Genomic DNA, 57,190 nt, shown 5'->3' on the forward strand with positions numbered 1-57,190 from the left:
AAAGGATTGCGGATCTTGGTAATAGTGTCCCCTTCTTCATTGAGATAAACAATGCTCTCTCCGGAAGGGAGTCGCTTGCGGTCACCAAACTTACTCCATTCTAATTTGGGTATGAATAAGCCATAGTCTTTGGCTATGGAAATCAGGCGTTCCCCTTCAATCTCTTGCGCTGCAGCTCTCGTGCCTTGCTCGTAATCTCCATATCGTTGAGAGGATACCCCAGTCTCAAACACTCGAATATCGCTTCTGTCGCGATCGGCCTGTATTTTGGACTCAAGGACAACACGTATAGGTTGGCTTTCTGTCCGTTTCTTAAAGAGATGTCTGATAAGTTTTTCTCCATATCTCCACATTATATAATCTACTTTGTTTGCAAAATTAGGTTTTTTCTACGAGACTTCCAACTTTATTTGTAGCTTTTTTGCTCTCTTTTTATTTTGTCATTCCCCTCGTCTACTGTATAGATCTCAGATAAGTTGCGCTGCACTCGGGAATGCAAAATAAAAATCCATTTCATTCCTTTTTATTTTGTCATAGGTTTGCTACTTTGGAATTTTATTTTTATTTTTGCATCAGAAAGGAATAGTTATGGCTACATTGCAAGTTTCAAATACTCAGATTTCAACATTAGATGCTCTTTGGGCACTTTTCAAGAGTCAGCCCAAGGCCGTTCGCAAGGCTTTCGTGAAAAGACTAAAATCGGAAGAGACCTCAGAAGAATTAAAGGAGGATGTCGTCAAGCATATCAAGGCAGTGAGGAGCGGAAAGGAAAAGATTTATTCCTTCGACTCCTTGGAGAACGCAAAAAAATGGCTTGACGAATGAAATACAAAATCTATTTCTCCTCGTCTTTCAAGAAATCGTATAAGCTCTGCAAGAAACGTGGTTATGACATGTCGTTATTTGATGATGTATATAACCTGCTCGAAAAAAACGGTTGTCTGCCTGAGAAGTATTTGCCACATCAATTACATGGCAAATTGAAAGGTATTTGGGAATGCCATATCACGCCAGACTGGATTCTATTGTGGGATCAGAATGACAAAGAGTTGACGCTTTATCTTATGGATACAGGTACACATGCTGACCTTTATAAGAAATAGCAAGAGTCATTTAAGAAAGAGAAAAGATGAAAATCATAGTTTCAAAAGAGATAGAGAACGTTTGTCCTAATTTCGTAGGGGCTTGCGTAGAAGCGCAGGTAAAGAACTCGCCCTATTGCGCTGAGCTGTGGCAAGAGATCAATGCTTTGGGTGAGCACTATCGCGAGGTTCTGAGCACCGAGACGCTGAAGGCTATTTCCGGTATCGAAGCCACGCGACGCGTCTACCGTGCTTGTGGCAAGGATCCCTCGCGCTACCGTCCTGCCGCTGAGGCCCTGATACGCCGGCAGCTCAAGGGCAAGGATCTCTATCAGATCGATACCTTGGTGGATCTCGTCAACTTGGCGAGCATCCGCTATGGCTACAGTATTGGAGGCTTCGACGCGGATAAGTTCCAGGGTGACACGCTGACGCTCGGCGTGGGCCGGGAAGGTGAACCTTACGAGGGAATCGGCCGTGGCATGATCAACATTGCGGGACTGCCCGTCTACCGCGATGCCAAGGGTGGAGTGGGGACACCTACTTCCGACAATGAGCGGACCAAGATAGGTCTGTCCACAACCCATCTCGTCGTGCTCATCAATGGCTATGATGGCGATGAGAGTCAAGTGGTTGCCAACGCACAGTACATCCAGGAGCTCGTCAGAAAATACGCTCAGTCAGATGGTGGGTCGTTCTTCACCTATAGATAGCTTTCTGTCTGACTCAGGGGGCTGCGACGTGTGTTCGTAGTCTATATTGTCTTATAAAGTGACATTTTAGAGGCACTGAGAATCGATTCTTTTCCATCAGCACCTCCTTTGACCTTGATTTCTGCGAAAAAATCGATCTTTTTATAACTAACAAATAATCAGACAGTTATAAAAATGAATCGCTCGTAGTATATAGATATCGGTGATTTTTACAAAGAAAACTTTGAAAAAGAGCTGTCATCTCGGTTGTTTGACCCGAAGAAAACAGTTAGATGACCTCGTCATTCAACTGAGATGACTTGGTCATTCAACCGAGATGACAACATCAAACAACCCTTTTTATCTCTAAACGCTGCAAAAATGCACTTGAGAAAGCGGAAAAGCCTTTTTTACTTTTCTATTTCGCATGTTTAAGTTGACAGACTTTTGTAAGAAAAACTACGGAATATAAGAGCTGCTCCTGATAGAGTTCTACCCTTGCTATTATATTCCAATCAATGATGTCAAAACGGCAGAGGTAGTACTGGTATTGCCATTCTCTCCCTTTTAGGGAGAGTTAGAGAGAGTCTGTAGTGCTAGAGAGGGTCCTACAATCCTCTAGCCTTCCAGATGGTCTCTTTTGCGGCGTTGATCTCCTGGAACTTCTTCTCTGCTGCTTTTCTGACGTCTTCACCGAGCGTCGCCACACGGTCGGGGTGGTTTTTCAAGGCCAGTTGCCGGTAAGCAGCCTTCACCTCGTCGTCTGTAGCCGTTGGTGCCACGCCCAAGACCTTATAGGCAGCATCGAGACTCGTGCCAGCGTCTTTCAGGTTGAGCATGGCGTCGACATCGGCTTCGCTCAGTCCCAGTCCTACCGCACACTCCTTCAGCGCGCTGACCTCTTGCGGCGTCACCACACCATCGGCCTGCGCGATCATCGCCAGGAAGTTGAGCAGTTGCAGTCGCTGCTCATAGAGCATGTTCTGCCGGAGCTGGTGACAACTGCTGATGACGGCACTTCGGTACTCCTCGGCACCGAGGCGCTTCTGCTGCTCGAAGAGTTTCAGCAAGATGCTCTCGCCTTCCTCCACGGCTACCTCGCCAAAGTTGACCCTCAACCAGTTGCGCACCACATTCATCTCGGAATGCATCACTTTGCCGTCTGCCTTGATGATGTAGGAAGCCAGGACGAGCAGGGAGAAGCGGAACGTATTGCGCTCGCCCTCGTAGACATGCTGTTGTGCATAAGCCTCACCGCCGTTGGCGTTGACAGCATCTACGCTTGAATCAAAGATGGCACCTAAGACGAACCCCGCCAACGCACCGAGAGGTCCGGCGGTGATCAAGCCGAGAAAGCCACCTATCCATTTACCCATTTTTGCCATGTTGCTGTTTTTGTGATTTCTTTGTCTATTTCTTTGCTAAGATAGGGAACGTCATGCCCTCGTCTGTCAGTTGTGTATTGGGAAAGATCTCCTTTGCCTCGTTGAGTATGCCCTCCTCGTTATCATATCGTGCGCTGAAATGTCCCAACAGCAGTTGTCCGGCGTGCGCCTCTTTAGCCACCATTGCGGCTTGCGTTGACGTAGAGTGGTTGTAGAGAGCAGCCCGCTCTTCCATGCTTTTGTCGTATGTGGAGTCGTGATAGAGCACGTCGACGCCTTCGATGAGCTGATGGAGCGAAGGGATGAAACGGGTGTCGCAGCAATAAGCATAGCTGCGGCTTTTGTCGGCAGGAGTGACCAGACGACTGTTAGGGATGACCTCGCCGTCCTCGGTTGTCCAGTCGGCACCGAGTTTGATGTTGTTGATCTGCGATACCGGTATCTCGTAGCAGTCGATCATGTCGCGGCGGATGTGGGGCAGGGTAGCCTTCTCACGGAAGAGAAAACCATTGCAGGGCACGCGGTGCTGTAGGGGCAGAGACTCCACAGTCAGGCTTCGGTCGTCGTAGATGACCTGATGCTTCGTGGTGTCAACGGGATGGAAGACGACGTTGAACTCCAGCCCAGTGCAGAACATCTTCAGTTGCAGGTCGAGCAAGGGACCCATTGCTGCCGGTGCATAGATATGCAGCGGCGCGGTACGTCCTAACATTCCCATGGTGGAGATGAGGCCTATCAGTCCGAAGCAGTGGTCACCGTGGAGATGCGAGATAAACACCGTCTGTATCTTTGTGAAGCTGATATGGTATTTCCGCATCTGCAGTTGCGTGCCCTCGCCACAGTCGATCATGAAGAGCTTGCCCCGCAGTTCGATGACTTGCGAGGAAGCACTGTGCCTAAGTGTGGGCAGGGCACTGCCACAGCCTAAGATATGTATGAGGAAAGGCTCCATCTATTTCTGTCGTGTATAGACAAAGATGCCCTGACGGTTCTCGAGATAGAGCGAGTCGCCTCCCAGGCGGTCGATGCTGAAGGTGTCGGTGTTGAGCACCAGCTCACCGTTGACGATCTTCCAGCTTGTCCAAGGATTTTTCTCAGCTTGCACGTTTGACTTCACCGTGCCGCCCTCAAGGATTTCGAAGTTCTTGTCGAGACTTGTCCACTTACCTTGCAGTGTGGTGAGGTTGATGACCTTCTTGGCCACCTTCATGCCGTCCATCGTTCCACCAGCAATGACAGCCAGACGGTCACCGGCAAGCAGTCCGCCGAGCACGGCGTCCGTGCCGTCGTCGGTTTGTGGCAACTCAAATTCGATGCTGTCGCCGGCATCGGTGATCAGCTGTACGACGTTCATGGACGTGCCGTCACCGCAGACACCATAGATGGTGGAGTCTGTAGTGGCTTCAGCTTTCACGGAGTCTTTGTTTCCGGCTGTCGTCTTTGTGCTCTTTCCGTTGCAGCCCGTCATGGCAAACGCCGTGACCAGGGCAGCAAGGCATATCAATGTGATTTTCTTCATTTTGCTTTCGTTTTATAGGGTTCGATAATCAATATTCCGCGTCAACAGTTCAGAGTCTGCTTTTAGCTGGTATTACTCGTCTTTCAGCACGCTTTTGGCCTCGTTCCATAGCGCATCCATCTCTCCGAGTGTCATGTCCTTGAGGCTCTTGCCCTGCTCTTTGGCTTTCTGTTCGATATATCCGAAGCGTGAGATGAACTTGCGGTTGGTGTGCTCCAGTGCGTTGTCGGGGTTGAGATGATAGAGGCGTGCGGCATTGATGACGCTGAAAAGGAAGTCGCCCAGCTCCTTGGTGGAGTTGTCTTTGTCTTCTTTCTTCAGTTCCGTCTCCAGTTCTCCCATTTCCTCTTTCACCTTGTCCCAGACATCTTCTTTTTTCTGCCAGTCAAAGCCCACGTTGCGTGCTTTGTCCTGGATGCGGTAAGCCTTGATGAGCGAGGGCAGGGCAGCGGGCACACCACTGAGTACGCTGGTGTTGCCGTCGCGCTCACGTTGCTTGATCTGTTCCCACGTCTGTTCCACGCCGGCAGCTGTCTTGGGCTTGTCGGCATCCTGGGAGCCGCCGGCCTCGCTGTCTTTGTAGACCACCTGTCCCTTGGCGTTGATGGTCATGTCTGTGGCCGACACCGAGAAGGGCTCGTTGTCGATCGTCCAGTCGCCTTGGGAGTTGTTCCAGTCGATGAACGGATGGCGGAACATCAGCTTGTCGGCCTCGCGGTTGCAGACGTCCGCCATGTCGAACTCCCCGGCCTCGTCGCCGATGAGCGCATAGAAGACGACATGCTCCATGACATCGCCCAATTCCTTCATCACCTCGTGGTAGTCGCGGCGCATCAGAGCGTCGGCGAGCTCAAAAACCTCTTCGATGGTGTTGGGTCGGAGGCTCTCCATGGTTTGCTTCTTGTCCCAGGGACATTCCTTGCGCAGGCGGTGCTGTACATCGAGCAATCGCCCGAAAGCTCTCAATTTTTCTTCGCGTGTATGCACTTCGTTTATCTTTTTGATGCAAAGTTACTGATTTTCGGGGGATTTTTCGTACTTTTGCAGCATTAATTATAAAATAAGGTATAAAAGATAAGAATACATGGAATTAGCAAGTAAGTACGACCCGAAAGAAGTAGAGTCGAAGTGGTATGAGTACTGGCTGGACCACAAACTTTTCAGCTCCAAGCCTGACAATCGCGAACCCTATACCATCGTCATTCCCCCACCAAACGTGACGGGTGTGCTGCACATGGGTCACATGCTTAACAATACCATTCAGGATATCCTCGTGCGCCGTGCGCGCATGGAGGGAAAGAACGCCTGCTGGGTGCCCGGCACCGACCACGCCTCTATCGCCACTGAGGCCAAGGTTGTCGGCAAGCTCGCCGAGCAGGGCATCAAGAAGACCGACCTTACGCGCGAACAGTTCCTTGAGCATGCCTGGGACTGGACACGCGAGCACGGCGGCATCATCCTCAAGCAGCTTCGCAAGCTCGGCTGCTCCTGCGACTGGGACCGCACTGCCTTCACCATGGACGAGACCCGATCCAAGGGCGTCATCAAGGTCTTTGTCGACCTCTATCGCAAGGGCTACATCTATCGTGGCGTGCGCATGGTCAACTGGGATCCGAAAGCCCAGACCGCACTGTCCGACGAGGAGGTGATCTACAAGGACGAGCACTCTAAGCTCTATTATCTCAAATACTATGTTGCTCCCGAGGACCAGGCATCTATTGAGCGCAAGGACGAGGGCAACGTCATGCATAAGGACAAGAAAGGCTACTACGCTGTCGTGGCCACCACACGTCCGGAGACCATCATGGGCGACTCGGCTATGTGCATCAACCCCGAGGACGTGAAAAACACGTGGCTCAAGGGCAAGCACGTCATCGTGCCGCTGGTGGGCCGTGTGATTCCCGTCATCGAGGACGGTTATGTCGACATACAGTTCGGTACCGGCTGTCTGAAGGTTACTCCGGCTCACGATGTCAACGACCACATGCTTGGATTGAAACACCACTTGGAGACCATCGACATCTTCAACGATGACGGTACCATCTCCGAGGCTGCCGGCCTCTATGTCGGTCAGGACCGTATGGACGTGCGCAAGCAGATTGCCAAGGATCTGACCAGTGCCGGACTGATGGAGAAGATCGAGGACTATGACAACAAGGTGGGCTTCTCTGAGCGCACCAATGTGCCTATCGAGCCGAAGCTCTCTACACAGTGGTTCCTGAAGATGCAGCACTTCGCTGACATCGCCCTGCCGCCGGTGATGGACGACGACATTGAGTTCTATCCCAAGAAATACAAGAACACCTATCGCCACTGGCTGGAGAACATCAAGGACTGGTGTATCTCGCGTCAGCTGTGGTGGGGACACCGCATCCCGGCTTATTACTTCAGAACAGCCGACGGCAAGCGCGACTTCGTCGTGGCTGAGACTGCCGAGGAGGCTTTGAAGCTCGCTCAGGAGAAGAACGCTTCGCTGACCGCCGCTGACCTGGAGCAGGAGAGCGACTGCCTCGACACGTGGTTCTCTTCCTGGTTGTGGCCGATCTCCGTCTTCGACGGTATCAACCATCCCGACAATGCCGAGATCAAATACTATTATCCGACATCCGACCTTGTCACCGGTCCGGATATCATCTTCTTCTGGGTGGCCCGCATGATCATGGCCGGTTACGAGTATCGTGGACAGATGCCGTTCAAGCATGTCTACTTCACCGGTATCGTGCGCGACAAGCTCGGCCGCAAGATGTCGAAGAGTCTTGGCAACTCCCCCGACCCGTTGAAGCTCATCGAGCAGTATGGTGCCGACGGTGTGCGCATGGGCATGATGCTCTCCGCTCCGGCAGGCAACGACATTCTCTTCGACGAGAGTCTCTGCGAGCAGGGCCGTAACTTCAACAACAAGATCTGGAACGCCTTCCGTCTCGTACAGGGCTGGCAGACCGATGACAGTCTGGCTACGCCCGAGGCCAACAAGCAGGCTGTGGCCTGGTTCACTGCCAAGATGAAAGAGGTCAACGCCATCATGGACGACCAGTTCAAGACCTACCGCATCTCCGAGGCGCTGATGACCGTCTACCGTCTGTTCTGGGACGAGTTCTCAAGCTGGTATCTCGAGATGGTGAAGCCCGAATATGGTAAGCCTATCGACACTGCCACCTATCAGGCTACGCTCCACTTCTTCGACGATCTGCTGAAGATGCTGCATCCTTTCATGCCGTTCATCACCGAGGAGCTTTGGCAACATCTCTATGACCGCAAGGATGGTGAGAGCATTATGAAGGCTACGCTCAACATCGCAGCTCCCAACGACGACGACAAGAAGCTCTGCGACGAGATGGAGCAGGTCAAGCAGGTGATCTCCGGCGTGCGTACCATTCGCAACCAGAAGAACATCGCACCGAAGAAAGCACTGAAGCTCCAGGCTGTGGCTGCCAATCCCTATGCTGCCTACGACGACATCGTGAAGAAGATGGCCAACGTGGAGAGCGTAGAGACCGTGAGCGACAAGTCTGCTGACGCCAGCGTCTTCATGGTCGGCACTCAGGAGTTTGCAGTGCCGGTGGGCGACCTTATCGATGTCAAGGCTGAGATCGAGAAGCAGGAGAAAGAACTCCAGCATCTTGAAGGCTTCCTGGCTGGCATTCAGAAGAAACTCGCCAACGAGAACTTCATTGCCCATGCACCAGAGGCCGTCGTGGCCCGTGAGCGCAAGAAGCAGCAAGACTCCGAGGAGAAAATTGCCGCGCTGAAGGAGTCGCTCAGCCATTTGAAAGCTAAATAAGCATCCATAATTTTCCCCTATCCGGTCTCATTTGCTTCAGAGTGGGATCGGGTAGGGTCTTTTTCTTTTTTATGTTTATTATATGAAGCATCGGCTCTTTCTTTTCCTTGTCATGTGCGTGGGAACATTGTCGTTTTTCTTTTCCTCATGCAGTGACGATAGCGTAGATGTCCGTGACATCAATACGCAGACTGTGCTCGTCTTCATGCCTTGGTCTGGCTCTGCTACCAGTGAAGGGAATCTCTATCCCTATCTCGAGCAAAACCTTGACAGCATTGAGTCTGCTATCAAAAGGGACAAAGGCATCAATGGCCGCGTTCTTGTCTTTTTTGCCACTTCGCCCAACGAAGCCAGTCTGTATGAGATAAAATACTCCGCGGGAACGATACAGCACAACACAATCAAGACTTACACCGGCAACAACTACGACACGACCGACGGCATGGCAGAGGTGTTTTCTGACGTGCAGCAAAACGCATACGCACTCAACTATGCGCTCATCGTCGGCGGGCATGGTACCGGATGGACCTATAAGAGCGACTGGAGCCGTTCCGCTTCATCGGCTAAACGCTTTTCGCCATCGACAACGGGCACGGGGGCTTATCATGTCCCTGATGAAGTGTTGCCGACATTTACCACTACGCGCTTTTTCGGAAGCGCCTCCGATATGAACTATGCTTTCGATATTCCAGACTTGGCGGCGGCTTTGCGGCAGTCCGGCATGAAGGCACAATACATTCTTTTCGATGATTGCTATATGGCCAACATCGAAGTGGCATACGAGCTGAGAGATGTCACCAACTATCTCATCGCCTCTACCTCTGAGGTGATGGCGATGGGCATGCCTTATTATTCTTTGTGGAATTACCTGGACAACTCTACTCCCCGTTATGAGTCTATCGTCAATAGCTTCCACTCGTTCTATTCAAATTATACTGTGCCCTGTGGCGCGCTTTCTGCCATCGATTGCCGAAAAGTGGACCAGCTGGCCACGGTGATGAAGGAAATCAATAAGAATTATACCTTCGATGAGTCGCAGCGTGACAGCGTGCAGGTGCTCGACGGCTACAATACTCCTATCTTTTACGACATGGGGAGCTATGTCGACCATCTCTGCAAGAATGCTAATCTGAAGAGTGCATTCCATTCCGCGCTTGATGAGGTCGTAAAATACAAAGCCACTACCCCTACCTTGTTCACGGCGCTTTATCGTGGTAATGAGCATCGGTTTGAGGTAAAGTCCTTCAGTGGCATCACCATCTCTGATCCAAGTCTCAATAGCGTGGCCATCAGAGGACGGGAGAAGACCGCTTGGTGGAAACAGACTCATTAGTCGGCTTACACCTTATTATATATAGGGAACATAGAGAATCAACACATGACGAAATTTCTGAAAGGTTATCTCTTGATATTCATCGGCATCTGTTTGCTGAGCAGTTGCTCTTACCGTCGGGCTAAGGATGCCAAGGGTAAGAGCGAGTTGCAGTATGCCACGTTTTTAAAGATGGAGGATCAGGGCGACGGGACTTCCGTCACCGTGATGGATCCTTGGCAACAGGGCAAGGTCTTGCAGCAGTGGATGCTGGTCAAGGGCGACAGTAAGGAAAAGGTCCACGGCACCTTGCAGCCATTGCGACGTGTGGTTGTGTTCACGACAGCACATTGTCAGTTGCTGGAATATCTCCATCTGCAAGACCGCATCGTCGGTGTGTGCGACTTGCAGTATATCCTCATCCCCGACATACAGCGGCGGGCAAAGGCTGGTAAGATCGTGGATTGTGGAAACTCGATGTCGCCCGATGTGGAGAAGATTATCGCTCTGCATCCCGATGCCATCATCATCAGCCCTTACGAGGGCAATACCGCAATCACCCAATTGTCGCGGCTGGGTATCCCCATCATTCAGGCTGCCGACTATATGGAGACGTCGGCATTGGGACGTGCCGAGTGGATGCGCTACTACGGTCGGCTGTTTGACTGTGGAGAGCGTGCCGACTCGCTGTTCCATGTGGTGGACAGCACTTATCAGAGTTTGAAAAGCTATGCCGCCCGTTTGCCATTGGGCAAAAGCATCATCACTGAGCGGATGACGGGCAACGTATGGTATATGCCCGGCGGAAAGAGCACGATAGCAGCATTGATCCGTGATGCTCACGCACGCTATGCCTTTGCCGACGACCAGCACAGCGGCAGCCTGCCTCTGTCGCTGGAACAAGTCATCGCCAAGGCCGGACAAAGCGACGTGTGGGCTCTGAAATACAATGGCCCGCAACCGCTGACCAAACGGACGCTGTTGCAGGAATGCAGGGGCTACAGCGTGCTGAAGGCTATGAAAACCGGACAGATCTATGTCTGCGACTGTTCGGTGGTGCCTTACTTCGAGGAAGTGAGCTGGCGTCCTGACTGGCAGTTGCGTGAGTTCATCCAGCTGTTGCATCCTCAGGCAAAGTTAGGCAAACTGAGATATTATAGAAAGGAGAACAATTAAAATCCATGAGTCAAAGGAGATGGATCCTAAGCGTGGCTGTGCCGTTCATTGCCATCGTGCTGTTTTTTGCATTGAGTCTGCTTCATGGCAGCGTGGATATTCCCGCGCGTGCCGTGGCCGGCATACTGCTGGGTGAGCCATCGTCTATGAGCGCATGGGAGTATATCGTCTTGCAGACTCGTCTGCCGCAGGCCATCACGGCGCTGTTGGCCGGTAGCGCACTTGCCGTCAGTGGCTTGCTGCTACAGACGGTTTTCCACAATCCCTTGGCTGCGCCTGATGTCTTCGGTGTCACGAGCGGGGCAAGTCTTGCCGTAGCCCTTGTCATGCTGACTCCGGTGGCTATACTGCCTTCCGCGCTGAGTGCCTTGTCGTCGGTGGCTTCTGCCTTTGTGGGAGCTATGGTGGTGACGGCTCTGGTCTGGGCTGCGAGCCGCATGGTACGCAACAGTGTGATGGTGATCATCCTGGGCATGATGGTGGGCTATGTCGCTTCAAGTGCGATCACGCTGCTCAACTTCTTTGCCTCAGAGCAGGGTGTGAAAGTCTTCTCGGTGTGGGGTATGGGCAGTTTTGGTGGTGTCTCTATGGACGAGATGCCGCTGTTCGCTGGCCTGACCATTGCCACGACAGCCATTTCCTTGTTGTTTGCCAAGCCTCTCAACGCGCTGCTCATGGGCGAGGGCTATGCCACGAACCTCGGGGTGAAAGTCCAGCACATGCGTGACCTGCTGTTGCTGCTCACCGGTCTGCTCACTGCTGTGGTGACAGCCTACTGCGGTCCGATCGCTTTTCTCGCCTTGGCGGTACCGCATATCGCCCGGCTGATGATTGGCACGAGCGACCATCGACGGCTGTTGCCGGTGACGATCTTGTGTGGCGGTGCCATCGCCTTGCTCTGTAACATCTTCACCACGATGCCGGGAAGCGGAGAGGTGCTGCCCCTCAACGCCATCACGCCACTCATCGGTGCGCCGGTGATCGTGTATGTCGTCTTGGGCAAGCGGCACTAAGAAGACTTTATTATTTGATTTTTAACCTGCTAATACTGAGTTATATGATTATCACAACCAAGACGGGAGACCACAGAACGACGTCGCTCTACACTGGAGAAAGGGTGGAAAAAGACGACCTGAGGATCGAACTCAACGGAGAGATGGACGAGCTCAACGCCCTTCTCGGACTCTGCAAAGCGCAGAGTGGGGAGCGGGAGCCCTTTGAGTCGTTGCAGCGTCAGCTCACTGACGTGATGACGATCGTGGCCAGCAATGGCAAGGCGGCGGAGGATACTTTGCAGGCGTTGCAGCAATCTGTAGATAAAATGGAAGCACATATCGCGGAGGTGGGACGTCATCGCCATTTCACGTTCTTGCTTCCGGGGCGGAATGTTGCCGACGCCACCTTGCATCTTGCCCGTGCAAAGGCACGCACCTGCGAGCGTCGCTTTGTGACGTTGAATCGACAAATGAGTTTCCCCGAGGTGATTCGTATCTATCTCAACCGCCTCTCTGATTATCTGTTCAGTCTGATTCTGGACAAGGTCTGATCAAAATAGAGAATATTCCGATATTAAAAAATCCTAAATACACAATAAGATATTGCGGTATGTAGCTTAAAACGTTTATCTTTGCAAGAAGAAGAAAACATACGCGTATGAAGAAATATCTACTTGTCTCTTGCATGGTTCTTGTTGCCCTGTTGGGTGGGGCAAACAAAAGCTGGGCCATCTCTACCGTTCCTGATATGGACAGGGTGGAGAGCGACTTTCAGTCCATTACCATTTCCCTTGTCGGCGAGTCGGTACTGCGCGTGACCGGTGCCGCAGGGCAGACCTTGTCTATCTATAATGTGACGGGCGTGAAAGTGATGAATATCCGGGTCGACGGCTCGGACAAGAGCTATCATCTCAACTTGCCGCAAGGCTGCTACATTGTGAAGGTTGGAAATGTAGTGAGAAAGATTGCCCTCAGATAATCTTAGAGAGGGAATGATGACTGATGAAAGGACGTATAGGAATTATTTGTCTTTTCGCTATTTTGTTGGGCTCATGTAGGGAACATGTGCCTAACCCTAATACTGAGTTGACGCTATCGTATTACGATGATCTACGTCAACGTGAAGATCATATTACCAGTTTTAAGGTGAAGGAAGCGCTGGACTCTATGATCCGCAACGACGACGACTCGATGTTGGTGGACCGTAGGGTGAAAGGCTATTATCTGCGTCACCGCCCTCTCGTTTGGATCAGCAGGAAAGGCGTGGACAGCCGTGCCGACACCTTGTTGGCTCACTTGCAGGAAGTGGACAGCATCGGCTTCAGCGAGGCAAAGTTCCGGATGCCGCAGATCAGAAGAGACCTGCAGCGAATGAGGTCGCTCGACTTCGACAAGCGCAACACGGCAAGCAAGGTGGCGGCCCGACTGGAATATAACCTCACCAAGGCTTATCTCCGCTATGTCTGCGGACAACGCTTTGGCTTTGTCAATCCCACAGATGTCTTCAACCGGCTGGATCTCAGAAATACAGATTCGCAGGCAAAGATCTATAGAACCCTCTTCGATCTGAAGATGGACCACCCCGACCGTAAGTTTTTCCAGCAGGCATTGTGCGCTGTGCAGCCTGACAGCCTCCCGGCTTTTCTGAACAGCGTGAATCCCTCTGACCCTTACTATCTCAAATTGCGCCGCATATACCTCGACAAGACTATGCGTCAGAGGTATGGTGCCAAGCGCTTGATGATCAACATGGAGCGATGCCGGTGGCGGTTGAGCGACTATCCCCATGCACATCGGCGCTTTGTGCTGGTCAACATTCCGGCTTATCATCTTTGGGCGGTGAATGGAGACGAGTCGTTGACGATGCGGGTGGCATCAGGATCTTTGGAGACGAAGACGCCGCTGCTGTCGAGTTATATCTATTGCATGGACGTGAATCCGCAGTGGATCATCCCAAAGAGCATTGTCAAGAAGAGCATTGTCCACAGGTTGAGCACCGGCTATTTCCGCAGCAAGCACTATTTCATCCGTGAGCGCGCTACGGGCCGCGACATCCCCGTGTCGCAGTGCAACCGTTCCATGCTGGAGAGCGGCGACTATCTCGTCATCCAAGAGGGTGGGGAGGGCAATGCCTTGGGGCGCATCATCTTCCGGTTCAACAACGATTTCTCGATCTATCTCCATGATACTTCCTCTCGTGGTGTCTTCCAGCAGGAGGACCGGGGAGTGAGCCACGGATGCGTGAGGGTGGAGCATCCCTACGAGCTGGCGCTGTTCCTCTTAGGCGCCGGACAGAGCAAGATGGCAGAGAAAATTGCCTACTCGATGCAGGCCGACGTGTCGCCCTTAGGCAAGAAGAAGGAGGATCTCTCGGATGAGCAGCTGGCTGTCGCCGACACGCTGAAAAGAGACATGCTCGTCGGACGGGTGAAGGTGGAGCCGAGGGTGCCGATCTTCATCACTTACTTCACGCTATGGCCGTCGGCCAATGGCATCCTGCAACGCTACGACGACGTCTATGGCTACGACCAGGTGATGGCGGCGTGGCTGGCGAACTACTGGAAGGAGACTACCCTTTAACAAAAACAAAATCATGGGGCAACAAGATCATTTTCCAAAAAGCGAGGACCGCGAACTGACGAGGGAGCTGACAGATCCCTCTTCCTGTCGGGCTGCCTTTTCCAAAATGGTCGCGCTATATAGTGAACCGCTGTATTGGAAGATCCGACGTATGGTGCTGACCCATGACAACGCCAACGATGTTCTGCAAAACACTTTCCTGAAGGCCTGGAGCAAGCTGGACACTTTCCGGGGTGAGGCAAAACTCTCGACATGGCTCTACCGCATTGCCGTCAACGAGGCCCTGGACTTCCTCCGGCGCCAGCGGAATGTGCCGGAAGCCGGCGACGAGGCACTGCTTTCGGCCTCACGGCAACTGATGGCCGACAGCTATTTCGACGGCGACAAGCTGCAGAGCCTTTTGCAAGCCGCCATCGCCTTGCTGCCCGATGTGCAGCGCACGGTGTTTTGCATGAGATACTACGACGACATGAAGTACTCCGAGATCAGCAAGGTGTTGGGAACCAGTGAGGGTGCCTTGAAGGCCAGCTATCACCTTGCCGTGAAAAAAATCGCTGCGGTGATTAAACAATCCGAGATCTGATACGTCATAATCATAGTAATATCATAGAAACCATCAACTTTTGAGTTGAACGAAATCATAGGGGATCATTAAATATGGATAAGGACGAAAGATATATCGAGGCGCATCTTGGCCATGAGAATCCGTTTAGGGTTCCTGACCACTATTTCGAGGACTTTGCCAAGCAGTTGGAGATGCAGCTGCCCGAGCAACCGAAGAAGCCCACAGCCACCGTCGTGCCCTTGCGCCAGCACAAGCCTTGGTGGCACCGCCCAGCCCTGCTGTGGTCGGCCGGAAGCGTCAGCGCAGCTTGTCTGGCTCTTTTCTTCCTGCATTTGGGCAACGGGAAGATGACGCAACAGCCTGCCACAGCCGCCAGTCAGCACGTACAGACAAGTACCTGGTCGGGCTTTGACCAGATGGCTGACTACACGATGACAGACACCAACGACATGTATGCCTACATGGCGGATGCTCAATAACGAAAGGAGACAACACAGAATGAAGAATATGAAGCAGCGATTAGCACTATTGATGGTGACCATACTCCTGTCTCTGGTCGCCTTTGCACAACCACCACAGCCGCCCCGTTTCAATCCCGCGAAGTTTGAGGCCGACATGGAGCAGTTCATCACCACGGAGGCGGGGCTGACGCCGATGGAGGCTTCACGCTTCTTCCCTCTGTTCAGGGAGATGCAGAACAAGCAGCGTGCGCTGTTCGGCAAGATGAGATTCTACGCCCATACCGACACGAGCGACGACGCGGCGAGTCTCAAGGCCATCAAAGAGTGCGACAAGATAGAGGTGGAGATGAAGAGGATCCAGCAGGAGTATCATCTGAAATTCTGCAAGATACTCTCTCCCGGCAAGGTGCTTGCCGTCATCAAGGCTGAGGAGAAATTCCATCGCCAGGCGTTTAAAAGGATGGTAAGGAGGAAAACAAGATAAAGTAGAAGCATTGGTTCACTTCACGATGTCGGGGGCTGGCACTAATGCCTGGAGAGAACATAATCCGAGGAGAGCGGAGACTTCTTCGGCTACAAGAACCATCTGACCATCACGTTCGAATTGATAGTTACAGCCGCCCAAATAACCTCTGGGGAAAAGACGAATGGCGTGGAGCAGAAAACCTGGGTACCACGGAGGAAGACAAGAATGTGGACGATGTGCTGTCCGCCTCCTATATAAAAGTGTAAAAAAGCTCCCGCCAACTTGGCAGGAGCTTTTTTATGATCTTTGACGAAACTCGTCTTCTATTATACCAGATACTGAGAGGAGATGCTCTCATTGTTGACCACACGGCGAATGGTCTCGGCAAACATATCAGCCACGCTGAGCTGCTTTACCTTATGGCAACGCTGTGTATAAGGGATCGAATCTGTGAAAACAATCTCTTCAAGCGCAGAGTTCTCGACACGCTCACTGGCCGGACCACTCATGACGCAATGCGAGGCACAGGCTCTCACACTCAGTGCACCATGCTCCATCATCAAATCGGCAGCCTTAGTAATGGTGCCGGCAGTGTCTACCATATCGTCGACAAGCACCACATTCTTGCCCTTCACGTCACCGATGATCTGCATGCTTTCTACCACATTGGCACGTGCTCTTGTCTTATTGCACAGCACCAATGGGCAACCCAGATACTTGGCAAATGTGTTGGCACGCTTAGAACCACCTACATCGGGCGATGCAATCACGAGATCCTTCAGATGCAAACTTTGCAGATAGGGAAGCAACACACCGGAAGCATAGAGGTGATCAACAGGCACATTGAAGAAGCCCTGGATCTGATCAGCGTGCAGATCCATCGTGATCAGACGGTCAATGCCTGCCACACTCAGCAAGTCGGCGACAAGCTTGGCTCCAATGCTCACACGCGGCTTGTCCTTGCGATCCTGACGTGCCCAACCAAAATAAGGAATCACTGCAATAATGTGGCGTGCGGATGCACGCTTGGCAGCGTCGATCATCAACAACAACTCCATAAGGTTGTCAGAATTCGGAAAGGTGCTCTGCACCAAGAAAACGTCACGACCGCGGATCGACTCCTCATAACTGACAGCAAACTCACCGTCAGAGAAGCGCGTGATGACTAAATTGCCCAACGGGCAACCCAAGCTGGCACAAATCTTTTCTGCAAGGTATCTCGTCTTTGTTCCCGAGAAAACCAAAAAAGAGTTTTTTTCACTCATCTTGTTTAGCGTTTATATAACAAAAGTGTAATGGTCATTGCCTTTGATGATGCAAATGTAGGAATTTTCTCTCACACTCACAATAATATTGGAAAATAAAACGTATCTTTGCATTAAAAAATTGATATATGAAGGTAGATTTGCAGACTTTTAGCCAACTCCATCACCCCGCCTACGTGCTCGAAGAGCAACGCTTGCGCAAAAATCTCGAACTCATCAGCGATGTAGCCCGACAGTCCGACACAACGATTATTCTCGCTTTCAAGGCCTTCGCTCTTTGGAAGACATTTTCTATTTTCCGGGAATACATCCCCGCAACAACCGCCAGCTCACTCTACGAAGCAAGACTCGGCTACGAGAAGTTCGGGAGTCGTGTCCACACATTCAGTCCTGGATATACCGATGACAACATCGCTGAGATCGCGCACTACTCCAGTCATCTCATCTTCAACTCACTGAGCCAATATCAAGGTTTCGCAGCCAAAGCCAGAAGCGCCAACCCAGAGATCAGCCTCGGCCTACGCGTCAATCCGGAATATAGTGAAGTAGAGACGTTGCTCTACAACCCTTGTGCACCAGGATCACGTTTTGGTGTCACCGCCGACCAATTGCCGGAAGAGTTACCAAAAGATATAGAAGGATTCCATTGCCACTGCCATTGCGAGAGTGGAGCCGATGTTTTCCAGCGCACGCTCGCTCATATCGAAGAAAAGTTCGGCAAATGGTTTCCACAACTCAAATGGATCAACTTTGGCGGCGGACATCTGATGACTCGCAAAGACTACGACACAGAGTTGCTGATCAACATCCTGAATGGCTTCCACAAACGCCACCCACACTTAAAACTGATATTGGAGCCGGGCAGTGCATTCCTGTGGCAGACCGGACCTTTGGTAAGTCAAGTGGTCGACATTGTTGAGAATCATGGCATACGCACAGCAATTCTCAACGTCAGCTTCACATGCCACATGCCCGACTGTCTGGAGATGCCATATCAGCCACAAGTGCGTTTCGCAGAAAGTATTGGTACCGATGCCGACGGTCTTTACCCGGCAGAAAAGACTCCACACATCTATCGCCTTGGAGGAGACTCCTGTCTTAGCGGTGACTTCATGGGCTATTGGAAGTTTGACCATGAGTTACAGGTTGGCGAGAATATTATCTTTGAGGACATGATCCACTATACTACCGTGAAGACAACAATGTTCAACGGTATCTCCCATCCTTCTCTCATGCTGGCACACCCCGATGGAGAACTTGAGATGCTCCGCAAATTCTCATACGAAGACTACATGAACAGAATGGATTGATACTTTCCACATCACTATCTCACAGTGATGTGGAAACATCCCTGATTGACCTCATACTTAACATAGCAGCGCTTTTCCTCGCGCATATCACGAAGCACTTCCGCCAGGATATACTTCAGCGTGTCGTTGCGCACGGCACGCCGTTGCTCCCCGGGCGGCTCAACGGTCTTGTAGCGGTTATAGCAGACGTCGAAAGTCGTGCCATAGAGATGACAACTGTTTTGCGTGGCATTACCATTATGTCCGCGCAGACGCTCCACATCGTCCTTGGACCGAAGCACACTGGTGACGATGATCTTATGCAAAGGAATGCCCTTCATCGTCAGACTGTCGAAATAGCTACGGCCAATATCTTGCAAAAGAATAGATGCCCGAGGCACCAAATAAGGGATGCTGCTATGAAGCTTGTCAATATAGACATAAGGATTGCTCCCAACGAACACCAGTCCGGACTTGCGCCTGACAGCCTCCTCACGGTTCTGCACAGGTTGGATTCCCCACTTACTGGCAGACACAAGTTGTACGTCTTGCTGATCCTCGAAGGTACACTGATAGCCGGGTACACTATAAATAGGTGTGTGGCGTAACGAACCGTCAGACTTGAAAAAAGGAGAGACACCTGCCGGATAACGCAAAGGAGGTATTGGCGATGGTGCCAACTTACTCAGATAGGTTCCTTCCAAAACTACTTTATCTGTATCTGCGTCAGCATCACTTACTTTTGCCACAGCAGCAGTCTGCCCGTCATGTGCAGTATCTGACCGCATCTCCACACTGTCCACCGACTCTTTCTCCCGCACGGCAGTCTGTGCCGCACGGTCTTTTGCGACAGAAGGAAACAGCAGACGCACGATGGCCAACACCACCGTGACAATCAGGAAACTTTGCAGGTATCTTTTCTTCGTGATTCTCATTTCACATGCAAAAATAACACAAATCAGAAGAATATCAAAACAAACAAGAAGAAATCGTGAGCCTTGAAAACATATTTTTGCCTTTAATCTGTCTTTTCTCGGTATTTTATTGTAATTTTGCAGTGTAATATATTACGTACTTAAAAGACATACATTGATAGAAAAACATATCGTACTCGAGGATATCGACCCCGTCGTATTTTACGGAGTCAACAACGCACATCTGCAAATGCTGAAGGCTCTCTTCCCCAAGTTGCGTATCGTTGCGCGGGATAATGTCGTGCGCGTGCTTGGAGACGAGGAAGACATGGCCCGTTTCGAAGAAGACATCGAGAAGATGAGAAAGCATGTGGTGAAGTACAACTCCATCACAGACGAGGACATTCTCGACATCATCAAAGGACGACAGACCAAAGCTGATGCCGTAAAAGACGTACTTGTTTACAGCATCTCGGGGCGCCCCATCAAGAGCAGATCCGAAAACCAGCAACGACTCATCGATGCTTTCAACAAGAGCGACATGATCTTTGCCGTAGGACCAGCCGGAACGGGCAAGACCTATCTGAGCATTGCACTCGCCGTGAAAGCACTGAAAGAGAAAGCCATCAAGCGCATCATCCTCAGTCGACCGGCAGTGGAAGCCGGAGAAAAGCTGGGATTCCTCCCCGGTGACATGAAAGACAAGATCGATCCCTATCTGCAACCGCTCTACGACGCCTTGCAGGATATGCTGCCCGCCACAAGACTCAGTGACTTGATGGAGAAGCATATCATACAGATAGCACCGCTCGCCTTTATGCGTGGCCGCACACTCAGCGACGCCGTTGTCATCCTCGACGAGGCTCAGAATACCACGACCGCACAAATCAGGATGTTTCTCACCCGCATGGGATGGAACACCAAGATGATCATAACGGGTGATATGACTCAAATCGACCTGCCAAAAGAATGCAGGAGTGGACTGAAAGAAGCTCTGAAAATACTAAAAGGAGTGGAAGGCATTTCCGTCATCGAACTCACCAAGAAAGACATCGTCCGCCACCAACTCGTCACCCGCATCGTCAACGCCTATGAGGCTTACGACAAACGCCAGGAGGAAGAGCACCGGAAACGGGCAGAGAGACAAAGAAGAGACTCTCTTGAAAGCAACGACGACGGGCAAGAGCTGACCATCATCGGCACAGGTGATTTCACCGAAAACTGATATTTCCCCCCTACACATAGAAGACATTTCATAAAACACTTTTTATATTCATACTATTATGAAAGCTTTAACTCATACCGATTTCCATTTCGAAGGACAGAAGAGCGTTTACCATGGCAAGGTACGCGACGTTTACAACATCAACGATGACCTCATCGTTATGGTCGCAACAGACCGTATCTCAGCATTCGACGTGGTCTTGCCCAAAGGTATTCCTTTCAAGGGGCAAGTACTGAACCAGATTGCGTCAAAGTTCCTTGACCAGACAGCCGATATCTGCCCGAACTGGAAGCTGGCAACACCTGATCCTATGGTCACAGTAGGACTGAAATGCGAGGGATTCCGTGTGGAGATGATCATCCGCTCGATCCTCACGGGTTCTGCCTGGCGCGCTTACAAAGACGGATGCCGTGAGCTCTGTGGTGTGAAATTGCCGGAAGGTATGCATGAAAACGAGCGCTTCCCAGAGCCTATCATCACTCCTACTACCAAAGCCGACGAAGGCCATGACATGAACATATCACGCGAGGAGATCATCAAGCAGGGCATCGTGTCTGCAGAGGACTATGCTGTCATCGAGGACTGGACACGCAAACTCTTCCAGCGCGGACAGGAGATTGCAGCCAAACACGGTCTGATCCTCGTCGACACCAAATACGAATTTGGCAAACGCGACGGCAAACTCTACCTCATCGACGAGATCCATACACCAGATTCCAGCCGCTACTTCTATGCCGACGGCTACGAGGAGCGTCTGGCTAAGGGCGAGCCTCAGCGTCAGCTCTCTAAGGAGTTCGTCAGACAGTGGCTCATCGAGCACAACTTCATGAACCAGCCCGGACAGACCATGCCAGAGATTACCGACGAATATGCCGAGAGCGTATCAGAGAGATATATCGAACTCTATGAGCACATCACTGGCGAGAAATTCGACAAGGCTGCCGAGGAAGGCGACATTGCCGCACGCATCGAACGCAATGTGAAGAACTATCTCGCAACACGTAAGTAAAAGCTCAACGTATCAGGAATGTACAAACAAGAGCGCATTAAGCCCTACAATGGCACAGGTGACAAAGGACAACTCGTAGAGGAGATGTTCGACAACATCGCTGACAACTACGACACCCTCAACCACCGACTGTCATGGAATATAGACAAAGGATGGAGACGCAAGGCTATCAAGGCCCTTGCGCCTTTTCACCCTTGTTCTGTCCTTGACGTGGCAACAGGTACTGGCGATTTTGCCATTCTCTCTGCCCGTATGCTCCATCCACAGAAACTCATCGGAGCCGACATCTCAGAAGGAATGATGAACGTAGGACGAGAGAAAGTGAAAGCGGCAGGACTGGACAGCATCATCTCTTTCCAAAAGGAAGACTGCATGCATCTGTCATTTCCCGACAACACTTTCGATGCAGTCACAGCGGCCTTTGGCATCAGAAACTTCCAAGATCTGGATCAAGGACTGCGCGAGATGTGCCGGGTATTGAAGAAAGGGGGGCATCTGAGCATCGCTGAGCTTACCGAGCCCGTACACTTCCCCATGAAGCAGTGCTTCAAGCTCTATTCCCACACCTTTCTGCCGGTTTACGGCAGCATTATCTCTAAAGACAAGAGTGCATACAGCTACCTCACAGCCACCATCGAAGCTTTCCCCCAAGGAGAACAGATGATGGACATCCTGCAAAAGGCTGGCTTCTCCAAGGTCTCCTTCCGGCGACTGACCTTCGGTATATGCACTCTGTATTTCGCCGAAAAATAACCATCACGTCAAACAAGTAACACCAGCTGCACAATGGACAAATACGGACTGATAGGCTACCCTCTTGGACACTCCTTCTCCATCAGTTATTTCAATGAGAAGTTCCAAAACGAGAACATTGACGCAACTTATGAAAACTTCGAAATTCCTACGATAGAGGAATTGCCCGAGATACTTGACTCCAATCCAGAACTGAAAGGACTGAATGTCACGATACCTTATAAAGAAAAGGTCATCAGCTATCTCGACTCTCTCTCTCCCGAAGCTCGTGAGATCGGTGCTGTCAATGTCATCAAAGTCACCCATAAGAACAAGAAAACCATTCTTAAGGGCTTCAACAGCGATGTCATCGGCTTCACCCAGAGTATAGAACCGCTATTAGAGCATTTCCATAAGAAGGCACTCATCCTTGGCACCGGCGGTGCATCGAAAGCCATTGACTTCGGTCTGAAGTCGCTTGGATTGCAGACGATGAAAGTCAGCCGATACGAAAAGCCGGGGACTATTGAGTACAGCCACATCACTGCTGACACGATTAAGGAATATAACGTCATCGTCAACTGCACCCCTTGCGGCATGTACCCTCACGCCGACGAATGTCCCAACCTCCCCTACGATGCCATGGACAACCATACTCTTCTTTATGATCTCATCTACAATCCCGATGAGACGCTGTTTATGAAGAAAGGCAAAGAGCATGGCGCTGTAGTGAAGAACGGACTGGAGATGCTCCTGCTCCAGGCTTTTGCCAGCTGGCAGTTCTGGAATGACGAAAGGTAAGACTCCACATTCCGCAGATTCTATCATACCATATTATATTATTATCATTCAAGACTTACGATTGAAAAAATGAATAATCGATACATGATGCGAGGCGTCAGTGCCGCCAAGGAAGATGTGCACAACGCTATCAAGAACATCGACAAGGGTATCTTCCCCCAGGCTTTCTGCAAGATCATCCCCGACATCCTCGGTGGCGATCCGGAATACTGCAATATCATGCATGCTGACGGCGCCGGCACAAAGTCTTCTTTGGCCTATCTCTATTGGAAGGAGACGGGTGATCTGAGCGTTTGGAAGGGAATTGCGCAAGACGCTATCGTCATGAACACCGATGACCTGCTCTGTGTGGGAGCTGTTGACAACATCCTTGTGTCCAGCACCATCGGCCGCAATAAGATGCTGATTCCTGGCGAGGTCATCAGTGCTATTATCAACGGCACTGATGAACTGCTTGCTGAACTGCGCGGTATGGGCATCGGCATCTGGCCCACAGGCGGCGAGACGGCTGATGTCGGCGACTTGGTACGTACCATCATCGTCGACTCTACCGTCACGTGCCGAATGAAACGCAAGGATGTCATCAACAATGCCAACATTCGCCCCGGCGATGTCATCGTAGGACTTAGCTCCACCGGTCAGGCCACCTATGAGCACCAATACAATGGCGGAATGGGCAGCAATGGACTGACAAGTGCACGCCACGATGTTTTCGCAAAGTATCTGGCTGAGAAATATCCCGAAAGTTATGACCATGCCGTACCCGACGAACTGGTGTATAGCGGAAAATATCACCTCACCGACAAGATTGAAGGAGTGCCCGTCAATGCCGGCCAGATGGTCCTCTCTCCGACCCGCACCTACGCTCCGGTCATCAAGAAACTCTTGGACGAGTTGCGTCCCGAGATTCACGGTATGGTGCACTGCACCGGCGGCGCTCAGACCAAAGTGCTGCACTTCGTAGGTGAAAACTGCAAGGTGGTGAAGGATAACATGTTCCCCGTGCCCCCACTCTTCAAGACCATTCACGACTGCTCCGGCACAGATTGGAAAGAGATGTATCAGGTCTTCAACATGGGACATCGCATGGAGATCTATGTACGGCCCGAAGTAGCAGATCAGGTCATCGCCGTAAGCAACAGCTTCAACATCGATGCCCAGGTCATCGGACACATCGAAGAAGGCAAGCGCTCTCTGACCATCAAGTCAGAATTCGGAACGTTTGAATATTAAATCCAACGCTTGCTTTTAAGAAACAAGCGTATGACTATTAAACTATAAGACGATTTATGCCAGAAAACAACAGCATATTGGAGAAGCTCGACGGTTTAGAGGCTCGCTATGAGGAAGTCAGCACTCTTATCACCGACCCCGCCGTCATAGCCGATCAACAACGTTATGTAAAACTCACCAAGGAGTATAAGGATCTCGACGACATCATGAAGGCACGCAAGAGATACATTGACTGTCTCAATGCCATCAAAGAAGCCAAAGACATACTGGCCAACGAGAAAGATCCCGACATGAAAGAGATGGCTCGTGAGGAGCTGTCTGAGAATGAAAATCTTAAGCCGCAGTTGGAAGAAGATATCAAGATCGCTCTTGTACCGAAAGATCCGGAAGACGCGAAAAACGTGCAGATGGAGATTCGTGCAGGTGCCGGTGGCGACGAGGCAGCCCTCTTTGCCGGCGATCTCTTCAACATGTACAAAAAATACTGTGAGTCGAAAGGCTGGACCGTCAGCGTGACAAGTGTCTCGGAAGGAGCCGTTGGCGGATACAAGGAGATAGACTTCGCCGTGAGTGGCGACAATGTCTATGGCACATTGAAATATGAGAGTGGTGTGCATCGCGTCCAACGTGTCCCCGCAACAGAGACACAGGGCCGTATGCATACTTCTGCCGCCACAGTCGCCGTGCTCCCGGAAGCAGAGAAGTTTGAAGTCCACATCAACGAAGGAGACATCAAGTGGGATACTTTCCGCTCCAGTGGTGCCGGAGGTCAGAACGTCAACAAGGTGAGTTCCGGTGTCCGTCTGCGCTATCCTTGGAAGAATCCCAACACGGGTGAGGTAGAGGAAATCCTCATCGAATGTACCGAGACGCGTGACCAGCCAAAGAATAAGGAACGAGCATTGAGCCGTCTCTATACATATATATATGATCACGAGCACCAGAAATACGTCGACGACATCTCCAGCCGCCGCCGTTCTTTGGTATCTACCGGTGACCGCAGTGCCAAGATCCGTACATACAATTTCCCACAGGGGCGTGTCACTGATCATCGTATCGGTTACACCATTCATGACCTGCAAGGATTTCTCGGCGGCAACATCCAAGACATGATCGACCATCTCACCGTGGCTGAAAATGCAGAAAAACTTAAAGAGAACGAGTTATAGGCTGCATAGAGCGGTCAGCAAGCCGACAAGGTATAAAGCTAATCGATCACTGGCAACAGCAATCTGATAATTAGTAAAAAGTAAACAGATAATTGTTCATAAACGACAGACCATGAACCGTAAGCAATTAATCGAACAGATATTCCAAAAGAAAACATTTCTCTGTGTAGGCTTGGATCCCGACATCCGCAAGATGCCGGAATGTGTTCAGCAGGAAGAAGATCCGATTTTCTTCTTCAACAAGCAGATCATCGACGCCACAGCACCCTACTGCGTTGCCTACAAGCCCAATCTGGCATTCTACGAATGTCTGGGTGTCAAGGGCATGACTTCTTTCGAGCGTACAGTAGAGTATCTTCAGAAGTTCTATCCCGATCATTTCATCATCGCTGATGCCAAACGCGGCGACATCGGCAACACCTCAGCCATGTATGCGCGCACCTTTTTTGAAGAATACAATGTCGATGCCCTTACCGTGGCTCCATACATGGGTGAGGACAGCGTTACTCCTTTCCTTGAGTACAAAGGCAAGTGGGTGGTATTGCTCGCGCTGACAAGCAACAAGGGCAGCCACGACTTCCAGCTCACAGAGGACAAGGAGGGCGAGCGCCTGTTCGAGAAAGTGCTGAAGAAATCACAGCAATGGGGCAATGAGGACAACATGATGTATGTGGTCGGAGCCACACAAGGACAGATGTTCCAGGACATCCGCAAAGTAGCTCCCAACCATTTCCTGCTTGTTCCAGGCGTTGGCGCACAGGGAGGTTCACTTCAGGAAGTTTGCAAATATGGCATCATCAAGGACTGTGGGCTCTTGGTCAATTCCAGCCGTGGCATCATCTATGCCGGACATGACGAAAACTTCGCCCAAGCCTCGGCAGAGAAAGCCAAAGATTTGCAACAGCAAATGGAGGTGGAACTGTCTAAAATCGGATAAGTAAAAACGCATTGCTCGTTCAAGCAGAGCCTCATTTTTATTTCACAAAAAGCGTACTAATGTGCAATTAGTGCGCTTTTTTTTATCTAAAAAGCACAAAAACTCAGCCTATCTTCAAAGATTCGAGAATAATTTATTATATTTGCAGAAATGTTTCAATCCTATTAGAAGATGGAATTTACCGCAAAGCAAATAGCTCAGTTTGTACAGGGCACTATTGAAGGAGACGAGAACGCCAGCGTGCACACCTTTTCCAAGATAGAGGAGGGCACGGCAGGCTCTATTTCCTTTTTAGCCAATCCCAAGTATATCCACTATTTATATGATACCAAGTCCACCATTGTTTTGGTAGACTCACAGATAAGCATCGACCGTCCGGTAGCCCCCACGCTCATTCGCGTAGACAACGCACGCGACTGTGTAGCCCGGCTATTACAACTCTACGAGGCAGCCAAGCCCAAGAAGCATGGCATCGATCCCCTTGCCTTCGTATCGCCTAAGGCCAAAATCGGAAAGGATGTCTACGTGGGTGCCTTTGCTTATATCGCAGACGGGGTAACCATCGGCGACGGCTCACAGATCTATCCCAATGTGACCATCATGGACAACGCCACTCTTGGCGACAACTGTCTGATCTATCCTCAGGTGAGCATCTATCACGACTGCAAGCTTGGCAACAATGTCACGATCCATTCCGGCAGTGTCATCGGTGCCGATGGCTTCGGCTTCGCTCCCAACGCTCAGACTGGCCAGTACGACAAGATTCCTCAGATCGGCATCGTCACCATTGAGGATAATGTAGAAATCGGTGCCAATACTTGCATCGACAGATCAACGATGGGATCTACTTTCGTCAGAAAAGGCGTGAAGCTCGACAACCTCGTGCAGATCGCCCACAATACCGACATTGGCGAGAACACCGTGATGTCAGCACAGGTCGGTGTGGCTGGCTCCACCAAAGTAGGACAATGGTGCATGTTTGGCGGACAAGTCGGTGTCTCCGGACATATCACCATCGGCGACAAAGTGCTGCTGGGTGCCCAATCTGGTGCTCCATCTTCCCTCAAATCCAACCAGACCCTGATTGGCACACCACCAATGCCTCAGTTCGCCTATTTCAAGAGTCAGGCGCTGTTCCAAAGACTTCCGGAAATCTACAAGCAGCTGAACGCATTGCAGAAAGAAGTGGAAGAACTCAAGAAGAAGTCATAAAACAGCAGACTTACATAATAACAAGTAAAATAACCTCAACAGAGCTTTACACGCTTGATCGTTAAGCAACACAATAAAGATGGATACAGAAAAGCAAAAAACGCTTGGTGGCAGTTTCTCTCTCTTTGGTAAGGGACTGCACACAGGTCTGAATCTCACTGTGACGTTCAATCCCGCACCGGAAAACACCGGCTATAAAATCCAACGCATCGACCTGGAAGGACAGCCCACTATCGAAGCAATTGCCGAAAACGTCGGCAATACAGAGCGTGGCACCGTTCTGCAGCAAGGAGACGTACGTGTCTCTACTGTTGAGCACGGCATGTCTGCCCTTTATGCAATGGGCATTGACAACTGCCTCATACAGGTCAATGGTCCCGAATTCCCCATTCTCGACGGTTCGGCTGCCATGTATGTCGAGCAAATCCAAAAGGTGGGCATCGTAGAGCAGAGTGCACCAAAGGACTATTATATCATCCGCAAGAAGATAGAAATCAAGGACGACGAGAGCGGCTCATGCATCACCATTCTCCCGGATACAGATTTCTCCATCACGGCCATGTGCTCCTTCCCTTCGAAATTTATTTCCAGCCAGTTTGCCACACTCGACAAGATGGAGAACTATGCCGAAGAGATAGCACCAGCCCGTACTTTCGTCTTCGTACGTGACATCGTGCCATTGCTCAATGCCAACCTCATCAAAGGCGGCGACCTCGACAATGCCATCGTCATCTACGAGAAACCCGAAGAGCAGGCTCAGCTCGACAAACTTGCCGACCTGCTGAAGGTACCGCACATCGATGCCGCCAAGATCGGTTATATCCAGCACAAGCCACTCATGTGGAACAACGAATGCACGCGCCATAAACTCCTTGATATCATTGGTGACATGGCCTTGATCGGCAAGCCCATCAAGGGACGCATCATCGCCACACGCCCCGGCCACACCATCAACAACAAGTTCGCACGTCTGATGCGCAAGGAAATCAGAAAGCATGAGGTGCAGGCTCCTATCTACGATCCCAATGAGGAACCGCTGATCGACAACATTCATATCCGTCAGCTACTCCCCCACCGTTATCCCATGCAACTCGTCGATAAGATTGTAGCCATGGGAGCAACAAGCATCGTCGGCGTGAAAAACGTCACTGCCAATGAACCTTTCTTCCAAGGTCACTTCCCCGATGAGCCCGTCATGCCCGGCGTGCTGCAGATCGAGGCCATGGCACAGTGCGGTGGACTGCTCGTGCTCAGCCAGCTCGACGAACCCGAGAAGTGGTCGACCTATTTCCTCAAGATCGATGACGTGAAGTTCCGTCATAAGGTTGTGCCGGGCGACACGCTGCTCTTCCGCGTAGAGCTGCTCGGTCCGGTGCGCCATGGCATCAGTTCCATGAAAGGATATATGTTCGTCGGTGATCATGTCGTATCCGAAGCGACCTTCACGGCTCAGATCGTCAAGAACAAATAAGCCCCTATATTAATCTCAAGACCACATTTACACAAAATGAATCAGATTAGTCCTTTAGCATTTGTGCATCCCGAGGCCAAGTTAGGCGACAACAACGTCATCGGCCCCTTCTGCTACATCGACAAAAATACAGTACTGGGTGACAACAACGTGATGCAAAACAGCGTCACGATCAACTACGGTGCCCGCATCGGCAATAACAACGAGTTTTTCCCAGGTGCCAGCATATCCACCAAGCCACAAGATCTCAAGTTCAAGGGCGAGGAGACCATCTGCGAGATCGGCGATAACAACAGCATTCGCGAAAACGTGACCATCTCCCGTGGCACAGCCTCAAAAGGCACTACACGCGTGGGCAACAACAACCTGCTGATGGAAAATATGCACATCGCCCATGACTGCTTCTTCGGCAACGGACTGATCATCGGCAATTCCACCAAGTTTGCCGGTGAGGTCACATGTGACGACTTCGCTGTGATCAGTGCCGAGATCCTCTGTCATCAGTTCTGCCACATCGGCGGCTACGTGATGATTCAAGGCGGTTGCCGTTTCAGCCAGGATATTCCTCCTTATATTATAGCCGGCAAGGAGCCTACCCGCTACTGCGGCATCAACCTCGTGGGACTCCGCCGTCATGGCTTCAGCAATGATCTGATTGAGCTCATCCACAACGCCTATCGTCTGCTCTATTCCGAGGGCATCCTCAAAGACGGCATCAAGAAGATCAAGAGCGAACTGCAGATGACACCCGAAATCCAATATATCTGCGACTTTGTCGAGTCTTCCAAGCGTGGCATCATCAGATGATGATCCCCCGCCCGAAGAGATGAACACATACAACGATGAAGTCAAGAAACTATTGTCATTCTCTAAGAGTTAGGAGCAACAATGCCCCTAACTCATTTTCCTTTTTATGAAAACACTCTTCGTCGTCCTTGGCCCAACAGGTGTTGGCAAGACTGAGCTATGCCTTTCCATAGCCCGATATCTCCATTCCCCCATCATCAATGCCGACTCACGGCAGATCTTCAAAGAGATTCCTATCGGCACCGCCGCCCCCACAGCAGAGCAGCAGCAGAGCGTCCGCCATTATTTCGTGGGCAACCACAGCCTTCAGGACTACTACAGTGCCTCGATGTACGAACAGGATGCCATGAAGCTGATCACCCGCTTGTTCAGTGGTGAGGAAGACGGCCATGCGCACGACAGGCTTTTGCTCTCCGGTGGCAGCATGATGTATATCGATGCCGTTTGCAATGGCATTGACGACATCCCAACAGTACCCGAAGATATCCGCGAGAACCTCAAGCGCCGGTTGGCCGACGAAGGTCTTCCCGCCCTTGTCGAACAGCTCCGTCAACTCGACCCCGTACACTGGGCTATCGTCGACCGCAACAATCCCCGCCGCGTCGTCCACGCTTTAGAGATCTGCCTTGCCACCGGCAAGACCTACACCTCATTCCGCACCCATCAGAAGAAGCAACGGCCTTTCAACATCGTCAAGATAGGGCTCAACCGCCCGCGTGAGGAACTCTACGAGCGCATCAACGCCCGAGTACTGAAGATGATCGACAAAGGCCTTGAGCAGGAAGCCAGAACAGTGTTTCCCCTTCGGCATCTCAACTCGCTCAACACCGTGGGCTATAAGGAGTTGTTTGCCTACTTCGACGGCCGCATCCCCAAAGAAGAAGCCATCCGACAGATACAGTCCAACACTCGACAGTATATGCGCAAGCAACTCACATGGTTCAAGAAAGATGATGCTATCCAATGGTTCTCTCCCGACAATATTGAAGATATCTTAAAATATATAGATTCCGTGTCATAATCAACTATTATTTTATTACTTTTGTAAACAACAGAGCCACCCCATATAATCACACACAGAGATGCGCGTTCATGCCGTCAACGACAAGGTGTTGCACTCTGTAGTCACGCGATAACAGAAAGAAAATGAGAAAATTAAGATCTTTCATGAGTTGGTGCTGGAGAAAGGCACGCAACTTCTGGCCTTGGTACAAATCGCTCTACAAAGGACGAAAGTGGTATACCAAAACACTTATCGCCTTTGTGTCCTGTATCGTGGCCTTCCTGCTTTATTTAGGTGCCGTAGACATCAACTTCCTTTGGCTGTTTGGCAAGAGCCCAGGTTATTTCTCCGGCATCATGGATCCTCAGACCAGCCAGGCCTCTGAGATCTATGCCGCCGACGGCACGCTCATTGGCAAGTACTTCAATGAGAACCGCTCTCCCGTGAAATACGAAGAGGTCAACCCTTATTTCTTCAAAGCACTCATCGACACCGAGGACGAGCGCTACTACAAGCGCCCACGCGGCATGGCCGTCGACCCGATAGGCATCTTCAGTGCCATGAAGGACGCTGTGCTCCGCCACGACGGCCGCGGTGCTTCGACTATATCGCAGCAGTTGGCCAAGAACATGTTCCGCGTGCGCTCTCAGTATTCCACCGGTCTGTTGGGCAAGATTCCCGGACTGAAGATTCTGATTGTCAAGAGCAAGGAATGGATTATCGCCACTAAACTGGAAACAGTATACAACAAGAAAGAGATTCTGACGATGTACGCCAACACCGTAGACTTCGGTTCCAACGCCTACGGTATCAAGACGGCAGCCAAGACCTATTTCGACACGACACCGAAAGACCTGACCACCGAGCAGTGCGCTCTGTTGGTCGGTATGCTCAAGGCCACCACGATGTACAACCCGCGTACCAATCCAAAGAACAGTCTGGCACGCCGCAACACCGTGCTCCACAACCTCTATACCCACAGAGACCTCACCCGTGAGGAATGTGATTCCTTACAGCAGATCCCTATCCAACTCCACTTCAAAGTTGAGGAGAACTACGACGGACAGGCCATGTACTTCCGCGAGGCCATCGCCAACGAGCTCCAGGACTGGTGCAAGGAAAATGGTTACGACCTCTACAGCAGCGGTCTGAAAATCTACACCACGCTGGATCCCAAGATGCAGAAATACGCCGAGGAAGCTGTCCTCAAGCAGATGAAAATTGTCCAGCGCAACTTCGACAGCGAATGGGGAGGCGACAAGAAGGGTGTCTGCTGGTATGACGAGAACGGCAACGAGGTGCCGCATTTCATTGAGGACATCGCTCAGCGACTGCCGCAGTACAAGCAGCTCTTGGCTAAATACGCCAACAATCCCGACTCTGTCTCCTACTACATGAACAAGCCCCACATGGTCAAGCTCTTTGACTATGACAAGGGCACGGTAGAGAAGGAGATGTCCTCGCTCGACTCCATCCGCTATATGGTGCATTTCATGCACTGCGCCATGGTGGCCATGGAGCCGGAGACCGGTGCCGTGCGCGCCTATGTGGGCGACGTCGACTTCAAGACGTGGAAGTTCGACAAGGCCGAGGCTACCCACCAGCCGGGTTCCACCTTCAAGCTCTTTGTCTATACCGAAGCCATGAACCAAGGACTCACTCCATGCGACAAACGCCGCGACGAGTATATCTCCATGCAGGTTTATGACAAGAAGAAGCATGAGATGACCACATGGACGCCTACCAATGCCAGCGGCACATTCTCTGGTGACTCGCTGACCCTGCGCAGTGCCTTCGCCCGAAGCATCAACTCCGTAGCCGTACGTGTCGGTCAGGAGGTCGGCATCAAGCGCATCATCGAGACCGCACAGGCTATGGGCATCAAGAGCCCGCTCGACGATGAGCCCTCGCTGGCCTTGGGTTCCAGCGACGTGAAGCTGCCCGAACTGCTCAACGCTTACTGTGTGGTTGCTGACAACGGCCGGCACCACGATCCCGTCATGGTCACACGCATCGTAGACAAAGACGGCAACGAAGTCTATACCGACAACAGCCAGGCCACACAGGTCATCCCCGTGAAGAGCGCATACCTCATGCAGCAAATGCTCATGGCCGGTACGCATGATCCGGGCGGCACCTCCACCTCGCTCTCCTCCGCCGACTACGCTGGGTCTTTCTTCCGCGACACCGACTTCGGCGGCAAGACCGGAACGTCCAACAGCCACGCCGATGCATGGTTCATGGCCGTGAGCCCCAAGCTTTGCGTCGGTGCATGGGTAGGCGGCGAATACCGCAGCATCCACTTCAAGAGCGGTCGCCTGGGACAAGGCTCACGCTCCGCGCTGCCTATCTGTGGCTACTTCATCAAGTCGGTCTTCAGCGACCCCGCCTATAAGAAGTACCATGGTCACTTCGCCAAGCCCGATGACGAGAGCATCACGTCGAGCATGTACAACTGCGTGACCTACATTGCTCCTGTCAAGCACGACACCGTCCGCCACGACAGCGCGCACTACGTCAGCAATGAGGAGGTGATCCTCGACGAGGACGGCAACCCGGTCGAGGAGCCACAAGGACAGACTCCGTCTTCCACAAGTTCCTCTTCTGCTACGACAGGCAGCAAGACGGGCAGCAAGACCGACGACAACAAGAACACCAAGAAACACAAAAAGACAACCGAAGAGGTCAACTTCAACAATTTGTAAAGTTAAAGACCCCATGATTTCATGAACGATCATCACGACGATCTTATCGATTTGGAGAACCCGGAAATGCAACAGGCTCTCCAAATCATACAGTTTACCCATCGCTCGCTTTTCCTCACCGGAAAGGCGGGGACGGGTAAATCTACTTTTCTCCGATACGTAGCGGCCCACACCAAGAAGAAACACATCATCCTCGCCCCAACGGGCATTGCCGCCATCAACGCCGGTGGCTCCACGCTACACAGTTTCTTCAAGATTCCCTTCCACCCGCTCGTTCCCAACGACATCCGCTACACCGTCAGACATCTGCGCGATACCCTGAAGTACAATGCCGAGAAGATCAAGATCATCAAAAGCCTTGAACTGATCATCATTGACGAGGTAAGCATGGTTCGGGCCGACATCATCGACTTCATCGACAAGGTGCTCCGCGTCTATTGCCACCGCATGCGCGAGCCTTTCGGAGGCAAGCAGCTGCTGCTCGTCGGCGATGTCTACCAGTTGGAGCCGGTCGTCAAGGAGGAAGACCGCCAGCTGCTCAGTCCCTTCTACCACTCTGCCTTTTTCTTCGAGGCACGTGTCTTCCAGCAAATGCAATTGGTCTCGATAGAGCTGCGACGGGTCTATCGCCAAAGCGACCCTACCTTCCTCCATATCCTCGACCACATCCGATCCGCACAAGTGACGGACACGGATCTGATGCATCTCAACCGCCAAGTGGAGGGCACCGGCACGCACGCTGATCTTCCCTCTCCCGAAACGCCCTCGGAAGCCGGGGACTCTCAACAGCCTGCGACAGCACCGGTATCATCCGGCAACGATAAGAAAGGAGGAGGAATCCAACGCAACGAGCTCTCCATCACGCTCTCCACACGCCGCGACACGGTAGACTTTATCAATGAAAAGAAGCTGGCGCAGCTCCCCGGCAATCCTGCCGTCTTCATTGGCATGATAGAGGGTGACTTCCCGCTGGGCAGCCTCCCCACCCCACAGGAGCTCCATCTCAAGCTCGGCGCACAGGTGCTGTTTGTTAAGAACGACAGAGAGCACCGATGGGTCAACGGCACCCTGGGCACGATTATCGCCTTTGACGAGGACGAGCAAGAGCATATCCTCGTCAGAACCGAGGACGGCAAAGAGGTGGATGTGGAGCGTGAGATCTGGAGCAACATGCAATACTCCTACAACGAGCAGGAGAAGAAGATCGAAGAAAAAGAGTTGGGAACCTATACCCAGTTTCCCTTGCGCTTGGCTTGGGCAATCACCGTTCACAAGAGCCAGGGCCTTACCTTCAACCACGTGCGCATCGACTTCACCGGTGGCGTCTTCGCCGGCGGTCAGACCTATGTGGCTCTCTCGCGCTGCCGCTCCCTGGAGGGCATCACATTGAAGGATCCTATCCAGCGCAGCGAGATCTTTGTCCGGCAGGATGTCGTGGACTATGCCAAGAGCAACTACAACAACACGCAGATCATCAGCAAAGCCTTGCAGCAGTCCAAGGCCGACAAGGAATACTTCGATGCCGTCTGCGCCTTTGACAAGGGCGACATGCAGGCCGCGCTGGATCATTTCTTCATCGCCATCCACAGCCGCTACGACATCGAGAAGCCGATAGCGAAAAGATATATCCGCCGCAAGCTCGACATCATCAACCGGCAGCAGAGACAGATCGAGGCGCTGAAGGAGAAAGAAAAGAAAACCAAGGAATTCCTCAAGCACCTCGCCGCCGAATATGTCATCATGGGCAAGGAGTGCGAACACGAGGGCATCACCGAGGCCGCCATCCGCAACTACGAGAAGGCACTCAAACTCTATCCGGAATACCCGCACATCGCGGAAAAGCTCAAGAAGCTAAAGAAGAGGAAATAACATCAACAACAAAAAACTTCCGGCGCTATGCCGTAAAGCATAGCGCCGGAAGTTTTTGTTATAAAGTCTTGGAAGCTTTTTTTATCTCCTGTTTTTGTCACTTTCTGAACTTTATCTGTAGCTAACTGATATCAGTGTCCTTTAAATTGGGTGCTTCAATGCCAAAGACTGAGCGTAACACATATGGTGACACTGTTGGGGGCGGCCCGCCGTGGAAGATGTGTAACAGGTGGCATCACAATACATCGTAACGAAAAGAACTGCAAGATGGAATAATATAAGACAGAGTGGCTGCAAGACAGGGCTGGAGCCTGAAATATGGGAGCCAGATATTGTCTTGTGCGGCTCAGTGACTACAGTTGTGGTGCGATGATGCCATGACGATAAGCATAGAGTAGCTCCATGAGATCATCGATCTGTTTGCGCAGTTCCACGCCTTTGTCAGTGTCGGCTACCAGCATACGGTGGGCGGACATCTCAACGATCTGTGTTGTGGACTTGATGTCGGTACCTCGCAGGATAGCATCCTCGGTGCTTGTGAAGGGCTCGTGCTGCACGAGTTGGAAGCCACGGCTATGATAGACAAGTGTGTAACCGGCAATGCCGGTCTGCTTGTGATAGGCTTGTGCAAAGCCACCGTCGATGACCATCAGCTTACCTCCCGCCTTGATAGGATTCTCGCCGGCACCGACCTTCACGGGCACATGACCGTTGATAATATGCCGGTTAGGGCCAGTGACACCGAAGGCATCCATGATCTGCTCGCAAATCTTCTCATCGTCGCGCAGCTTGAAGTAGTTGCCCTTATGTTCGGCATGGGTCTCCTTGTCTTCTATGAAATAGCGCTCGAAAGTAGCCATCTTTGACTTGTCGAAAAGTGGGCTGTCCGGACCACACCAAAGATAGAAGAAGTAATCAATAGCATAGTCGCGCTCCACTGGGTTGGTGTCGCTTTGGAAGGCTGAGCGTACCAAATGTCCGACGGTCTCCATCAGTTCCATGCCTGCCACGGGTTGCCCTGGATAGACTTCCACCTTTTTCAGACTTCCATCTTCTTCGAGAGGTACAGACGCATGATAAAGCAAGTTGTTGTTGCACACCTGATACATACATCCGTGGCCGAGCATCATGTCGATATGTTTGTGAAGCTTTTCGCTGACCAGGAAGTTATGGTGGAGTTTTTGCAGCAGTTGATGCTCCTCGTCAGTAAGGACGCAGGGATTAGCCGGGTCGATGGTAGGGAAATGACAACTGAGCAATGGGTAGACTTTACCCTCAAGCATGATCGTGCCATGATCATAATCGATGAAGTTGAACAACTCGCGGTCTTGCATCTTCCATTCCGGATGCTTCTCATAGAGTTGTGCTTCCAGTTTGAACTGCATCACAGCGATTGCCTTATGCATCTGAGCCGTAAGTCGTATAGACTTCTCATTGAGGTTTTCTGCCTCACCCGAGAGAATAGGCCGGAACTCCGTACAGGGATCATCGGCGTAAGCATCCATGGCAAAGGTAGCCAATGGTACCATATTAATTCCATATCCTTCCTCAAGTGTAGTGAGATTGGCGTAGCGCAGTGAGATACGGATGACGCTACAGATGCATGCATCGTTGCCGGCGGCAGCTCCCATCCACAGCATGTCGTGGTTGCCCCACGTGATATCCCAGTGGTGATAGTTCTGGAGCATGTCCATGATCTTGTGCGCACCGGGACCACGGTCATAGATGTCACCGAGAATATGAAGCTGGTCGATGGCGAGGCGCTGGATGACATTTGCAATAGCGATGATGAAGGCATCGGCCCGTCCTGTATTGATGATCGTGTCGATGATGACGTTGACGTAAGCAGTCTTGTCAGAATCCTCCGTACGCTCATGGAGCAATTCTTGAATGATATAGGAGAAGTCCTTGGGCAGTGACTTGCGTACCTTACTGCGAGTGTATTTGCTGGAGACGTCGCGGCAGACGGCTACGAGATGGTGGATCGTGATATGATACCAGTCATCGAGGTCTTTTTCCGAGGCCTTGACAAGCTCCAGTTTCTGCTCTGGATAATAGATGAGCGTGCAGAGTTCCCGCTTCTCGGTTTCGCGCAGTGTCGTACCGAAGAGTTCTCCTACTTTACGCTTGATATTACCGGAGGCATTCTTCAATACATGTTGAAAAGCCTCGTATTCTCCGTGCAAGTCTGCCAGGAAATGCTCAGTACCTTTTGGCAAGTTAAGGATAGCTTGGAGGTTGATGATCTCTGTGCTGGCATCGGCCACAGATGGAAAGGACTGTGCCAGCAGTTGTAGGTATCGTACGTCGAGTTTCTTGTTGTCGTTCATATTGAATGATTGGAGTTAAAATGAAAGTTGTATAGAATGTATAGGTTGTTAATGCTTCATGTTGATAACGTAGCCGTCTGGGAGCCGGAGTGTCTTTTGCAATTTCTTCATTATTTTTTGTGCAAAGTCGGCGAGCCCCATCGCTTTCAATATGTCTACCACCCGATCCTCGTCCATTGACGTGAAGCGGAGCGTTGTATAGACGTTGACTAAATGTCTTAGAGGCACATGACCATTTTCTGTCTCATGATGCAGGTTGATCATTTCAATGACCAACTTGCGTTCTCCCACTTCGTTCTTGTCAATGTTCTCGCTGAGTTTGCTACGGACGAGGATGGAGTGGGGGATCAGCGTGTCGGACGGCAGATCTCCCTCAGCGTATTTCCAGGGAAGAGGATATTTGTCGATGTCATGCACGTTGAGTTCCGGCTTGCTGATACTGAGTCTTTCCAGTCCCTGGCTGAGATAGTCGTCGACATGCTCATCGGTAGCGTAGATCAGTATCTTACGCCATTGCTCGTTGGTGAGTTGTGGCCAATGCTGACTTAGTTTTCTGCATTGCTCGTGATCGCGGAGCATAAAGTCGTCGACACCCAATTGTATGGTACCGCAAAGCAACGCATAGATTTCCTCCGTGATCGAGAAACGCACATTGGAGTCGATAACTTTGCGGTAGAGTTTTCCGGTAGCCTGTGCCACAGATTCAAAAGTCACAAGACTGGTGAGAATGGGGTTTTTGATCAATACCGTGCGGTCATTGAGATGAAGCTGTTGGAAGGAGTGCTCCTCCAGCTTACCACACACTTGCACGGCACTGGCCTTGGTGATAACCCTTTTCCATTTCAGCCATTCGTAGGAATGCTGATGCTGGGCGTAGACCCATGGCTGCAGGTCGCCCAATGGCGTGATGACCACAGGGATGTGCAGACTGTAAGCCTTGTGCAGGAGGTGGAGGACAGAGCGGTGCCAAAGAGTGAAGACGTGGATGACGTCGTAGTCTCCCAGAGCGGATAGGGTAGAGCGGGCGAGTGAATGGAGGCAGGTTACCTCATAGTCTTGGGTCAACATAGCTTGCAGCTTTGAGACATAGGCCTGTCCCAAAGCATAGTTTGCTGATCCGGAAGGAAGAAAGATGAGGAGATGCTGCTTATCCATAGATGAATATCCAAAACTTATTGTTTATGTGTTGTGAAGTCGTAAGGGCTTGCAAACAGATAGCGCACGGCAGTGCCTAACCGTCTCCAGACCACAGTCAACTCCAGTGGTAGCACGGCCCACAGAGAGAGGGGCTCACGTAAACGGCTGAAGGCTCGGTGAGCTCCGCAAAGGCGAAGGATGACGGTGAGGATGAAGGCCAGAACGGCAGCACCCAACATCACCCACTTCTGAGTCAGAGCGCCCCATAGGGCAACGCCCAAGATCGCCCAGACATTCAGATGTAGCAGGACCTGATCGGTGAGAAACAGCATACGATGGGCTACACTGCGGTTTAGATGGCGGCGTGTAGCCACATAGAAAAGGCGGCGGCTGCGCCAGGCACGTTTGGTGGGATTGTCATCGGTCATAATAGCTTTCGGATGAGTGACGACTTGCGTCATACCCTTTTCTGCGTATTTGTTGACCAAGCACTCGTATTCTCCTCTGACCAAGCTCAATGATCCTTCGAAGCCGTCGTTCTGCATGAATTCATCCTTCTGTATTGCAACCGTATGGCTCAACGTGCGGTAAGCAGTGCCTTTGACATCTTCCCGCAGAAGATAGCAGGCGGCGTGCAGACGGTCAAAGCGCCATGTAGCCGGTGTCTCCGGCTCAAAGTGACCATAGCCGATGACCATTTTCGTATCGGGTATCGTGCAAGCCTTACCGATGTGTTGCAGCCATTGATGACTTGACGGTGTAGAATCAGACTCTATGAACACCACCCACTGTGTCTGAGCAGCCTTCACACCTAAGGTCATGGCCAAACGTTTCCGGCTCATGTAACGTGATGAGTTGGGGATATAGGTGACATAGAGCGACACGTTAGGATAGGCATCAGGTTCTGTTTCCATGCTGTGCTTGAAACGTTTCAAGACATCCAGCGTGTCGTGTGCGCCATATTCGGTGACCACGATCACTTGATATCCAGCAGGATAATCCTGATGAAGAATCTCAGGTAGATGTTGCTCCAGTTTCTCTGCTTCTTCGTGAGGCGTGAGAATTACTGTCAGTTTAGGAAGAGAAGATGCCTCCTGATCATTGGCATTTGTGTTTTCCTCTTCCTGATTGTCTTTAATCTCAAGGGGAGCTTCGTCTTCAGCATCTGACGCCTTAAGGACTTCATTGCCTTCAGAGACAGTGTTTTGCTCTGAGTTTGTGTTGTCGCTATCCTCTTCCGGTTCCTCCTCTTCATCGTATGAGGGCAGGAAACGGAAGAAAGGATTCATGAGAGATGACAGAACAGCCAATATGATGACGGCTGCTCCGCAGATGATCGTTGTTGTATCAAAAAATAAAGCAATGTTCATTTCTTATATAAAGTCTTCAGTAATGTAGCCTTTTGGCAAAGGACGGCAGTTGTATTGGCTGGCCATGATCTCACCGTAGGCACCTGCAGAGCGAAGTGCGATGAAATCTCCACGATGTGTGGTGTTGAGGTCGACAGCCTTCGCAAAGACATCACTTGATTCGCAGATAGGGCCTACAACATCGTATGTAGCGGTTGGCTCATCACTTGACAGGTTCTCTATTTTGTGGTATGCCTGATAGAGTGCCGGGCGGATGAGATCCGTCATACCGGCATCTACGATGACAAACTGCTTGTAGGTGCCCTGCTTGACGTAGAGCACTTTGGTGATGAGGCTTCCCATCTGAGCCACCACAGCACGCCCAAGTTCGAAATGAAGATTCTGTCCCGGCCGCAGACGCAGGTGCGTGGCGTAGGTTTTGAAATAGTCGTGGAAGTTGGGAATGGGCTGACGGTTGGGGTGGTCGTAGCTGACGCCCAGTCCGCCGCCTACATTAATATTTGAGACTTTGATCTGATGCTTCTCCAAGAGTTCCTGGAGTTCATTAATACGATTGCAGAGTGCCTCAAAGTCACCCATGTCGAGAATCTGACTGCCGATGTGGAAGTGGAGACCGAGGAACTCGATATGCTCCATCTCCTTGATACGTTCAATGGTCGGGAGCATGTCTTCCATGGCAATACCGAACTTGTTTTCAGCCAGTCCCGTCGTGATGTTGGCGTGTGTGTGTGCCCCTACGTTTGGGTTGATGCGCAGGCAGACGCGGGCTACGGTGTTCTTGGCTGCAGCCAACTTGTTGATAACCTCTAATTCCGGGACGCTTTCCACGTTGAAACAGAAGATACCTGCATCCAACGCCAGGTTGATTTCCCAATCGCTCTTGCCTACGCCGGCAAAGACAATCTTATTGGCGGGGAAACCAGCTCTCAAACTTGCACGGATCTCACCGCCGCTGACGCAGTCAGCACCTAAGCCAGCCTGACTGATGATGCTGAGCACCTTAGGATTGGCATTGGCCTTCACTGCATAGTGTACGTTGAAGTTGTCATACGACTTACACTCGTCGTTGATCGTACGCAGCGTATTGCGCAGGAGGGTTGTGTCGTAATAATAAAAAGGAGTCGTCACCTCACTGAACTTCTCAATGGGGAAACGACCTTTGGTCAGCTCTCTTTCCATATTCTTGTCTTTCACTGAGAGGGATCCGCGAGGGATCCCTCATGTTGTCTGTTGACGATGTGTGTTATTTATTGTTGAACAGCGTGTCGCTGAGGCTTTGCAGCGCTCTCTTCTTGTCGGCCTCGCGGATGAGGAACGAGATGTTGTAGTTGCTGCCGCCATAGCTGATCATTCTCACAGGAATGTTCTTCATGGCTTCTGTTGCCAACGTCTCGAAGCCGAGGTTGCTCCAGTCAAGATCACCCACGACACAGATGATGCACATGTCGGTGTCAACGGTGACGGTACCATATTTCTTCAGTTCGTCAACGATTTCGTTCAGATGTGCGTCGTTGTCGATACTCATGGACACGCCGACCTCAGAGGTGGCGATCATGTCGATAGGTGTCTGGTAGCTCTCGAAGATTTCAAAGACCTTGCGCAGGAAGCCCGTAGCCAGCAACATGCGGGACGACTTGATCTTGATGGCGATGATATTGTCCTTGGCGGCGACGGCTTTGATCTTGCCTCTGACGAGAACGTTGTCGATGATGGTACCTTCTGCGTCCGGGTCAAGTGTGTTCTTCAGTCTTACAGGGATGCCGGCATACTTGGCAGGCTGCACACAGGTAGGATGCAGAATCTTAGCGCCGAAGTAGGCAAGCTCAGCAGCCTCTTCGAAGTTGAGCTGATGGATAGCCTCGGTGTGATCCACCACACGCGGGTCGTTGTTGTGCATGCCGTCGATGTCGGTCCAAATCTGAATCTCGTCAGCGGGAAGCACCGAGCCGATGAGGGAAGCCGTATAGTCAGAGCCACCGCGCTGCAGGTTGTCAACCTCGCCATAGGCGTTACGGCAGACAAAGCCCTGAGTGATATAGATCTGATGACCTTGGTTCTTCTCCATCACCTCGTGGAGCTTCTCCTTAATATATGGGGTATCGGGCTCGCTGTTTTTGTCCGTGCGCATGAAGTCAAGGGCATTGAGCAGCACGGCATCGACGCCTTGCTCCTGGAGATAGTTGACAACCATGTTGGTCGACATCACCTCGCCCTGAGCTACGACAGCCTTTTCCTCGAAACTGGTGAAGAGGTCTTTGGTGAAGGAGCGCAGATAGTTAAATTCTCCCGTGAGAAATTCTGTGGTTTTCTTTTTGAAGGTGTCTGTATCGTAAAGTTCGTCTACATGCTTCATGTATTTCTTCTCAAGGCAGTTGATTACCTCGTTGGCACCATCGGGATTCTTCTTGTAGAGATAGTTGCTGATCTCTACGAGAGAGTTGGTGGTGCCGCTCATGGCTGAGAGGACGACAAAGGTGGGCTCGCCTGAAGCGGTGACGAGACTTGCTACATGTTTCATTCGATCTGGTGATCCAACGGAAGTACCTCCAAATTTTAAAACCTTCATATTGCTTAGTCTTTATGGATTGACGTGTTATATATAATAATAGGAGTGGGTGCCGGCTACATCGTTGCCTCGTCTTCGGTGAGGTCGAGGTTGGAGTATTCTTTGGTGACATCGCTGAGCTGTCCTTCCTTGCATCGGTACACGATACCCGGGAAACGGTCGAGCAACGGAATGTTATGGGTCGACATGACGACAGCCGTACCCGTGGTGGTGATGTCCTTGAGCAACTTCACGATGTTGCAAGCCGTCTCCGGGTCGAGGTTGCCGGTAGGCTCGTCGGCAATGATGATCTTGGGGTGGTTGAGCAGGGCGCGTGCGATGGAGATGCGCTGCTGCTCACCGCCAGACAGTTCGTGGGGCATGCTCTCTTTTCGGTCAGCCATGCCCACAGCCTCAAGCACCTCGTCGATGCGCTGGTCTATCTTCTTCTTGTCTTTCCAGCCCGTGGCCTTGAGCACGAAACGCAGGTTGCGGTAAACGGTCTGGTCATGGAGCAACTGGAAATCCTGAAAGATGATACCCATCTCCTTGCGGAGGGCAGGCACCTCTTTGCGTCGGAGTGTCTTCAGGTCTCGTCCTAAGACTTGTGCCGTGTCTGTTTCTTTCTGTGGAAGGTCAAGCTCACAATAGAAAGTCTTGAGCAGTGAGCTCTTGCCGGATCCCACTTTTCCTATCAAATAGATAAATTCTCCTTCCTCGGCATGGAAGTCCACGTCGTGGAGGATGAGTTTGTCTTGTTGGTAAATATTTACTTTATGATAATCGATAAGCATGATCAACTGATATATTATTCAAAGAGACATGTCTGAGCAGAACAGTAGCGATGCGCTTTCTACTCGTGTGACTTCTTGATGCGACGGGCCTTGTCCCAGTTAGGGTTATGGCGCTTGGCGAGCTCGTTGGCGAGCGTCTCGATGCGCAGGCCTTTGGCACTCAGCAACACGATGAGATGGTAGAGAAGGTCAGCGCCCTCATAGACCAGTTGCTCATCTGTGCCGCCGACAGCCTCTATTACCGTCTCAACAGCTTCCTCACCGACCTTTTGGGCAATCTTGTTGATGCCTTTGCGGAAAAGACTCGTTGTGTAGCTGTTCTCCGGCATCTCCTCTTTTCGCTTGTTGATGAAGTCCTGCAACTCGCTGAGGAATTCCACGGGATTGCAGTCATTGGTATCGCCCCAGCACGTGTCAGTGCCTTTGTGGCAGACAGGACCGTCGGGATTGACTTTGATCAGCAGCGTGTCATTGTCGCAGTCGTTTTGGATAGAAACCAGATGCAGGTAGTTGCCGGATGTCTCGCCCTTGGTCCAAAGGCAGTTGCGTGAACGACTCCAAAACGTGACCAGCTTCGTGTCCATGGTCTTCTGATAGGCTTCCTGATTCATGAAGCCCAACATGAGCACGTTCTTGGTGGTAGCATCCTGTATGATGGCAGGAACCAGTCCTCCCATTTTCTCAAAGTCTATTTCCATGTTGTCCTCTATTTACGAATGATATGTTGCGTGTCTAAATCTGTTTATATTCTCACATTGATGCCCTCGCTCCTGAGATACCGCTTCAGGTCGGGGATGGTGATCTCGCCGAAATGGAAGACAGAGGCTGCCAGTGCGGCATCGGCTTTACCCAACGTGAAAGCATCGCGGAAATGCTCTTTCTTGCCTGCACCGCCGCTGGCGATCACCGGTATCGACACTTCTGATGACAGTTGTGCCAGCGCCTCATTGGCAAAGCCCTGCTTGACGCCGTCGTGATCCATGCTGGTGAAGAGTATCTCTCCGACTCCCCGGTCAGCGACCTCGCGTGCCCAGTCCATGAGCTTGAGCGGTGTGCGCTCCCGTCCTCCTTTGATGTAGCAGTGCCAGCCGTCGGCATCGTTGCGTGCGTCAATGGCGCAGACGCATACCTGTGAGCCGAAGCGCTTGGCGATCTCGTCAATGAGTTCGGGATGACGGATAGCTGCCGAGTTGATGCTGATCTTGTCGGCACCGGCATAGAGCAGACGCTCCACGTCGGCAATGCTCTCGATGCCGCCTCCGACAGTGAAGGGAATATTGATCTCCCGTGCTACTCTCGTGACGAGGTCCGTGAAGGTCTTGCGCCCGTCGGATGTTGCTGTGATGTCGAGATACACCAGCTCGTCAGCACCTTGCCGGCTATATTCCTTTCCCAGTTCCACGGGATCTCCGGCCTGTCTAAGGTTGACGAAGTGTGTGCCTTTGACGGTCTCGCCGTCTTTGACATCAAGGCAGGGTATGATACGTTTTGCTAACATCTTTATCTTTCTTTGACGTTGATGTATGGTTGTATGTCTGCGGCACTAATCTTTCCTTCGTACCATGCTTTACCGAATACCACGGCTGACACCTTGGCCTGGTCGAGTGCGGCGATGTCTGCGATGCTGCCCACACCACCGCTGGCGATGAGCTGCAGATGGGGATAGCGTGCCATGATGTCGCGATAGAGTGCTGTGGAGGGGCCTTGTAATGTTCCGTCGCGCGAGATGTCGGTGCAGAGCACCTTGGTGATGCCGGCCTCCACCCATTCATGCAGGAAATCTGTCAGGCTGACGGAGGAGTCTTCTTTCCAGCCGTTGATACTGATGCGTCCGTCGTGAGCGTCGGCGCCGAGGATGATGCGGTCGGCACCAAAGTGGTTGATCCACTTTCCTACTTCTTCAGGATTGGTGACGGCGATGCTGCCTGCGGTGACCATCGAGGCTCCCGCCTGAAAGGCACGGTCGAGATCGTCGTTGCTCTTCACGCCACCGCCAAAGTCTACGATGAGGTTGGTGGAGTGGGTGATGGCAGAGAGTACGTCCACGTTGACGATATGTTTGGATTTGGCACCATCGAGATCCACGACATGCAAGCGACGGAAGCCAAGCGCCTCAAACTGCTTGGCCTGATCCACGGGGTCGTCGTTGTAGGTAGCCACCTGCTGGTAGTCGCCGCGCGTGAGACGCACGCATTTGCCGTCGATGATGTCTATGGCTGGTATGAGTTCTATGTTGTGCATGGCTAATCCTGATTAATCTTTCATCTCTAAGAAGTTACGCAGAATGGTCTCTCCCACCTGACCACTCTTCTCCGGATGGAATTGCGTAGCCCAGAAGTTATCCTTATGGATTGCTGCGGAGTAGGGGAGAATATAGTTGGCCTGAGCGATCGTGTTTTCGCATACAGGTACGTAATAGCTATGGACGAAATAGGTGTAGTCGCCGTCGTGCAGTCCTTTGAAGAGGGGTGATTTCAGATGTGTGAGCTCATTCCATCCCATTGCGGGCACCTTCTCGTCGTGGTGGTTGGGAACAAACTTCTTCACATCCACGTCGAAGATGCCCAAGCAAGGAGTGTCACCCTCTTCGGAGTGGCGGCACAACAGCTGTTGTCCCACACAGATGCCCAACACAGGTTGGCGCAGACCTGTGATGATCTTGTCCAGTCCATGTTGGCGCAGATAGTCCATGGCAGTCTTGGCATTGCCTTGCCCCGGGAAAAGGACACGGTCAGCCTTTTGTAGCTGCTCTGCCTCGTCGGTGATCCGTGGAGTGATCCCTAACCGTTTGAGAGCGTTTACCACTGAAAACATGTTGCCCGCATTGTATTTTACGATCGCTATTTCCATAATTGCTGCAAATTTACGTTTTTTTGGCTACAATCGTGCAAGAATGCAAGAAAAACAGAACGCCAACTATCGATTTTCTTTGTTTTTGAGCTTCTGAGCTGGCAACAGAGGCCTATCTCAGCCGCATTTGCAAGCGTCCGGTATAACTGACGGTCAGTTGCACTTCATAGCTGCTCATACTGTCGGGAATGACCAAGACTGCAATGTAGTGAACGCCATTCTGATCGATCGAATCGAAGATCAGATCGCTGAGGATTGCCTGGCTCAGGAAGTCCTCGGGTACGATATGCTTGAATTGCTGCTTGCGGAAGTCGCCGGAGAAGAGCTTTGTGGCGCCGTGATAGACATTGAGGTTGACGATGTTGTCGTAATAAACATTGTCTACCTCCACGCCTTCATCGTTGTATGAGGCTTTGACAACCTTGTAAGTGGTTGGGTTGACCGTGACGTAGCAATGGTATCCGACATTGTTGTAGCTGACAATGGTGTCGCGCTTGATGAGCTGGTTTTGGTTGACAGCCTTAGGCTTTTGGTGTGTAAACTGTGCGGCGTCATCCGGATCATCACTTTTTTCAAGCTTTACCTCGTCACCGTTTTGGTTTTTGAAGATAAAGAGGTGGGCAGTCTGCTTGATGATGGGGTATTTGACGTCCTCAGCGCCATGCAGAACGAGCGTGTCGCCAAATATCTGGAACCTCACGGGCTGGCTGGTCGTGTCGGGATAGAAGATCGAGTCGCCTTGGGCTTCGAAGGCGACGCTCTCCTCATCTTCGTTCACCCATATACCTTGTAGCATCTTCTTGGCCGCGAGGTCTTCTTGCGGAGCTGAAACTTGTTTAGCCCGGTTACGGCATCCGCCCATACTCATCGCTAAAGCTGTGAGCAAACATATCAGCAGAAAGAAATGCTTTTTCATAGACTACTATTTATATATAGGTGTATCACGATACCTTGTTGACAAATGTTGATGGACTATTGTCCAATACAGTGATAATCGATTCCGGCCTCCCTGAGCTCTTTGGCATCGAAGATGTTTCGGCCGTCGATGACCAGTGGCCGTCGCATGGCGTGTGCGATGACATTCCAGTTGGGCAGACGGAACTCCTTCCACTCGGTGAGCAGAAGCAGTGCGTCGGCCTGGTCGATGGCGTCGTACATGTCGTGACAATAGACGACAGCATCGCCGACACGGCGTTTGCATTCATTCATCGCTACGGGGTCGTAAGCACGGATCGTGCAACCGGTATCCTTCAGCAGTCTGATGATGACCAGTGCTGTAGACTCACGCATGTCGTCGGTTTCCGGCTTGAAGGCCAGTCCCCAAAGGGCAATGGTCTTGCCTTTGAGGTTCTCCGTGCCATAAGCCTTCTGGAGTTTTTTGAAGAGCACTGTCTTTTGACGCTCGTTGACATGCTCCACAGCCTTGAGCACTTCCATCGAGTAGCCGTTGTCGTCGGCGGTCTTGATGAGTGCCTTTACATCTTTAGGAAAGCACGAACCGCCATAGCCGCAACCGGCGTAGAGAAATTTGCGGCCGATACGGGTGTCGCTGCCGATGCCCTGTCTGACCATATTGATGTCGGCATGAACCAACTCACAGAGGTTGGCCATGTCGTTCATAAACGAGATGCGGGTGGCGAGCATCGAGTTGGCGGCGTATTTGGTCATCTCGGCGCTGGGGATGTCCATGAAGATCACCCGGAAGTTGTTGATCAGAAAAGGCTTGTAGAGTCGGGTGAGAATCTCTTTGGCACGTTCCGACTCCACGCCGATGACCACGCGGTCAGGGCTCATGAAGTCCTTGATGGCGTTGCCCTCTTTGAGAAACTCCGGGTTGCTGGCTACATCGAAGTCCACCTTTGCGCCCCGCTTGTCCAGTTCTTCCTGGATAGTGGATTTGACTTTCTTAGCCGTACCGACGGGCACTGTGCTCTTGGTGACCACGACTACATATTTGTTGAGGCTCTGTCCAATGGTCTTGGCAACCTGCAACACATAGGTCAGGTCGGCCGAGCCGTCCTCGTCGGGTGGCGTGCCGACAGCCGTGAAGATGATCTCCTGGTCGTTGACGATAGAAGCGAGGTCGGTCGTAAACTTCAGTCGGCCGGCCTTGACATTCTTCTGAACCAACTCCACGAGACCGGGCTCGTAGATAGGAATATCGTTGTTCTGGAGACGTTGGATCTTGTCAGCATTGGTGTCGACACAGGTGACGATGGCGCCTGTGTCCGCAAAGCACGTGCCGCTGACGAGTCCGACGTATCCGGTACCTACAATTGCTATATTCATTTCTATACGTTTAAGCTAAGTCTGTGCTTAAAGGTAAATTATTCAAAGAAGTCAGCGTCTTTGAAGTCTTTGCCTTCCAAGTCCTTAGGGCTGGTGACGACATCTTTCTGGTCTATAGGCCAGTTGATGCCGATCTGCGGATCGTTCCAACGGATGCTTGCCTCGTGGGCAGGAGCGTAGATGTTGTCGACTTTATAAGTGAAGATGGCTTCCGGGCTCAGCACCAGAAAACCATGGGCAAAGCCACGGGGAATAAAGAGCTGGCGCTTGTTGTCCTCAGAGAGCTCGACCATCACATGCTTGCCGAAAGTAGGTGAGGACTTACGAAGATCTACGGCCACATCGAGCACTTTGCCTTTGATGACTCTGACAAGTTTGGCTTGAGAGTATGTGCCTTTCTGGTAATGCAGTCCACGCAGGACACCGTAAGACGATTTCGACTCATTATCCTGAATGAAGTCAACCTTGCCCACATGAGCCTCAAAGTCACTCTTTTTCCATGCCTCGAAGAAATATCCGCGGTTATCGTTAAATACTTTTGGGGTTAACACCCATACCCCCTTAATATCTGTTTCTTCGTATTCCATATTGTCTTTCGTAATATTTTGCCACAAAGATAACAAATTCATTTGAATAATTTGCACTGTTGTCTAAAAAAAATGTTGGTGCTGATTTTTAGTTAGCTATTTTTTGGTGATTATGCCCTTTTTTCTTAATTTTGCAAACGTGGTAAAATTAAGTAGACATATAGAAATATTGCTTTTGGACAATGATTGTGTCATAGTCCCCGGCTTTGGTGGATTTATGGCACACTATGTCAGTGCTGTATACGATCAGGCCGACGGCACCTTCCTGCCGCCGAAACGTACGGTGGGCTTCAATCCAAAGCTCACCATCAATGACTCGTTGCTGACCCAGTCGTATGTCGAAGCTTATGATATCAGCTATCCCGATGCCTGCAAGCGCATAGAGGAGGAAGTGCGCGAGCTAAAGGGACATCTCGAAAACGAAGGCTTCTACGAGTTGACCGACATCGGAGTGCTCCGGGTCAACAGTGAGGGGCATTACGAGTTCTCGCCTTGTGAGGCCGGGATACTTACTCCTTCGCTCTATGGCTTGGGTGCTTTTGAGATGGGGGCGCTTGCCCCTGCCGTCAAAGAGACGCAAGAAGGGGAAGCTTCTGCTTCGGCGGTTGCTGTGTTGACTGCTACCCAAAATGCAGATATCGAGGAAGCTGCTTCCGAAGAGCGTGACAAGCGCGACGCACGACTGATTGCCTTATGGCGCAACGTAGCCGTGGCGTGCATTGCTCTGATTGTCTTCTTGCTCTTGCCGACACGCTTGAGCAATGGGCAGGGAGTCATCGAAAGCCGCGTCAACACTGATCTGCTCCAACCCGTATTGCCACAACAGAAAATGTTTGGCGAGAAAACAGTGGGGGAGACAGTCAAGCGCGCCAATGTGAAAGCCTTGATACAGAAAGCTAAGCAAGATAGTGCAGTGAAAGCCACCCGTACGGCGCAAGCTGTAGAGGCAGGCTACACCATCGTCTTGGCCAGCCACGTCAGCAGAGTGAATGCCGAAGCTTATGTGCAAAAACTTCACCAAAGAGGCCTGGACAGCGCGAAGGTGTTGATGCTTAGAGGCAGCAGAAAGGTTGTCTACGGCCGCTATCCTTCAGCTCACGAGGCTCAGAAGGTTCGTAACCAGCTTGCCAGCCATGAGGAGTTTGCTCAAGGTTGGGTGATGGAAGTGAAGTAGTAATGATCCATTGAACCATGAAAAAGATTCGTTGCCCGAAATGTGGAAATACCATCTTCTTTGATGAGAGTGAGGTGGATGAGAACAGAACGTTTGTGACATCTTGTCCGGAATGCGGAAAGAAAGTCGGAGTCAGACTGAAGACTGCGAAGAAGTCCGCTGCTCAGGCATCACAGTCAAAAGAGGAGAATAGCACGACATCTGATACTGCAACAGCGTCTACAGAAGCCGTATCATCAGAAAACTTTGGGAAGCTGGTTGTGATAGAGAACCGTTTCCATTATAAACAGGAGTTTCCTTTGCATCTCGGCGATAACGTCATCGGTAGGGCTTCCCGTAGTTCTCATGTCGACTGTGCGATCGCTACGGACGATCCGAGCATGGATATGACGCATTGTGTGGTGAAAGTGTCGCGTGACCGCAATGGTCGACTCAAGTACGTGCTTCGTGACGGTCCGAGCAATACGGGTACCTTTGTGGGCAACGAGTTGCTGGGAGACCATGAGCGTAGGGTGATAGAAGATGGTACATTGTTCACACTTGGTGCCACATCAATCATCTTGTCATTGGAATAAAATCAATTGTGATATACAACAGATCCCAACAACAATGCGGTCTTGGATCTCGGGAAAAGAAAAAGCAGCGCTCCCTGATGTCAGAGAGCGCTGCTTTGTTTTTTGTTTATTTGTCGTTTGCTTCTTTCATTTCACCTTCGATGTAGAGTCTTGTCATCTCCGGTACACCGTTAGTACGGATGGTGATGGCCTTCTTGAAATGGCCGGGGAACTTACCCTTGCCGTTATAGGTCACTGTGATCACGCCTTTCTCTCCCGGTTTGATCGGTGCCTTGGTGTAAGAAGGAACCGTACAGCCACAACTGGCCAGAGCCTGGTTGATGACCAGAGGCTTGTCACCGACGTTGGTGAAGGTGAAGGTGCATTTCTGCACGGGCTGGCTCTCGGAGAAGGTCCCAAAATTATAAGTAACCTTGTCGAACTTGATCTGAGCCTGCGCAAAGGCCTGTCCTATACAACAGAACAGGAGCATGGCGAACAATAATACTTTCTTTTTCATTTTATGATACTTTTTATTTGTTTTCTTTCTGTTGTACTCCTATATATATATAAGGAGTGCGATTCTTTTTGTTGGTTTGTTGATCAGCGGGCATCATATCCCGCCTACATTATTTAAGACTTACAAAAATAGAAAATGTTTCTGACAGATGCTTCTTTTTGTTATACATTTAACAGAATTAAGCGATTATTAAAACTAAGTTAGGACAAAAATAGTTGTTTATCTCAATAAATCCACGTATATTTGCAGTAATTATACCTCAAACCTATAAGTATTCATCTAAAAGTATTTAGTTATGACGAAGGAAACGGAACAGAATGTCGTTACTGGTCACTTAGACAAGAAGAAGCTGATTTGGTTCTTGATCACTGCACTGGTAACGCTGATTATTTGGAATTTGCCAAGCGCCTGCTTTGGTATTGCTGGGCTCACTGTGGTACAGCAGAGAGTGATTGCCATCTTTGTGATGGCCGTGATGTTGTGGATTACGGAGGCGATACCCGCATGGGCGACGTCTATTGCAATCATCTTTGTTCTATTGTTCTGTGTGAGTGATTCCTCCTTCAATTTTTTGCAAGGCAACGAAGGACAGTATGGTCAGTTGTTGGACTCGGTGGGTATCATGGCCTGCTTTGCCGACCCTACGATCATCCTCTTCCTCGGTGGTTTCATCCTTGCTATTGCCGCCACAAAGTCGGGTCTCGACGTGTGGATGGCAAAGACACTCATTAAGCCGTTTGGCAAGAAGAGTGAGAATGTGCTGTTGGGATTCCTGCTCATCACCGGCGTCTTTTCCATGTTCATTTCCAACACGGCTACAGCCGCAATGATGCTGACCTTCCTTACGCCTGTCTTCAAGGCTCTGCCTGCCAATGGCAAGGGGCGCATCGCCTTGACGATGTCTATTCCTATCGGTGCCAACCTTGGAGGTATGGGCACACCGATCGGTACACCGCCCAACGCTTTTGCTTATAAAGTGCTCAATGATCCTGCAGGTCTCAATATGCAAATCAGTTTCGGACAGTGGATGCTGATCATGGTACCACTGGTCATCGTTTTGCTGTTCATTGCATGGGTAGTACTGAAAAAGTTCTTTCCTTTTACTCAGAAAACCATTGAACTGAACATTCAAGGTGATATGAGCCACAACTGGCGTACAGCTGTTGTCGGTATCACGTTTGCCGTGACGATCCTGCTGTGGATCATGGGCAAGTATGTCGGTGTGAACTCCAACACGGTGGCTATGCTTCCGATTGCCATCTTTGCTATCACGGGCGTCATCACAGCCAAGGACTTGCAAAAGATCGACTGGGGCGTCATCTGGATGGTGGCCGGCGGCTTCGCTCTCGGATTGGCACTCAATGGCACAGGGTTGGCAAAGGTTGCTATTCAGGCTATACCATTCGGCGACTGGAGTCCGATCGTGATCTTGATCATTGCGGGTCTGGTATGCTACTTCCTTTCCAATTTCATCTCCAACACGGCAACGGCGGCTTTGATGATTCCTATTCTCACGGTTGTCTGCGAGGGCATGGGCGATAAGCTGAGTGTCATCGGCGGCACATCCACCATGCTGATTGGTATTGCTGTGGCAGCATCTGCAGCCATGACTTTGCCAATCTCTACGCCTCCAAATGCTATCGCTTACTCTACAGGTCTGATCGATCAGAAGGATATGGCCAAGACAGGTATTATCGTCGGTTTCCTGACGCTGATCATCGGCTTTGCACTCCTCATCGTTGTGGGTAAGGCTGGAATATTCTGATGCAGCGTATCTGTTGACGTAAAAAACTATTTCGGGGCACTCTATCGGGGTGCCCTGAATTGTTCTTGGCTATGTACTGACGCGAGAATGTCTCCCTTATATATAATAAGGTGCTGGTTCGCTCGTTATTAATTCATATCGGCGTCACGGAAACGAAGACGTTGTGATCATTAATCAATCCTGACATGTTAGACACAAAACAAATAAAGACCCTTCAGCAGTGTAAGTTGTTCGCTGGTTTCTCCGAGACTGAGATCTTGCATTTCTTCGACGACATCAATTACAAGCTCGTAGCTTTCAGCAAGAATGAGATCTATTCACTTGCCGGTATGCCTTACCGGCATGTGGACATCGTATTGGCTGGTACGATGGTGTGCCGGATGTCTTCTGTCGGCGGAAAACAAATAGAGGTGAGCCGCCTTCGGGCCGGTCATCTCATTGCGCCGGCCTTTATCTTCTCGGCCAATAATCTCATGCCTGTGAGCGTGGAGACGGTGGAGCCCTGCTCGATAGTCCGTATCGACAAGGTGGACTTTGCAAGGGCGATCGATGAAAACAGCCGGCTGTGCATGAACTTCATCCGCACGCTGTCCGACATCAACGTGTTTCTGACGCATAAGATCAACGTGCTTTCGCTGATGACGGTCAGGGAGAAGGTAGGTTATCTGCTGATCAAGAGGGCAAAAGAGCAGAACTCCCGCGTCATCCATCTCTATCGCAGCCGCCAGCAGATCGCTGACAGCTTCGGCATCCAGAAGTTCTCTTTGCAGCGTGTGCTGGCCGATTTCGAGAAAGAGGGCGCTATCGAAATCGATGGCCGGAGCATCAAGATCTTGGACAGCAACAAGCTGAAGTGATTGTTTTAACTTTATTTGTCCGCAACAGGGCACAATTGTTACCTGTCATACTTGAGGGACTGTGCTATCTTTGCAGCGTTAAATATCAGATTGATCATGGGTGAATTAAAAGTCAAAAGAGTCTATCTGCCTGCCGAGGAGCAGGATGGCTATCGTGTGCTGATCGACAGATTGTGGCCGCGTGGCATCTCGAAGGATAAAGCCAACATCGACGAGTGGGACAAACTGCTTGCCCCGTCTACAGAACTGAGAAAGTGGTTTGGACACCAACCTGAACTCTTCCCAGCTTTCTCGGAAAAGTATATCGGTGAGCTCGACCAAAATGCCGAGGCTCACAGTTTTGTCGAGAGATGCAAGGCGCTCTTGCAGCAAGGCAATGTGACGCTGCTCTTCGGTGCAAAAGATGAAACGCACAACCAGGCTGTGGTCTTGAAAAAGTGGATGGAGACGAAGTTATAGTGTTAATTTATTGAAATTGTCAAAGAAAGATAATCGTCCTTTACCATCTTTTTATTACCTTTGTACTCGCTATTGGAAGATTGGCAGAGTGATCGAATGCGCTGGACTCGAAATCCGGTATACCCCTTTCGGGTATCGGGGGTTTGAATCCCTCATCTTCCGCTTTTAAGTCAAAAAGGAAGTCTGATGAAGGCTTCCTTTTTTCGTTTATAGTCAGTAATTTACGAAATTGGAAGCGCGTAAATAATTGGGAATTAGGGTAATAAGGGGATAGTAACCAAGCAAAAAAGAGTTGTAATCTTTGGTAATCATTGGCAAACATTAGGCGATTTGTGTTTACCATAGTGTTTACCACTCCTTCGGTCAGTGTTTACCACTGCATGAGAAAGGTGTTTGCAACTACTTGTTAAAACAAAAAAGCCCCGGAGCGTGTATCTCCGGGGCTGTGCGTCCGTAGGCCAGCGGACGGCTTGCTGTCTTAAATGGCTAACGATGGCCAGGCCTAAATGGTGTCTGCTACTCGCCGTATTCGGTTGCTCAAATCCACAAGTGCTCCTCGCAGCTGTTCGGCCTCGTCAGGCGTGAATCCTCCTTTGCCTCCATTGCCGTCGATGCCGTCCATCTTGTGATAGAGCCAAGATGCCGACTTGTGAAAATAATTATTGGCCAGCTCTCTCCACGATATGGCAAGCAGAATGTCGCTCGCCTTTTTCTTCATGTCGGTGATAACCACCGGCTTTGTCATTACAGTCTCCATATCCATAATATTTTATGATTATTGATGTCTTAATGTCCCTCCCTTTCGGGAGAGGCTTGTTTTACTCATAAGGTTGCCGCAGCATCTTATCAAGGGTTTCCTGCACGAACCACATCAGTTCCGGATAACCGTTGGGGTAAGAGATGTTGTAGTTTCTAATCTGTTCGATAAGGTCTCGCTCTTCATCAGTTACCTTCATGTTACTCATTTTTTCTTTCATATTCGTTATTTCTTTAAGACACAGCAAAGATACTACTAATTTTCGTATTGTTCAAGTAAATAATACGAAAAATCGTATAAAGACAAGAATTTAACATTTCTTAGATTGTCGACGATGGTGCGAATTCAAATAGCAACGAAAACAGGAGAAACTGCTCTGTGATAGATATTTTTTCAATAATCGTACTATATAAAAATGAATCTTTCTGACAAAAGTATGTTCGCCTGAACTTGCAATCTAGAGAAGAGAAAAAGGGACTTTTGATTTCTTAGACTCATTTTTGCCTTGTTCCGCGATCAAAAAGGCTTTTTCTTGTTATCATCTCGGCCTTTTGATATGGTCATCTCGGTGGTTTCATCGTATCAAAAAGCCCTTCTGAGCAGAAATTCTCTAGAGAATTTTCGGTCAGAAAGGCTTTTTGATAGCTGAAGAAAAGAGATACGCTTGTAATATATTGATTATTAGTAGTTTATAAAAACGTGCGAAATTTTGCATAAATCAGTGGAAGACAGGTCTTTGTCGAAAAGAATCGATTCTCGTGGTAGGAAAAATGTCAGTTTCTAAGACAAAGTAGACAGATGGCACAGACTGGGTGCTGATGTTGAAGACAGAAAGACATAAAGGACATATTCTTTCTGTATTGCTATTCAGACAGAAAGACATAAAGGACATATTCTTTCTATATTGCTATTCAGACAGAAAGACATAAAGGACATATTCTTTCTATATTGCTATTCAGACAGAAAGACAATAAGGGCATCACGGTAAATGAGATATTAGCAGAAAAATGTCTCAAATAGCAAGGTTTACGAGACGTTTATCGTACTAATAGAAGAATTTTAAGTTGATATACTGACAATAAAGTTTTTGATACGTGTTGAAAAGTAAGCAATTACCAAAATGCATAATTTTGCAAGCAATACAAATCAACTTCTTAATACCGTTTTTATTCAATCTTTTTTATGAAACACTTTCTATTATCCCTGACCATGGCAGTGATGCCGATGGGAGCGTTTGCCCAGTTTGGCGTGGTGGCACCACTCCACGTCAGTGGCAAGCAATTGGTCGACCAAGGAGGACACGCCGTTGTGCTCCATGGAGTGATGGACACCCCTAATCCCTATTTCAATCGTTATCGATGGGGATCAGCCTGCAACGACGGCACGGTGGCTTCGTGCATCAACTACTTCGACAAGGTCTTCGGGGCCATTCAAAACCCTGCCAAGGGTACGTACTGCAACATCTTCCGACTGCATCTCGACCCTTGCTGGACCAACAATGGGCACGCAAGCGGAGAAGCTGACATCTCGAAGTTCAGTGCCGACCG

56 protein-coding genes and 1 tRNA gene (2 of these 57 only partly in view) are annotated in these 57,190 nt (G+C 50.7%); 34 read left to right on the forward strand and 23 right to left on the reverse strand.

Annotated features, from left to right (window positions below; translation table 11 throughout):
- Positions 1 to 353: the beginning of a putative polyvalent protein kinase domain-containing protein gene (locus NG346_RS03750; RefSeq protein ID WP_262288350.1), read on the reverse strand. Its footprint begins 403 nt before the window's first position; the window shows 353 of its 756 coding nt (coding positions 1–353); it begins with the start codon at positions 351 to 353; its stop codon lies beyond the left edge, outside the window.
- A 235-nt stretch (positions 354 to 588) separates the two neighbouring features.
- Here NG346_RS03750 and NG346_RS03755 point away from each other — a divergent pair, with 235 nt between their 5' ends.
- The 3 genes from NG346_RS03755 to NG346_RS03765 are packed head-to-tail and all read left to right on the forward strand — an operon-like array spanning position 589 to position 1,795.
- Positions 589 to 825 (forward strand): hypothetical protein, encoded by a 237-nt coding sequence (locus tag NG346_RS03755; protein WP_262279707.1) that lies wholly within the window; start codon positions 589 to 591, stop codon positions 823 to 825.
- Positions 822 to 1,103, forward strand: a complete 282-nt coding sequence (locus NG346_RS03760; RefSeq protein ID WP_262288351.1) for a type II toxin-antitoxin system YafQ family toxin — start codon at positions 822 to 824, stop codon at positions 1,101 to 1,103. The genes NG346_RS03755 and NG346_RS03760 overlap by 4 nt, the downstream gene beginning before the upstream one ends.
- 26 nt (positions 1,104 to 1,129) lie before the next feature.
- The gene (locus tag NG346_RS03765) at positions 1,130 to 1,795 is read left to right on the forward strand and encodes a B3/B4 domain-containing protein (protein WP_262288352.1); all 666 of its coding nucleotides are present in this window, start codon (positions 1,130 to 1,132) and stop codon (positions 1,793 to 1,795) included.
- A 587-nt stretch (positions 1,796 to 2,382) separates the two neighbouring features.
- On the opposite strand, the gene NG346_RS03770 is transcribed toward NG346_RS03765, so the two are convergent.
- The 4 genes from NG346_RS03770 to mazG all read right to left on the reverse strand — a co-directional run bounded on the left by NG346_RS03770 (position 2,383) and on the right by mazG (position 5,665).
- Positions 2,383 to 3,159, reverse strand: a complete 777-nt coding sequence (locus NG346_RS03770; RefSeq protein WP_262279710.1) for a DnaJ domain-containing protein — start codon at positions 3,157 to 3,159, stop codon at positions 2,383 to 2,385.
- A gap of 25 nt (positions 3,160 to 3,184) precedes the next feature.
- Complete coding sequence (locus NG346_RS03775; RefSeq protein WP_262279711.1) at positions 3,185 to 4,111, reverse strand: ribonuclease Z; 927 nt, start codon at positions 4,109 to 4,111, stop codon at positions 3,185 to 3,187.
- Positions 4,112 to 4,678 (reverse strand): lipocalin family protein, encoded by a 567-nt coding sequence (locus tag NG346_RS03780; RefSeq protein ID WP_262279712.1) that lies wholly within the window; start codon positions 4,676 to 4,678, stop codon positions 4,112 to 4,114. It abuts the gene before it with no gap.
- 72 nt (positions 4,679 to 4,750) lie between these two features.
- Positions 4,751 to 5,665, reverse strand: a complete 915-nt coding sequence (gene mazG / locus NG346_RS03785) for a nucleoside triphosphate pyrophosphohydrolase (RefSeq protein ID WP_262288353.1) — start codon at positions 5,663 to 5,665, stop codon at positions 4,751 to 4,753.
- A gap of 97 nt (positions 5,666 to 5,762) precedes the next feature.
- Between mazG and NG346_RS03790 the strand changes: the two genes are divergently transcribed.
- From NG346_RS03790 to NG346_RS03835, 10 genes are all read left to right on the forward strand, one after another.
- The gene (locus NG346_RS03790) at positions 5,763 to 8,459 is read left to right on the forward strand and encodes a valine--tRNA ligase (protein WP_262279714.1); all 2,697 of its coding nucleotides are present in this window, start codon (positions 5,763 to 5,765) and stop codon (positions 8,457 to 8,459) included.
- 82 nt (positions 8,460 to 8,541) lie between these two features.
- Positions 8,542 to 9,792, forward strand: a complete 1,251-nt coding sequence (locus NG346_RS03795; RefSeq protein WP_262279715.1) for a clostripain-related cysteine peptidase — start codon at positions 8,542 to 8,544, stop codon at positions 9,790 to 9,792.
- A 45-nt stretch (positions 9,793 to 9,837) separates the two neighbouring features.
- Positions 9,838 to 10,947 (forward strand): ABC transporter substrate-binding protein, encoded by a 1,110-nt coding sequence (locus NG346_RS03800; RefSeq protein ID WP_262279716.1) that lies wholly within the window; start codon positions 9,838 to 9,840, stop codon positions 10,945 to 10,947.
- Between the two features lie 5 nt (positions 10,948 to 10,952).
- Positions 10,953 to 11,960: an iron chelate uptake ABC transporter family permease subunit gene (locus tag NG346_RS03805; protein WP_262279717.1), complete on the forward strand. Its 1,008-nt coding sequence runs from the start codon at positions 10,953 to 10,955 to the stop codon at positions 11,958 to 11,960.
- Between the two features lie 44 nt (positions 11,961 to 12,004).
- A complete protein-coding gene (locus NG346_RS03810) occupies positions 12,005 to 12,493 on the forward strand; it encodes a cob(I)yrinic acid a,c-diamide adenosyltransferase (protein WP_262279718.1) in 489 nt (162 codons plus the stop codon).
- A gap of 107 nt (positions 12,494 to 12,600) precedes the next feature.
- Complete coding sequence (locus NG346_RS03815) at positions 12,601 to 12,921, forward strand: T9SS type A sorting domain-containing protein (RefSeq protein ID WP_262279719.1); 321 nt, start codon at positions 12,601 to 12,603, stop codon at positions 12,919 to 12,921.
- 167 nt (positions 12,922 to 13,088) lie between these two features.
- Entirely contained in the window at positions 13,089 to 14,522 is a 1,434-nt protein-coding gene (locus NG346_RS03820) for a L,D-transpeptidase scaffold domain-containing protein (protein WP_317620781.1), read from the forward strand.
- Between the two features lie 13 nt (positions 14,523 to 14,535).
- Positions 14,536 to 15,105 (forward strand): RNA polymerase sigma factor, encoded by a 570-nt coding sequence (locus NG346_RS03825; protein ID WP_262279721.1) that lies wholly within the window; start codon positions 14,536 to 14,538, stop codon positions 15,103 to 15,105.
- Between the two features lie 74 nt (positions 15,106 to 15,179).
- The gene (locus NG346_RS03830; RefSeq protein ID WP_262279722.1) at positions 15,180 to 15,566 is read left to right on the forward strand and encodes a hypothetical protein; all 387 of its coding nucleotides are present in this window, start codon (positions 15,180 to 15,182) and stop codon (positions 15,564 to 15,566) included.
- Positions 15,567 to 15,594: 28 nt separating this feature from the next.
- Positions 15,595 to 16,032: a hypothetical protein gene (locus NG346_RS03835; protein ID WP_262279723.1), complete on the forward strand. Its 438-nt coding sequence runs from the start codon at positions 15,595 to 15,597 to the stop codon at positions 16,030 to 16,032.
- Positions 16,033 to 16,340: 308 nt separating this feature from the next.
- Here NG346_RS03835 and NG346_RS03840 read toward each other — a convergent pair whose 3' ends face one another.
- A complete protein-coding gene (locus tag NG346_RS03840; protein WP_262279724.1) occupies positions 16,341 to 17,279 on the reverse strand; it encodes a ribose-phosphate pyrophosphokinase in 939 nt (312 codons plus the stop codon).
- 128 nt (positions 17,280 to 17,407) lie between these two features.
- Between NG346_RS03840 and nspC the strand changes: the two genes are divergently transcribed.
- Positions 17,408 to 18,589 carry a carboxynorspermidine decarboxylase gene (gene nspC / locus NG346_RS03845; protein WP_262279725.1) on the forward strand — a complete coding sequence of 394 codons (1,182 nt, stop codon included), beginning with the start codon at positions 17,408 to 17,410 and terminating at the stop codon, positions 18,587 to 18,589.
- A 14-nt stretch (positions 18,590 to 18,603) separates the two neighbouring features.
- Here the strand turns inward: nspC and NG346_RS03850 are convergent, their stop codons facing one another.
- On the reverse strand, positions 18,604 to 19,503 hold the full coding sequence (locus NG346_RS03850; RefSeq protein ID WP_262279726.1) for a DUF5715 family protein: 900 nt from the start codon (positions 19,501 to 19,503) through the stop codon (positions 18,604 to 18,606).
- Between the two features lie 154 nt (positions 19,504 to 19,657).
- Between NG346_RS03850 and NG346_RS03855 the strand changes: the two genes are divergently transcribed.
- From NG346_RS03855 to NG346_RS03915, 13 genes are all read left to right on the forward strand, one after another.
- Positions 19,658 to 20,707: a PhoH family protein gene (locus NG346_RS03855; RefSeq protein WP_262279727.1), complete on the forward strand. Its 1,050-nt coding sequence runs from the start codon at positions 19,658 to 19,660 to the stop codon at positions 20,705 to 20,707.
- Between the two features lie 58 nt (positions 20,708 to 20,765).
- Positions 20,766 to 21,716, forward strand: coding sequence for a phosphoribosylaminoimidazolesuccinocarboxamide synthase (locus NG346_RS03860; RefSeq protein WP_262279728.1), 951 nt, complete (start codon positions 20,766 to 20,768; stop codon positions 21,714 to 21,716).
- 18 nt (positions 21,717 to 21,734) lie between these two features.
- Positions 21,735 to 22,469 carry a bifunctional demethylmenaquinone methyltransferase/2-methoxy-6-polyprenyl-1,4-benzoquinol methylase UbiE gene (gene ubiE / locus NG346_RS03865; protein WP_262279729.1) on the forward strand — a complete coding sequence of 245 codons (735 nt, stop codon included), beginning with the start codon at positions 21,735 to 21,737 and terminating at the stop codon, positions 22,467 to 22,469.
- 33 nt (positions 22,470 to 22,502) lie between these two features.
- Entirely contained in the window at positions 22,503 to 23,249 is a 747-nt protein-coding gene (locus NG346_RS03870) for a shikimate dehydrogenase family protein (RefSeq protein ID WP_262279730.1), read from the forward strand.
- Between the two features lie 69 nt (positions 23,250 to 23,318).
- Complete coding sequence (locus tag NG346_RS03875) at positions 23,319 to 24,482, forward strand: AIR synthase-related protein (protein WP_154532857.1); 1,164 nt, start codon at positions 23,319 to 23,321, stop codon at positions 24,480 to 24,482.
- A 56-nt stretch (positions 24,483 to 24,538) separates the two neighbouring features.
- Positions 24,539 to 25,651, forward strand: coding sequence for a peptide chain release factor 1 (gene prfA, locus NG346_RS03880; protein ID WP_262279731.1), 1,113 nt, complete (start codon positions 24,539 to 24,541; stop codon positions 25,649 to 25,651).
- Between the two features lie 112 nt (positions 25,652 to 25,763).
- Positions 25,764 to 26,588, forward strand: coding sequence for an orotidine-5'-phosphate decarboxylase (pyrF, locus tag NG346_RS03885; RefSeq protein ID WP_262279732.1), 825 nt, complete (start codon positions 25,764 to 25,766; stop codon positions 26,586 to 26,588).
- Between the two features lie 171 nt (positions 26,589 to 26,759).
- Positions 26,760 to 27,800: a UDP-3-O-(3-hydroxymyristoyl)glucosamine N-acyltransferase gene (gene lpxD / locus NG346_RS03890; RefSeq protein ID WP_154532863.1), complete on the forward strand. Its 1,041-nt coding sequence runs from the start codon at positions 26,760 to 26,762 to the stop codon at positions 27,798 to 27,800.
- Positions 27,801 to 27,879: 79 nt separating this feature from the next.
- A complete protein-coding gene (locus NG346_RS03895; protein ID WP_262288355.1) occupies positions 27,880 to 29,271 on the forward strand; it encodes a bifunctional UDP-3-O-[3-hydroxymyristoyl] N-acetylglucosamine deacetylase/3-hydroxyacyl-ACP dehydratase in 1,392 nt (463 codons plus the stop codon).
- A 36-nt stretch (positions 29,272 to 29,307) separates the two neighbouring features.
- A complete protein-coding gene (gene lpxA, locus NG346_RS03900; protein ID WP_262279734.1) occupies positions 29,308 to 30,078 on the forward strand; it encodes an acyl-ACP--UDP-N-acetylglucosamine O-acyltransferase in 771 nt (256 codons plus the stop codon).
- Between the two features lie 106 nt (positions 30,079 to 30,184).
- A complete protein-coding gene (gene miaA, locus NG346_RS03905; protein WP_262288356.1) occupies positions 30,185 to 31,099 on the forward strand; it encodes a tRNA (adenosine(37)-N6)-dimethylallyltransferase MiaA in 915 nt (304 codons plus the stop codon).
- A gap of 125 nt (positions 31,100 to 31,224) precedes the next feature.
- Positions 31,225 to 33,786, forward strand: a complete 2,562-nt coding sequence (locus tag NG346_RS03910) for a transglycosylase domain-containing protein (protein ID WP_262288357.1) — start codon at positions 31,225 to 31,227, stop codon at positions 33,784 to 33,786.
- A gap of 21 nt (positions 33,787 to 33,807) precedes the next feature.
- Positions 33,808 to 35,655 (forward strand): AAA family ATPase, encoded by a 1,848-nt coding sequence (locus tag NG346_RS03915; RefSeq protein ID WP_262288358.1) that lies wholly within the window; start codon positions 33,808 to 33,810, stop codon positions 35,653 to 35,655.
- A gap of 353 nt (positions 35,656 to 36,008) precedes the next feature.
- Here NG346_RS03915 and NG346_RS03920 read toward each other — a convergent pair whose 3' ends face one another.
- The 13 genes from NG346_RS03920 to rfbC all read right to left on the reverse strand — a co-directional run bounded on the left by NG346_RS03920 (position 36,009) and on the right by rfbC (position 49,557).
- On the reverse strand, positions 36,009 to 37,985 hold the full coding sequence (locus NG346_RS03920) for a fructose-1,6-bisphosphatase (RefSeq protein ID WP_262288359.1): 1,977 nt from the start codon (positions 37,983 to 37,985) through the stop codon (positions 36,009 to 36,011).
- A 48-nt stretch (positions 37,986 to 38,033) separates the two neighbouring features.
- Positions 38,034 to 39,140 carry a glycosyltransferase family protein gene (locus NG346_RS03925; protein WP_262279739.1) on the reverse strand — a complete coding sequence of 369 codons (1,107 nt, stop codon included), beginning with the start codon at positions 39,138 to 39,140 and terminating at the stop codon, positions 38,034 to 38,036.
- 17 nt (positions 39,141 to 39,157) lie between these two features.
- Positions 39,158 to 40,492: a glycosyltransferase family protein gene (locus tag NG346_RS03930; protein WP_262279740.1), complete on the reverse strand. Its 1,335-nt coding sequence runs from the start codon at positions 40,490 to 40,492 to the stop codon at positions 39,158 to 39,160.
- 3 nt (positions 40,493 to 40,495) lie between these two features.
- Positions 40,496 to 41,671: a diaminopimelate decarboxylase gene (lysA, locus tag NG346_RS03935; RefSeq protein ID WP_262279741.1), complete on the reverse strand. Its 1,176-nt coding sequence runs from the start codon at positions 41,669 to 41,671 to the stop codon at positions 40,496 to 40,498.
- A 64-nt stretch (positions 41,672 to 41,735) separates the two neighbouring features.
- Complete coding sequence (locus tag NG346_RS03940; protein ID WP_262279742.1) at positions 41,736 to 43,058, reverse strand: aspartate kinase; 1,323 nt, start codon at positions 43,056 to 43,058, stop codon at positions 41,736 to 41,738.
- A 56-nt stretch (positions 43,059 to 43,114) separates the two neighbouring features.
- Positions 43,115 to 43,831, reverse strand: a complete 717-nt coding sequence (locus tag NG346_RS03945) for a cell division ATP-binding protein FtsE (protein WP_262279743.1) — start codon at positions 43,829 to 43,831, stop codon at positions 43,115 to 43,117.
- Between the two features lie 59 nt (positions 43,832 to 43,890).
- A complete protein-coding gene (hisIE, locus tag NG346_RS03950) occupies positions 43,891 to 44,529 on the reverse strand; it encodes a bifunctional phosphoribosyl-AMP cyclohydrolase/phosphoribosyl-ATP diphosphatase HisIE (protein ID WP_262279744.1) in 639 nt (212 codons plus the stop codon).
- A gap of 44 nt (positions 44,530 to 44,573) precedes the next feature.
- A complete protein-coding gene (hisF, locus tag NG346_RS03955) occupies positions 44,574 to 45,329 on the reverse strand; it encodes an imidazole glycerol phosphate synthase subunit HisF (protein WP_262279745.1) in 756 nt (251 codons plus the stop codon).
- Positions 45,330 to 45,331: 2 nt separating this feature from the next.
- The gene (hisA, locus tag NG346_RS03960) at positions 45,332 to 46,072 is read right to left on the reverse strand and encodes a 1-(5-phosphoribosyl)-5-[(5-phosphoribosylamino)methylideneamino]imidazole-4-carboxamide isomerase (protein WP_262279746.1); all 741 of its coding nucleotides are present in this window, start codon (positions 46,070 to 46,072) and stop codon (positions 45,332 to 45,334) included.
- Between the two features lie 12 nt (positions 46,073 to 46,084).
- Complete coding sequence (gene hisH, locus NG346_RS03965; RefSeq protein ID WP_262279747.1) at positions 46,085 to 46,681, reverse strand: imidazole glycerol phosphate synthase subunit HisH; 597 nt, start codon at positions 46,679 to 46,681, stop codon at positions 46,085 to 46,087.
- A gap of 112 nt (positions 46,682 to 46,793) precedes the next feature.
- A complete protein-coding gene (locus tag NG346_RS03970) occupies positions 46,794 to 47,597 on the reverse strand; it encodes a DUF4738 domain-containing protein (protein WP_262279748.1) in 804 nt (267 codons plus the stop codon).
- 56 nt (positions 47,598 to 47,653) lie between these two features.
- Positions 47,654 to 48,970 carry a UDP-glucose dehydrogenase family protein gene (locus tag NG346_RS03975; protein ID WP_262279749.1) on the reverse strand — a complete coding sequence of 439 codons (1,317 nt, stop codon included), beginning with the start codon at positions 48,968 to 48,970 and terminating at the stop codon, positions 47,654 to 47,656.
- 38 nt (positions 48,971 to 49,008) lie between these two features.
- The gene (rfbC, locus tag NG346_RS03980) at positions 49,009 to 49,557 is read right to left on the reverse strand and encodes a dTDP-4-dehydrorhamnose 3,5-epimerase (protein ID WP_262279750.1); all 549 of its coding nucleotides are present in this window, start codon (positions 49,555 to 49,557) and stop codon (positions 49,009 to 49,011) included.
- Positions 49,558 to 49,732: 175 nt separating this feature from the next.
- On the opposite strand from rfbC, the gene NG346_RS03985 reads away from it, so the two are divergent.
- Together NG346_RS03985 and NG346_RS03990 are read left to right on the forward strand one after the other, a co-directional pair.
- The gene (locus NG346_RS03985; protein ID WP_449727793.1) at positions 49,733 to 50,731 is read left to right on the forward strand and encodes an HU domain-containing protein; all 999 of its coding nucleotides are present in this window, start codon (positions 49,733 to 49,735) and stop codon (positions 50,729 to 50,731) included.
- A gap of 17 nt (positions 50,732 to 50,748) precedes the next feature.
- Complete coding sequence (locus NG346_RS03990) at positions 50,749 to 51,306, forward strand: FHA domain-containing protein (protein WP_262279752.1); 558 nt, start codon at positions 50,749 to 50,751, stop codon at positions 51,304 to 51,306.
- 106 nt (positions 51,307 to 51,412) lie between these two features.
- On the opposite strand, the gene NG346_RS03995 is transcribed toward NG346_RS03990, so the two are convergent.
- Positions 51,413 to 51,805: a DUF1573 domain-containing protein gene (locus NG346_RS03995; protein WP_262279753.1), complete on the reverse strand. Its 393-nt coding sequence runs from the start codon at positions 51,803 to 51,805 to the stop codon at positions 51,413 to 51,415.
- 295 nt (positions 51,806 to 52,100) lie between these two features.
- Between NG346_RS03995 and NG346_RS04000 the strand changes: the two genes are divergently transcribed.
- The 4 genes from NG346_RS04000 to NG346_RS04015 all read left to right on the forward strand — a co-directional run bounded on the left by NG346_RS04000 (position 52,101) and on the right by NG346_RS04015 (position 55,048).
- The gene (locus NG346_RS04000) at positions 52,101 to 53,570 is read left to right on the forward strand and encodes an SLC13 family permease (protein ID WP_262279754.1); all 1,470 of its coding nucleotides are present in this window, start codon (positions 52,101 to 52,103) and stop codon (positions 53,568 to 53,570) included.
- Positions 53,571 to 53,755: 185 nt separating this feature from the next.
- Positions 53,756 to 54,427 (forward strand): Crp/Fnr family transcriptional regulator, encoded by a 672-nt coding sequence (locus NG346_RS04005; RefSeq protein WP_262279755.1) that lies wholly within the window; start codon positions 53,756 to 53,758, stop codon positions 54,425 to 54,427.
- 96 nt (positions 54,428 to 54,523) lie between these two features.
- On the forward strand, positions 54,524 to 54,886 hold the full coding sequence (locus tag NG346_RS04010) for a DUF488 domain-containing protein (protein ID WP_262279756.1): 363 nt from the start codon (positions 54,524 to 54,526) through the stop codon (positions 54,884 to 54,886).
- Between the two features lie 74 nt (positions 54,887 to 54,960).
- A tRNA-Ser gene (locus tag NG346_RS04015) sits at positions 54,961 to 55,048 on the forward strand.
- A 340-nt stretch (positions 55,049 to 55,388) separates the two neighbouring features.
- On the opposite strand, the gene NG346_RS04020 is transcribed toward NG346_RS04015, so the two are convergent.
- Positions 55,389 to 55,643 carry a DUF5053 domain-containing protein gene (locus tag NG346_RS04020; RefSeq protein ID WP_262279781.1) on the reverse strand — a complete coding sequence of 85 codons (255 nt, stop codon included), beginning with the start codon at positions 55,641 to 55,643 and terminating at the stop codon, positions 55,389 to 55,391.
- 61 nt (positions 55,644 to 55,704) lie between these two features.
- Positions 55,705 to 55,863 carry a hypothetical protein gene (locus NG346_RS04025; RefSeq protein WP_262279757.1) on the reverse strand — a complete coding sequence of 53 codons (159 nt, stop codon included), beginning with the start codon at positions 55,861 to 55,863 and terminating at the stop codon, positions 55,705 to 55,707.
- A gap of 962 nt (positions 55,864 to 56,825) precedes the next feature.
- Here NG346_RS04025 and NG346_RS04030 point away from each other — a divergent pair.
- Positions 56,826 to 57,190: the 5' portion of a glycoside hydrolase family 5 protein gene (locus tag NG346_RS04030; RefSeq protein ID WP_262279758.1), read on the forward strand. The gene runs 2,116 nt beyond the window's last position; only the first 365 of its 2,481 coding nucleotides appear in the window; it begins with the start codon at positions 56,826 to 56,828; its stop codon lies beyond the right edge, outside the window.

The sequence above is a fragment of the Hallella absiana genome (assembly GCF_025457485.1).
Taxonomy (GTDB): Bacteria; Bacteroidota; Bacteroidia; order Bacteroidales; family Bacteroidaceae; genus Prevotella; species Prevotella absiana.

What these genes read in the sequence shown, in the direction of transcription:
- NG346_RS03755 (WP_262279707.1), top strand. Translation starts at nt 589, where the DNA reads ATGGCTACATTGCAAGTTTCAAATACTCAGATTTCAACATTAGATGCT.
- NG346_RS03760 (WP_262288351.1), top strand. Translation starts at nt 822, where the DNA reads ATGAAATACAAAATCTATTTCTCCTCGTCTTTCAAGAAATCGTATAAG.
- NG346_RS03765 (WP_262288352.1), top strand. Translation starts at nt 1,130, where the DNA reads ATGAAAATCATAGTTTCAAAAGAGATAGAGAACGTTTGTCCTAATTTC.
- NG346_RS03770 (WP_262279710.1), bottom strand. Translation starts at nt 3,159, where the DNA reads ATGGCAAAAATGGGTAAATGGATAGGTGGCTTTCTCGGCTTGATCACC.
- NG346_RS03775 (WP_262279711.1), bottom strand. Translation starts at nt 4,111, where the DNA reads ATGGAGCCTTTCCTCATACATATCTTAGGCTGTGGCAGTGCCCTGCCC.
- NG346_RS03780 (WP_262279712.1), bottom strand. Translation starts at nt 4,678, where the DNA reads ATGAAGAAAATCACATTGATATGCCTTGCTGCCCTGGTCACGGCGTTT.
- NG346_RS03790 (WP_262279714.1), top strand. Translation starts at nt 5,763, where the DNA reads ATGGAATTAGCAAGTAAGTACGACCCGAAAGAAGTAGAGTCGAAGTGG.
- NG346_RS03795 (WP_262279715.1), top strand. Translation starts at nt 8,542, where the DNA reads ATGAAGCATCGGCTCTTTCTTTTCCTTGTCATGTGCGTGGGAACATTG.
- NG346_RS03800 (WP_262279716.1), top strand. Translation starts at nt 9,838, where the DNA reads ATGACGAAATTTCTGAAAGGTTATCTCTTGATATTCATCGGCATCTGT.
- NG346_RS03805 (WP_262279717.1), top strand. Translation starts at nt 10,953, where the DNA reads ATGAGTCAAAGGAGATGGATCCTAAGCGTGGCTGTGCCGTTCATTGCC.
- NG346_RS03810 (WP_262279718.1), top strand. Translation starts at nt 12,005, where the DNA reads ATGATTATCACAACCAAGACGGGAGACCACAGAACGACGTCGCTCTAC.
- NG346_RS03815 (WP_262279719.1), top strand. Translation starts at nt 12,601, where the DNA reads ATGAAGAAATATCTACTTGTCTCTTGCATGGTTCTTGTTGCCCTGTTG.
- NG346_RS03825 (WP_262279721.1), top strand. Translation starts at nt 14,536, where the DNA reads ATGGGGCAACAAGATCATTTTCCAAAAAGCGAGGACCGCGAACTGACG.
- NG346_RS03830 (WP_262279722.1), top strand. Translation starts at nt 15,180, where the DNA reads ATGGATAAGGACGAAAGATATATCGAGGCGCATCTTGGCCATGAGAAT.
- NG346_RS03835 (WP_262279723.1), top strand. Translation starts at nt 15,595, where the DNA reads ATGAAGCAGCGATTAGCACTATTGATGGTGACCATACTCCTGTCTCTG.
- NG346_RS03840 (WP_262279724.1), bottom strand. Translation starts at nt 17,279, where the DNA reads ATGAGTGAAAAAAACTCTTTTTTGGTTTTCTCGGGAACAAAGACGAGA.
- nspC (WP_262279725.1), top strand. Translation starts at nt 17,408, where the DNA reads ATGAAGGTAGATTTGCAGACTTTTAGCCAACTCCATCACCCCGCCTAC.
- NG346_RS03850 (WP_262279726.1), bottom strand. Translation starts at nt 19,503, where the DNA reads ATGAGAATCACGAAGAAAAGATACCTGCAAAGTTTCCTGATTGTCACG.
- NG346_RS03860 (WP_262279728.1), top strand. Translation starts at nt 20,766, where the DNA reads ATGAAAGCTTTAACTCATACCGATTTCCATTTCGAAGGACAGAAGAGC.
- ubiE (WP_262279729.1), top strand. Translation starts at nt 21,735, where the DNA reads ATGTACAAACAAGAGCGCATTAAGCCCTACAATGGCACAGGTGACAAA.
- NG346_RS03870 (WP_262279730.1), top strand. Translation starts at nt 22,503, where the DNA reads ATGGACAAATACGGACTGATAGGCTACCCTCTTGGACACTCCTTCTCC.
- NG346_RS03875 (WP_154532857.1), top strand. Translation starts at nt 23,319, where the DNA reads ATGAATAATCGATACATGATGCGAGGCGTCAGTGCCGCCAAGGAAGAT.
- prfA (WP_262279731.1), top strand. Translation starts at nt 24,539, where the DNA reads ATGCCAGAAAACAACAGCATATTGGAGAAGCTCGACGGTTTAGAGGCT.
- pyrF (WP_262279732.1), top strand. Translation starts at nt 25,764, where the DNA reads ATGAACCGTAAGCAATTAATCGAACAGATATTCCAAAAGAAAACATTT.
- lpxD (WP_154532863.1), top strand. Translation starts at nt 26,760, where the DNA reads ATGGAATTTACCGCAAAGCAAATAGCTCAGTTTGTACAGGGCACTATT.
- NG346_RS03895 (WP_262288355.1), top strand. Translation starts at nt 27,880, where the DNA reads ATGGATACAGAAAAGCAAAAAACGCTTGGTGGCAGTTTCTCTCTCTTT.
- lpxA (WP_262279734.1), top strand. Translation starts at nt 29,308, where the DNA reads ATGAATCAGATTAGTCCTTTAGCATTTGTGCATCCCGAGGCCAAGTTA.
- miaA (WP_262288356.1), top strand. Translation starts at nt 30,185, where the DNA reads ATGAAAACACTCTTCGTCGTCCTTGGCCCAACAGGTGTTGGCAAGACT.
- NG346_RS03910 (WP_262288357.1), top strand. Translation starts at nt 31,225, where the DNA reads ATGAGAAAATTAAGATCTTTCATGAGTTGGTGCTGGAGAAAGGCACGC.
- NG346_RS03915 (WP_262288358.1), top strand. Translation starts at nt 33,808, where the DNA reads ATGAACGATCATCACGACGATCTTATCGATTTGGAGAACCCGGAAATG.
- NG346_RS03920 (WP_262288359.1), bottom strand. Translation starts at nt 37,985, where the DNA reads ATGAACGACAACAAGAAACTCGACGTACGATACCTACAACTGCTGGCA.
- NG346_RS03925 (WP_262279739.1), bottom strand. Translation starts at nt 39,140, where the DNA reads ATGGATAAGCAGCATCTCCTCATCTTTCTTCCTTCCGGATCAGCAAAC.
- NG346_RS03930 (WP_262279740.1), bottom strand. Translation starts at nt 40,492, where the DNA reads ATGAACATTGCTTTATTTTTTGATACAACAACGATCATCTGCGGAGCA.
- lysA (WP_262279741.1), bottom strand. Translation starts at nt 41,671, where the DNA reads ATGGAAAGAGAGCTGACCAAAGGTCGTTTCCCCATTGAGAAGTTCAGT.
- NG346_RS03940 (WP_262279742.1), bottom strand. Translation starts at nt 43,058, where the DNA reads ATGAAGGTTTTAAAATTTGGAGGTACTTCCGTTGGATCACCAGATCGA.
- NG346_RS03945 (WP_262279743.1), bottom strand. Translation starts at nt 43,831, where the DNA reads ATGCTTATCGATTATCATAAAGTAAATATTTACCAACAAGACAAACTC.
- hisIE (WP_262279744.1), bottom strand. Translation starts at nt 44,529, where the DNA reads ATGGAAATAGACTTTGAGAAAATGGGAGGACTGGTTCCTGCCATCATA.
- hisF (WP_262279745.1), bottom strand. Translation starts at nt 45,329, where the DNA reads ATGTTAGCAAAACGTATCATACCCTGCCTTGATGTCAAAGACGGCGAG.
- hisA (WP_262279746.1), bottom strand. Translation starts at nt 46,072, where the DNA reads ATGCACAACATAGAACTCATACCAGCCATAGACATCATCGACGGCAAA.
- hisH (WP_262279747.1), bottom strand. Translation starts at nt 46,681, where the DNA reads ATGGAAATAGCGATCGTAAAATACAATGCGGGCAACATGTTTTCAGTG.
- NG346_RS03970 (WP_262279748.1), bottom strand. Translation starts at nt 47,597, where the DNA reads ATGAAAAAGCATTTCTTTCTGCTGATATGTTTGCTCACAGCTTTAGCG.
- NG346_RS03975 (WP_262279749.1), bottom strand. Translation starts at nt 48,970, where the DNA reads ATGAATATAGCAATTGTAGGTACCGGATACGTCGGACTCGTCAGCGGC.
- rfbC (WP_262279750.1), bottom strand. Translation starts at nt 49,557, where the DNA reads ATGGAATACGAAGAAACAGATATTAAGGGGGTATGGGTGTTAACCCCA.
- NG346_RS03990 (WP_262279752.1), top strand. Translation starts at nt 50,749, where the DNA reads ATGAAAAAGATTCGTTGCCCGAAATGTGGAAATACCATCTTCTTTGAT.
- NG346_RS03995 (WP_262279753.1), bottom strand. Translation starts at nt 51,805, where the DNA reads ATGAAAAAGAAAGTATTATTGTTCGCCATGCTCCTGTTCTGTTGTATA.
- NG346_RS04000 (WP_262279754.1), top strand. Translation starts at nt 52,101, where the DNA reads ATGACGAAGGAAACGGAACAGAATGTCGTTACTGGTCACTTAGACAAG.
- NG346_RS04005 (WP_262279755.1), top strand. Translation starts at nt 53,756, where the DNA reads ATGTTAGACACAAAACAAATAAAGACCCTTCAGCAGTGTAAGTTGTTC.
- NG346_RS04010 (WP_262279756.1), top strand. Translation starts at nt 54,524, where the DNA reads ATGGGTGAATTAAAAGTCAAAAGAGTCTATCTGCCTGCCGAGGAGCAG.
- NG346_RS04020 (WP_262279781.1), bottom strand. Translation starts at nt 55,643, where the DNA reads ATGGAGACTGTAATGACAAAGCCGGTGGTTATCACCGACATGAAGAAA.
- NG346_RS04025 (WP_262279757.1), bottom strand. Translation starts at nt 55,863, where the DNA reads ATGAAAGAAAAAATGAGTAACATGAAGGTAACTGATGAAGAGCGAGAC.